At 66.4% G+C, this 54596-nt stretch carries 59 protein-coding genes and 1 tRNA gene (2 of these 60 cut by a window edge); 44 read left to right on the top strand and 16 right to left on the bottom strand.

What is annotated here, in order from left to right:
- Together ABNQ39_RS08270 and ABNQ39_RS08265 are read left to right on the top strand one after the other, a co-directional pair.
- Nucleotides 1-354 carry the 3' portion of a DUF3574 domain-containing protein gene (locus ABNQ39_RS08270; RefSeq protein WP_376956749.1) on the top strand. 135 nt of this gene lie to the left of the window's left edge, so the window shows 354 of its 489 coding nt (coding positions 136-489); the start codon falls outside the window, past its left edge; the stop codon is at nt 352-354.
- Between the two features lie 186 nt (nt 355-540).
- On the top strand, nt 541-2478 hold the full coding sequence (locus ABNQ39_RS08265; RefSeq protein WP_376956747.1) for a propionyl-CoA synthetase: 1938 nt from the start codon (nt 541-543) through the stop codon (nt 2476-2478).
- A 58-nt stretch (nt 2479-2536) separates the two neighbouring features.
- Here the strand turns inward: ABNQ39_RS08265 and ABNQ39_RS08260 are convergent, their stop codons facing one another.
- Nucleotides 2537-3190, bottom strand: a complete 654-nt coding sequence (locus ABNQ39_RS08260) for a DsbA family oxidoreductase (RefSeq protein WP_376956745.1) — start codon at nt 3188-3190, stop codon at nt 2537-2539.
- Between the two features lie 173 nt (nt 3191-3363).
- On the opposite strand from ABNQ39_RS08260, the gene ABNQ39_RS08255 reads away from it, so the two are divergent.
- Nucleotides 3364-3831 carry a hypothetical protein gene (locus ABNQ39_RS08255; RefSeq protein ID WP_376956743.1) on the top strand — a complete coding sequence of 156 codons (468 nt, stop codon included), beginning with the start codon at nt 3364-3366 and terminating at the stop codon, nt 3829-3831.
- 9 nt (nt 3832-3840) lie between these two features.
- Here ABNQ39_RS08255 and ABNQ39_RS08250 read toward each other — a convergent pair whose 3' ends face one another.
- Both ABNQ39_RS08250 and ABNQ39_RS08245 read right to left on the bottom strand, forming a co-directional pair.
- A complete protein-coding gene (locus ABNQ39_RS08250) occupies nt 3841-4290 on the bottom strand; it encodes a hypothetical protein (protein ID WP_376956741.1) in 450 nt (149 codons plus the stop codon).
- Nucleotides 4291-4386: 96 nt separating this feature from the next.
- A complete protein-coding gene (locus ABNQ39_RS08245) occupies nt 4387-4671 on the bottom strand; it encodes a hypothetical protein (RefSeq protein WP_376956739.1) in 285 nt (94 codons plus the stop codon).
- Nucleotides 4672-4833: 162 nt separating this feature from the next.
- On the opposite strand from ABNQ39_RS08245, the gene ABNQ39_RS08240 reads away from it, so the two are divergent.
- From ABNQ39_RS08240 to ABNQ39_RS08105, 28 genes are all read left to right on the top strand, one after another.
- Nucleotides 4834-5061 (top strand): hypothetical protein, encoded by a 228-nt coding sequence (locus ABNQ39_RS08240; protein ID WP_376956737.1) that lies wholly within the window; start codon nt 4834-4836, stop codon nt 5059-5061.
- Between the two features lie 199 nt (nt 5062-5260).
- Nucleotides 5261-5337: transfer RNA gene (locus ABNQ39_RS08235), tRNA-Asp, on the top strand.
- A 314-nt stretch (nt 5338-5651) separates the two neighbouring features.
- Entirely contained in the window at nt 5652-6020 is a 369-nt protein-coding gene (locus ABNQ39_RS08230; protein WP_045580751.1) for an NADH-quinone oxidoreductase subunit A, read from the top strand.
- Complete coding sequence (locus ABNQ39_RS08225) at nt 6011-6556, top strand: NuoB/complex I 20 kDa subunit family protein (protein WP_174470176.1); 546 nt, start codon at nt 6011-6013, stop codon at nt 6554-6556. Before ABNQ39_RS08230 ends, ABNQ39_RS08225 begins: the two co-directional genes overlap by 10 nt.
- Before the next feature lie 87 nt (nt 6557-6643).
- On the top strand, nt 6644-7273 hold the full coding sequence (locus ABNQ39_RS08220) for an NADH-quinone oxidoreductase subunit C (RefSeq protein WP_200192576.1): 630 nt from the start codon (nt 6644-6646) through the stop codon (nt 7271-7273).
- Nucleotides 7274-7380: 107 nt separating this feature from the next.
- Nucleotides 7381-8529: an NADH-quinone oxidoreductase subunit D gene (locus ABNQ39_RS08215; RefSeq protein ID WP_244560922.1), complete on the top strand. Its 1149-nt coding sequence runs from the start codon at nt 7381-7383 to the stop codon at nt 8527-8529.
- A complete protein-coding gene (nuoE, locus tag ABNQ39_RS08210; RefSeq protein WP_376956734.1) occupies nt 8526-9152 on the top strand; it encodes an NADH-quinone oxidoreductase subunit NuoE in 627 nt (208 codons plus the stop codon). The genes ABNQ39_RS08215 and nuoE overlap by 4 nt, the downstream gene beginning before the upstream one ends.
- 16 nt (nt 9153-9168) lie before the next feature.
- Nucleotides 9169-10458, top strand: a complete 1290-nt coding sequence (gene nuoF, locus ABNQ39_RS08205) for an NADH-quinone oxidoreductase subunit NuoF (RefSeq protein ID WP_109052068.1) — start codon at nt 9169-9171, stop codon at nt 10456-10458.
- Between the two features lie 15 nt (nt 10459-10473).
- Nucleotides 10474-12537, top strand: coding sequence for an NADH-quinone oxidoreductase subunit NuoG (nuoG, locus tag ABNQ39_RS08200; protein ID WP_376956731.1), 2064 nt, complete (start codon nt 10474-10476; stop codon nt 12535-12537).
- Complete coding sequence (gene nuoH / locus ABNQ39_RS08195) at nt 12530-13540, top strand: NADH-quinone oxidoreductase subunit NuoH (protein ID WP_098739368.1); 1011 nt, start codon at nt 12530-12532, stop codon at nt 13538-13540. The genes nuoG and nuoH overlap by 8 nt, the downstream gene beginning before the upstream one ends.
- Before the next feature lie 118 nt (nt 13541-13658).
- Complete coding sequence (gene nuoI, locus ABNQ39_RS08190; protein WP_042693501.1) at nt 13659-14147, top strand: NADH-quinone oxidoreductase subunit NuoI; 489 nt, start codon at nt 13659-13661, stop codon at nt 14145-14147.
- An 18-nt stretch (nt 14148-14165) separates the two neighbouring features.
- Nucleotides 14166-14780 (top strand): NADH-quinone oxidoreductase subunit J, encoded by a 615-nt coding sequence (locus ABNQ39_RS08185; protein WP_376956728.1) that lies wholly within the window; start codon nt 14166-14168, stop codon nt 14778-14780.
- Nucleotides 14781-14782: 2 nt separating this feature from the next.
- Nucleotides 14783-15091: an NADH-quinone oxidoreductase subunit NuoK gene (gene nuoK, locus ABNQ39_RS08180; RefSeq protein WP_014248409.1), complete on the top strand. Its 309-nt coding sequence runs from the start codon at nt 14783-14785 to the stop codon at nt 15089-15091.
- 9 nt (nt 15092-15100) lie between these two features.
- Nucleotides 15101-17215 carry an NADH-quinone oxidoreductase subunit L gene (nuoL, locus tag ABNQ39_RS08175; protein ID WP_376956725.1) on the top strand — a complete coding sequence of 705 codons (2115 nt, stop codon included), beginning with the start codon at nt 15101-15103 and terminating at the stop codon, nt 17213-17215.
- A 25-nt stretch (nt 17216-17240) separates the two neighbouring features.
- Nucleotides 17241-18767: an NADH-quinone oxidoreductase subunit M gene (locus tag ABNQ39_RS08170; protein ID WP_109052072.1), complete on the top strand. Its 1527-nt coding sequence runs from the start codon at nt 17241-17243 to the stop codon at nt 18765-18767.
- Between the two features lie 13 nt (nt 18768-18780).
- Entirely contained in the window at nt 18781-20229 is a 1449-nt protein-coding gene (gene nuoN, locus ABNQ39_RS08165) for an NADH-quinone oxidoreductase subunit NuoN (RefSeq protein WP_376956722.1), read from the top strand.
- Nucleotides 20230-20239: 10 nt separating this feature from the next.
- A complete protein-coding gene (locus ABNQ39_RS08160) occupies nt 20240-21037 on the top strand; it encodes a biotin--[acetyl-CoA-carboxylase] ligase (RefSeq protein WP_376956720.1) in 798 nt (265 codons plus the stop codon).
- A 61-nt stretch (nt 21038-21098) separates the two neighbouring features.
- Entirely contained in the window at nt 21099-21872 is a 774-nt protein-coding gene (locus ABNQ39_RS08155) for a type III pantothenate kinase (RefSeq protein WP_098739374.1), read from the top strand.
- The gene (locus tag ABNQ39_RS08150; RefSeq protein ID WP_376956717.1) at nt 21869-23584 is read left to right on the top strand and encodes a ribonuclease J; all 1716 of its coding nucleotides are present in this window, start codon (nt 21869-21871) and stop codon (nt 23582-23584) included. Before ABNQ39_RS08155 ends, ABNQ39_RS08150 begins: the two co-directional genes overlap by 4 nt.
- A 69-nt stretch (nt 23585-23653) precedes the next feature.
- Nucleotides 23654-24058, top strand: a complete 405-nt coding sequence (gene mce, locus ABNQ39_RS08145; RefSeq protein WP_376956715.1) for a methylmalonyl-CoA epimerase — start codon at nt 23654-23656, stop codon at nt 24056-24058.
- Nucleotides 24059-24114: 56 nt separating this feature from the next.
- Nucleotides 24115-24369: a DUF1467 family protein gene (locus tag ABNQ39_RS08140; protein ID WP_098739377.1), complete on the top strand. Its 255-nt coding sequence runs from the start codon at nt 24115-24117 to the stop codon at nt 24367-24369.
- 21 nt (nt 24370-24390) lie between these two features.
- Nucleotides 24391-24966, top strand: coding sequence for a DNA-3-methyladenine glycosylase I (locus tag ABNQ39_RS08135; RefSeq protein WP_376956712.1), 576 nt, complete (start codon nt 24391-24393; stop codon nt 24964-24966).
- A 490-nt stretch (nt 24967-25456) separates the two neighbouring features.
- Nucleotides 25457-26359: a hypothetical protein gene (locus tag ABNQ39_RS08130; protein WP_376956710.1), complete on the top strand. Its 903-nt coding sequence runs from the start codon at nt 25457-25459 to the stop codon at nt 26357-26359.
- A 17-nt stretch (nt 26360-26376) separates the two neighbouring features.
- Nucleotides 26377-26853 carry a hypothetical protein gene (locus ABNQ39_RS08125; RefSeq protein WP_376956708.1) on the top strand — a complete coding sequence of 159 codons (477 nt, stop codon included), beginning with the start codon at nt 26377-26379 and terminating at the stop codon, nt 26851-26853.
- Nucleotides 26854-27008: 155 nt separating this feature from the next.
- The gene (gene proS, locus ABNQ39_RS08120; protein ID WP_376956706.1) at nt 27009-28322 is read left to right on the top strand and encodes a proline--tRNA ligase; all 1314 of its coding nucleotides are present in this window, start codon (nt 27009-27011) and stop codon (nt 28320-28322) included.
- Nucleotides 28323-28459: 137 nt separating this feature from the next.
- Nucleotides 28460-29707 (top strand): lipoprotein-releasing ABC transporter permease subunit, encoded by a 1248-nt coding sequence (locus tag ABNQ39_RS08115; RefSeq protein WP_376956704.1) that lies wholly within the window; start codon nt 28460-28462, stop codon nt 29705-29707.
- Complete coding sequence (locus ABNQ39_RS08110; RefSeq protein ID WP_376956702.1) at nt 29700-30437, top strand: ABC transporter ATP-binding protein; 738 nt, start codon at nt 29700-29702, stop codon at nt 30435-30437. Before ABNQ39_RS08115 ends, ABNQ39_RS08110 begins: the two co-directional genes overlap by 8 nt.
- A 123-nt stretch (nt 30438-30560) precedes the next feature.
- Nucleotides 30561-31418: a dienelactone hydrolase family protein gene (locus ABNQ39_RS08105; RefSeq protein WP_376956700.1), complete on the top strand. Its 858-nt coding sequence runs from the start codon at nt 30561-30563 to the stop codon at nt 31416-31418.
- A 6-nt stretch (nt 31419-31424) separates the two neighbouring features.
- Here ABNQ39_RS08105 and ABNQ39_RS08100 read toward each other — a convergent pair whose 3' ends face one another.
- Nucleotides 31425-31988 carry a cysteine hydrolase family protein gene (locus ABNQ39_RS08100; RefSeq protein WP_376956698.1) on the bottom strand — a complete coding sequence of 188 codons (564 nt, stop codon included), beginning with the start codon at nt 31986-31988 and terminating at the stop codon, nt 31425-31427.
- Nucleotides 31989-32097: 109 nt separating this feature from the next.
- On the opposite strand from ABNQ39_RS08100, the gene crcB reads away from it, so the two are divergent.
- From crcB to ABNQ39_RS08080, 4 genes are read left to right on the top strand one after another with little or no spacing between them, the layout of a single operon-like run.
- Nucleotides 32098-32499, top strand: a complete 402-nt coding sequence (crcB, locus tag ABNQ39_RS08095; protein WP_376956696.1) for a fluoride efflux transporter CrcB — start codon at nt 32098-32100, stop codon at nt 32497-32499.
- Nucleotides 32499-33566: an RluA family pseudouridine synthase gene (locus tag ABNQ39_RS08090; protein ID WP_376956694.1), complete on the top strand. Its 1068-nt coding sequence runs from the start codon at nt 32499-32501 to the stop codon at nt 33564-33566. Before crcB ends, ABNQ39_RS08090 begins: the two co-directional genes overlap by 1 nt.
- Entirely contained in the window at nt 33566-34252 is a 687-nt protein-coding gene (locus ABNQ39_RS08085) for an HAD-IA family hydrolase (protein ID WP_376959769.1), read from the top strand. Before ABNQ39_RS08090 ends, ABNQ39_RS08085 begins: the two co-directional genes overlap by 1 nt.
- A gap of 3 nt (nt 34253-34255) precedes the next feature.
- Nucleotides 34256-34951 (top strand): ATP12 family chaperone protein, encoded by a 696-nt coding sequence (locus ABNQ39_RS08080; RefSeq protein WP_376956692.1) that lies wholly within the window; start codon nt 34256-34258, stop codon nt 34949-34951.
- Between the two features lie 42 nt (nt 34952-34993).
- Here ABNQ39_RS08080 and ABNQ39_RS08075 read toward each other — a convergent pair whose 3' ends face one another.
- Together ABNQ39_RS08075 and ABNQ39_RS08070 are read right to left on the bottom strand one after the other, a co-directional pair.
- Nucleotides 34994-35545: a PRC-barrel domain-containing protein gene (locus ABNQ39_RS08075; protein WP_376956690.1), complete on the bottom strand. Its 552-nt coding sequence runs from the start codon at nt 35543-35545 to the stop codon at nt 34994-34996.
- A gap of 94 nt (nt 35546-35639) precedes the next feature.
- A complete protein-coding gene (locus ABNQ39_RS08070) occupies nt 35640-36554 on the bottom strand; it encodes a CAF17-like 4Fe-4S cluster assembly/insertion protein YgfZ (protein ID WP_376956688.1) in 915 nt (304 codons plus the stop codon).
- Nucleotides 36555-36829: 275 nt separating this feature from the next.
- Here ABNQ39_RS08070 and ABNQ39_RS08065 point away from each other — a divergent pair, with 275 nt between their 5' ends.
- The 5 genes from ABNQ39_RS08065 (at nt 36830) to ABNQ39_RS08045 (ending at nt 42121) form a co-directional block, all read left to right on the top strand.
- On the top strand, nt 36830-38407 hold the full coding sequence (locus tag ABNQ39_RS08065; RefSeq protein WP_376956686.1) for an ABC transporter ATP-binding protein: 1578 nt from the start codon (nt 36830-36832) through the stop codon (nt 38405-38407).
- Nucleotides 38408-38434: 27 nt separating this feature from the next.
- Complete coding sequence (locus tag ABNQ39_RS08060) at nt 38435-39511, top strand: ABC transporter permease (RefSeq protein ID WP_376956684.1); 1077 nt, start codon at nt 38435-38437, stop codon at nt 39509-39511.
- Nucleotides 39508-40437 carry an ABC transporter permease gene (locus ABNQ39_RS08055; protein WP_376956682.1) on the top strand — a complete coding sequence of 310 codons (930 nt, stop codon included), beginning with the start codon at nt 39508-39510 and terminating at the stop codon, nt 40435-40437. The genes ABNQ39_RS08060 and ABNQ39_RS08055 overlap by 4 nt, the downstream gene beginning before the upstream one ends.
- Nucleotides 40438-40515: 78 nt before the next feature.
- Nucleotides 40516-41604, top strand: coding sequence for a BMP family ABC transporter substrate-binding protein (locus ABNQ39_RS08050; protein WP_376959768.1), 1089 nt, complete (start codon nt 40516-40518; stop codon nt 41602-41604).
- A gap of 76 nt (nt 41605-41680) precedes the next feature.
- On the top strand, nt 41681-42121 hold the full coding sequence (locus tag ABNQ39_RS08045) for a DUF29 domain-containing protein (RefSeq protein ID WP_376956680.1): 441 nt from the start codon (nt 41681-41683) through the stop codon (nt 42119-42121).
- 19 nt (nt 42122-42140) lie between these two features.
- Here ABNQ39_RS08045 and ABNQ39_RS08040 read toward each other — a convergent pair whose 3' ends face one another.
- On the bottom strand, nt 42141-42611 hold the full coding sequence (locus tag ABNQ39_RS08040) for a hypothetical protein (RefSeq protein ID WP_376956678.1): 471 nt from the start codon (nt 42609-42611) through the stop codon (nt 42141-42143).
- 131 nt (nt 42612-42742) lie between these two features.
- On the opposite strand from ABNQ39_RS08040, the gene ABNQ39_RS08035 reads away from it, so the two are divergent.
- On the top strand, nt 42743-43441 hold the full coding sequence (locus ABNQ39_RS08035) for a phosphatidylserine decarboxylase (protein ID WP_376956676.1): 699 nt from the start codon (nt 42743-42745) through the stop codon (nt 43439-43441).
- On the top strand, nt 43438-44364 hold the full coding sequence (locus ABNQ39_RS08030) for a CDP-alcohol phosphatidyltransferase family protein (RefSeq protein WP_376956674.1): 927 nt from the start codon (nt 43438-43440) through the stop codon (nt 44362-44364). Before ABNQ39_RS08035 ends, ABNQ39_RS08030 begins: the two co-directional genes overlap by 4 nt.
- Before the next feature lie 20 nt (nt 44365-44384).
- Here the strand turns inward: ABNQ39_RS08030 and ABNQ39_RS08025 are convergent, their stop codons facing one another.
- A complete protein-coding gene (locus ABNQ39_RS08025) occupies nt 44385-44762 on the bottom strand; it encodes a hypothetical protein (RefSeq protein ID WP_376956672.1) in 378 nt (125 codons plus the stop codon).
- A gap of 325 nt (nt 44763-45087) precedes the next feature.
- On the opposite strand from ABNQ39_RS08025, the gene ABNQ39_RS08020 reads away from it, so the two are divergent.
- Complete coding sequence (locus ABNQ39_RS08020; protein WP_042694949.1) at nt 45088-45243, top strand: DUF3309 family protein; 156 nt, start codon at nt 45088-45090, stop codon at nt 45241-45243.
- Between the two features lie 22 nt (nt 45244-45265).
- On the opposite strand, the gene ABNQ39_RS08015 is transcribed toward ABNQ39_RS08020, so the two are convergent.
- Nucleotides 45266-45490 (bottom strand): hypothetical protein, encoded by a 225-nt coding sequence (locus ABNQ39_RS08015; RefSeq protein ID WP_247872832.1) that lies wholly within the window; start codon nt 45488-45490, stop codon nt 45266-45268.
- Nucleotides 45491-45671: 181 nt separating this feature from the next.
- Here ABNQ39_RS08015 and ABNQ39_RS08010 point away from each other — a divergent pair, with 181 nt between their 5' ends.
- Nucleotides 45672-46148 (top strand): CYTH domain-containing protein, encoded by a 477-nt coding sequence (locus ABNQ39_RS08010; protein ID WP_376956671.1) that lies wholly within the window; start codon nt 45672-45674, stop codon nt 46146-46148.
- A gap of 49 nt (nt 46149-46197) precedes the next feature.
- On the opposite strand, the gene ABNQ39_RS08005 is transcribed toward ABNQ39_RS08010, so the two are convergent.
- The 7 genes from ABNQ39_RS08005 to ABNQ39_RS07975 form a co-directional block, all read right to left on the bottom strand.
- Entirely contained in the window at nt 46198-48603 is a 2406-nt protein-coding gene (locus tag ABNQ39_RS08005) for a methyl-accepting chemotaxis protein (protein ID WP_376956669.1), read from the bottom strand.
- 117 nt (nt 48604-48720) lie between these two features.
- A complete protein-coding gene (locus ABNQ39_RS08000; RefSeq protein ID WP_376959767.1) occupies nt 48721-49896 on the bottom strand; it encodes a GNAT family N-acetyltransferase in 1176 nt (391 codons plus the stop codon).
- Between the two features lie 147 nt (nt 49897-50043).
- A complete protein-coding gene (gene queG, locus ABNQ39_RS07995) occupies nt 50044-51132 on the bottom strand; it encodes a tRNA epoxyqueuosine(34) reductase QueG (protein WP_376956667.1) in 1089 nt (362 codons plus the stop codon).
- The gene (gene queF, locus ABNQ39_RS07990; protein WP_098739403.1) at nt 51119-51583 is read right to left on the bottom strand and encodes a preQ(1) synthase; all 465 of its coding nucleotides are present in this window, start codon (nt 51581-51583) and stop codon (nt 51119-51121) included. The genes queG and queF overlap by 14 nt, the downstream gene beginning before the upstream one ends.
- Nucleotides 51576-52844 (bottom strand): tRNA guanosine(34) transglycosylase Tgt, encoded by a 1269-nt coding sequence (tgt, locus tag ABNQ39_RS07985; RefSeq protein ID WP_376956664.1) that lies wholly within the window; start codon nt 52842-52844, stop codon nt 51576-51578. The genes queF and tgt overlap by 8 nt, the downstream gene beginning before the upstream one ends.
- Nucleotides 52841-53869 (bottom strand): tRNA preQ1(34) S-adenosylmethionine ribosyltransferase-isomerase QueA, encoded by a 1029-nt coding sequence (queA, locus tag ABNQ39_RS07980; protein ID WP_376956662.1) that lies wholly within the window; start codon nt 53867-53869, stop codon nt 52841-52843. Before queA ends, tgt begins: the two co-directional genes overlap by 4 nt.
- Before the next feature lie 97 nt (nt 53870-53966).
- Nucleotides 53967-54596: the 3' portion of a methyl-accepting chemotaxis protein gene (locus ABNQ39_RS07975; protein WP_376956660.1), read on the bottom strand. The gene runs 1092 nt beyond the window's last position; 630 of the gene's 1722 nt are visible here — the last part of the coding sequence; its start codon lies off the right edge, out of view; the stop codon is at nt 53967-53969.

The following is a 54596-nucleotide window of genomic DNA, read 5'->3' as shown; positions in this document are numbered from 1 at the left end:
CCGGCGCTCGTTTGTGACGCCTATGCGGCCGGCGCGATGATCGAGGCGCAATTGTTCTTTGGTCGGAACATCGGCAGCGAGATCGGCGTCAGCGAGCGCGACTGGACCGATTTCCTGAACGGAGAGGTAACGCCACGCTTTCCCAACGGCCTGACCGTCACCGACGGGTCGGGTCACTGGCGCGACATCGAGACCGGGCGCTTGGTGCGCGAACCCAGCAAAATCCTCACGCTGCTGGCCGATGGCGACCCGGCGACGCTGGTCCTGATCCGCGAAATCGTCGATCTGTACAAGGGGCGTTTCCACCAGCAATCGGTCGCGCTTGTCGTTCGGCCGGTCTGCGTTTCCTTTTGAATTCCAGGTTTCGGAACAGTGTTTCACCGTTTCGGAATGCGACAGCCCGTCGCACCCCCGACCTTCTGACATTTGCCTGCACTTATGCTTTTGTCGCAGATTGTGGAGGTCGCGTAACGGATCGTTTCGCGGCCGAGAGGAAATGCGCACTGAATAGTACCAAAATAGAACGAGGGACGCCCTGCCATGAGCCCGACCGCCAGCACCACAACTGCCGAGCTTTTCGACCAGATGCATGCCCGCTCCCTGTCGGACCCCGCCGGGTTCTGGGGCGAGGCGGCGAAGGACATTTCCTGGTTCAAGCCGTGGGACAAGGTGCTGGACGACAGCAATGCGCCCTTCTACCGCTGGTTCACCGGCGGGGAGCTGAACACCTGCTACAACGCGGTGGACCGCCATGTCGAAGGCGGGCGTGGGGATCAGGCGGCGATCATCTATGACAGCCCGGTCACCCAGACCGTCCAGACCATCACCTATGCCGAACTGCTGGATCAGGTCGCCCGCTTCGCCGGCGTTCTGCGCGCCCAGGGCGTGGAGAAGGGCGACCGCGTTCTCCTCTACATGCCGATGATCCCGCAGTCGCTGGTCGCCATGCTGGCCTGTGCTCGTCTGGGTGCGGTCCATTCCGTTGTGTTCGGCGGATTCGCCCCGCACGAACTGGCGACCCGCATCGACGACGCCAAGCCGACGGCCATCGTTTCGGCCTCCTGCGGCATCGAGCCGAACCGCATCGTCAAGTACAAGCCGATGCTGGACGCCGCCATCGAGCAGTCGGCCCACAAGCCGTCCAGCGTCATCGTCTGGCAGCGCCCGCAGGAGACGGCGGCGCTGATCGCCGGCCGCGACGTCGATTGGGCCGAGGCGGTGGCGACGGCCGAGCCGGCGGAGTGCGTGGCCGTGAAGGCGACCGACCCGCTCTATATCCTCTACACCTCCGGCACGACCGGCCAGCCCAAGGGCGTGGTGCGCGACAATGGCGGCCATGCGGTGGCGCTGCGCTGGACCATGACCAACATCTACAACGTCAAGCCGGGCGAGGTGTATTGGGCTGCGTCGGACGTGGGCTGGGTCGTCGGCCACTCCTACATCGTCTACGCGCCGCTGCTGACCGGCTGCACCACCGTGGTCTTCGAAGGCAAGCCGGTCGGCACCCCCGATCCGGGCACCTTCTGGCGCGTGATCGAGCAGCACAAGGTCGGCACGCTGTTCACCGCCCCCACCGCCTTCCGCGCCATCAAGCGCGAGGATCCGGACGCCAATTACCTGAAGAAGTACGACCTGTCGCACTTCCGCGCCCTGTTCCTGGCCGGCGAGCGGTCGGACCCCGACACGCTGCACTGGGCCGAGGACAATCTGAATGTCCCGGTGATCGACCATTGGTGGCAGACCGAGACCGGCTGGGCGATTTCCGGCAACCCGCTGGGCGTCCACCTGTTCCCGATCAAGTACGGTTCCGCCACCCGCCCGATGCCGGGCTGGGACGTGCGGGTGCTGAATGCCGAGCTGAAGGAGGTTCCGCGCGGCGACATCGGCGCCATCTGCGTCAAGCTGCCGCTGCCTCCGGGCACGTTGCCGACGCTGTGGAACGCCGACGAGCGCTTCAAGAAGTCCTACCTCGCCGACTACCCGGGCTATTACCAGACCGGCGATGCCGGCTTCGTCGACGATGACGGCTATGTCTATGTGATGGCCCGCACCGACGACATCATCAACGTCGCCGGCCACCGTCTCTCCACCGGCGCCATGGAAGAGGTGCTGTCGAGCCACAAGGACGTCGCCGAATGTGCGGTGATCGGCGTGGCCGACGACCTGAAGGGGCAGGTGCCGCTGGGCTTCGTCTGCCTGAAGGCCGGCGTCACCCGACCGCATGAGGAGATCGTCAAGGAGGTTGTCCAACTGGTGCGCGAGCAGATCGGCCCGGTCGCCGATTTCAAGCGTGCCCTGGTGGTCGACCGCCTGCCGAAGACGCGGTCGGGCAAGATCCTGCGCGGCACCATGCAGAAGATCGCCGACAGCCAGGACTACAAGATGCCGGCGACCATCGACGATCCGGGCATCCTGCCGGAGATCGCCGACGCTCTGAAAACGCTGGGCTACGCCAAGACCAGCAGCACGCCGGCTTGACACGCCGGACAGGGACGGGGCGGCCTCCCGGCCGCCTTTTTCCGTCCCGCTTGCCGGATCAGCCGGCGACGACCGACAGGTTTTCCGGTTCCTCGCTGCCGAGGTCGAGCAGCGGCAGGAAGCTCGCCGGTTCCTGCGCGCCGGACAGGGCGTAGCGGCGGTTGAAGATATAGCAGGGGACCGCCTGCAATCCCATCTGGCGGGCCAGGGCGTCGGCGGCGAGCACGGCGGCCGATTCGGCGTCGCTCGACAGCTGGCGCCGCGTCTCGACGAAATCCAGTCCCAGACCGGCGGCGACGCTGGCCAGCGCGTCCGGGTCGCCGATGTCGACGCCCTCGACGAAATAGGCGGCGAACAGCGCGTCGGCCATGGCATTGCCCAGCCCCTGGCGCCCGGCGATGCGGACCAGCCTGTGGGCGTCGAAGCTGTTGGGTGTGCGCTGGATGCGGTCGAGCGCAAGCGGCAGCCCGTCGCGTGCCGCAGTGTCCTCGACGACCCGATGGATCTGCCGCGCCCGTTCCGATCCGCCGAACTTGGCGGCGAGATAGTCCTCGCGCGACATCCCGCCGCGCGGCATGTCCGGGTTCAGCTGGAAGGGCTGCCAGCGGAGTTCCGGGCGCAGGTTGGGCCGCTGCATCAACGCCCGGTCGAGCCGGCGCTTGCCGATGTAGCACCAGGGGCAGATCAGGTCGGCGAAGGTTTCGATCAGCATCCCACCACTATCGGCGCGTGCCCCGGATCGGGCAACCGCTTCTTCCATGCCGTCACGCCATCGTCGGCCCCTCCCGGCTTGCAACCGTTTGTTAACCGAGTTGGTCCGACAGTCCGGGGTGGCTCCGCCCGTCATTCTGCGGCCGGCGGACATATCCCGATGGGCGATTCCCGATGAGCAATTCCTACGTCGACGGCAAGGTGCGCGAAGCGATCCTGGCGGCCAAGGGCAGCCGGATGAATGCGCAGAAGCTCCTGATGGCCTGGGCCGTCGAGGATCCCGACCTGTTGCGCGGCATTGCCCAACCCTTCCTGAAGGCCATCGCGGCGGCTGCCATCGAACGCGCCGGCCGTCCGGCCAGCAGCAGGCCGGCCGCGCGCCCGGCCGCCGCGGGCGGTGCGGGGGGAGGGCGTCCGTCAGCCTCCGGTCTCAGCCGTGACGCGCTTGAGAATTTGCTGAACCAGCTGGGCCGCGAACCGGACGAACATCTGGCCCCGCAACGGACCGCCCCTGCCGGCAAGTCCGCCGGGCCGGGCTCTGCGAAGGGTGCCACGATCCACGATGCCCCGGCGGGCGGGCCGAATCATGAAAAGGCGATGATGGCGATTGCCAAGGCCTTTGTCGCGAAGAAGGTGCGCTGAGGCGAGCCCCTACGAACCGCTGTTGGGGGCGTAGGGCGTCGTGTCGTCGAACCAGCCCTTTTTGCGCGGCAGGGTGCGGATGTCGGGCGGCGGGCTGGCGAGCGCGGTGTTGCCGTTGCGGTAGGGGTCGGGGATGTGGTGGCACTCGACGTCGGCCAGCGTGCGGTAGCAATAGACACGGGACCGGTCGATCTCGACCTTGTCAGGGCAATAGTCGCCGGTCTTCTCGAAACTCAGGATCGAACAATCGCGTCCCGTGGCGGCCGACACGATATGGTCGCCAATGGTCTTCTTGGTGGCGTTCAGCGTCACGACATCCGCACCGGCCGCCGCCAGCCCGAGCGGTGAGGTGCAGCCGGCAAGAGCAAGTGCCGTAATCGCGAGCGAAACGGCGATCCAACCCCGCATCCGGCCAATTCGCGTCGCTTCCAACCCTGCGACCATGCCCGTGCCCACCATCCAGCAGTTCCCATCGCTATGCATGTGCAGTGACCGATCCCGCACAGTGCACGCGAACGCGGTTAACAAGCGGTGAATTCACCGCTGGGGCGGACCTCAGCGCAACAGGGTGCAGATGCGCGAGCGGCATTGCACGACGACGAACGCATCCTTGTCCTCCGTGCAGCCGACCTTGAAGGTGGTCGCTCCCTCCCGTCCCACGGTATAGCGCAGCACCTCCACCTTCGCCGGTGTGCAGTTGCCCATCGATTTGGCGATCTCCTTGGCCTCCGACTGGGCAGCGGAGACATTCGCGGCGGCCATCGCCGGTCCCGAGGCGAACAGCACAAGGGACGGCAGCAGGGCGGTCAGTCGAAGACGGAGCGAGCTGTGGATCGGCATGGCGCGACTATCGCACGGGGTAGGGCGCTCCGGAAGGGCTGCCTCCGAAATGTCGCAGCGATGCGAATCACTCCGCGCCGCCGGGGCCAAGCTGGTATGATCGGGGCAACGTGACCGGGGTGGCGCCTTGCCGCGCGGTACAGGACCAGGGTGGGGAAACGCATGACTTCGAACGATCGGCGGCTGGGCGACCGCATTCTCGCCGCGCTGGAACTGGCGCTGGAGCAGGAGCATCTCGACGTCGCCGAACATCTGGCCCGCGCGTTGGAGGAAACGCTGACCCGTTTCGGTGGACCCGATGCCGTCGACCACCGCGAACTCTCTGCCGGCATGCTGCTGGCCTTCGATCGGCTCGATGAACTGCGCCGCGCCGCCCATCGCCTGCCCTGAGGGCACCGGTGAAACGCCCGCGAACGGCAGGCCTTGCCGGAGAGGATTTTTTTGCAATTTGGTGATTGACAGGCAGCGGCCCGGGCGACTACAAACCGCCCACCGAACGACGGGGGCCTTAACGGCTCCGGTGAAAAACACTAAGCGAAACAAGCCTTTGGCTCAGTGACGATCAGGTGTTTCGAACAAGTCGCTCTGCGCGGGTGTAGCTCAGTTGGTTAGAGCGCCGGCCTGTCACGCCGGAGGCCGCGGGTTCAAGTCCCGTCACTCGCGCCACTTTCTCTTTCAAATTCGGCGTCAAGCGCCAGTATGATCCAAGGACTCGCAAATTGCGGGTCCTTTTTCGCATGCATATTGTCTTCCCTTTCCCCTATTTTAAAAACGTGGTATTACCAGGGTCTAGCGCGGGGGCTGGCTTGTCCTTCCGCGTGGTGAAAAGCGATTCAAAGCGCTTTCCTTGCCCACGGTCTCGGCATATATTCCGGCCCGTCTGATGGGCTAATCCAAGGCATGGCTGCCACGGCTTTGCGCTTCCGCCGATTTCCCGGCCGGAACGGCGCCCGTGGTCGTGGGCTTATGGGAGGAACGCGGTGTCGACTCCGCTGATCATTGAGTATCTTCCGATCCTGGTGTTTCTGCTGATCGGCATCGCGCTGGCCGCGGTGATGGTGGGGGCATCCTACGTCATCAGCCCGAAGAACCCGGACGCCGAGAAGGTCTCCCCCTACGAATGCGGCTTCGAGCCGTTCGAGGACGCGCGCACCAAGTTCGACGTGCGGTTCTACCTGGTCTCGATCCTGTTCATCATCTTCGACTTGGAAGTCGCCTTCCTGTTCCCGTGGGCGGTCGCCCTCGGTGACATCGGGCTGTTCGGCTTCTGGTCGATGATGCTGTTCCTGGGCATCCTGACCATCGGCTTCATTTATGAGTGGAAGAAAGGAGCTCTGGAATGGGAGTAGAGGTCGCCAAGCCGCTGGCGCCGATTCCGCCCGGACCGGAACAGGATGCCTACATCCGCGCGGTCTCCGACGAGATCCAGGACAAGGGCTTCGTGCTGGCGAAGTACGAGGATCTGCTGGCCTGGGCCCGGACCGGTTCGCTGTGGCCGATGACCTTCGGTCTGGCCTGCTGCGCGGTGGAGATGATCCACGCCTATATGAGCCGGTACGACCTGGACCGCTTCGGCGTCATTCCGCGTCCCAGCCCGCGCCAGTCCGACTGCATGATCGTCGCCGGTACCTTGACCAACAAGATGGCTCCGGCGCTCCGCAAGGTCTACGACCAGATGCCGGAGCCGCGCTGGGTCATCTCGATGGGGTCCTGCGCCAACGGCGGCGGCTACTACCACTATTCCTACGCGGTGGTGCGTGGCTGCGACCGGATCGTGCCGGTGGACATCTATGTGCCCGGCTGCCCGCCGACGGCGGAGGCGCTGATCTACGGCATCCTCCAGCTCCAGAAGAAGATCAAGCGCGGCAATCGCATCGCCCGCTGACCACGGCGTACCGTCCCGCTTCCGGCCGCCGGAGGCGGGACGAACGACAAGCGCGCTGAAGACAAGTAGGAAGGCAGGGTCCCACCCATGTCCGAACAGGCGTTGAAGGAACTCGGGGACGTCATCGCCGCCAAGATCGGCGGCGACGTCCTCAAGGTCGAGGTGAAGCTCGGCGAACTGATGGTGACGGTCAAACGGCCGGCCATCCTGGCGGTGCTGACCGCGCTGCGCGACGACCCGGCCACCCGGTTCGAGCAGCTGACCGACATCACCGCGGTTGATTACCCCGACCGCGCGGAGCGGTTCGAGGTCGTCTACCAGCTGCTCAGCTACACCCACAACCGGCGCATGCGTGTGAAGCTGGCCACCGACGAGGACACGCCCGTCCCGTCGGCCGTTGCCGTCTTCAGCGCCGCGAACTGGTTCGAGCGCGAGGCGTGGGATCTGTTCGGCGTCTTCTTCGAGAACCATCCGGACCTGCGCCGCATCCTCACCGACTACGGGTTCGAGGGGCACCCCTTCCGCAAGGACTTCCCGCTGACCGGCTACGTCGAAGCCCGCTACGACGAGGACCAGAAGCGCGTGATCTACGAGCCGGTCCGTCTGACCCAGGATTTCCGCGCCTTCGACTTCCTCAGCCCGTGGGAAGGCATGACCAATGTCATGCTGCCCGGCGACGAGAAGGCGGCCCTCCAGGACGGGAGCAAGAAGCCGTGAGCATGACCGTTTCGACCGACTCGGCGACCGGCGTCGTCACGACTGGTCCCGGCGCGCCGATCAGCGTCTCCGGTCCGGAGACCAAGACGCAGATCAAGCCCTACACGATGAATTTCGGGCCGCAGCATCCGGCCGCCCACGGCGTGCTCCGTCTGGTGATGGAGCTGAACGGCGAGGTGGTGGAGCGTTGCGATCCGCACATCGGCCTGCTGCACCGCGGCACCGAGAAGCTCATCGAGTACAAGACCTACATCCAGGCCGTGCCGTATTTCGACCGGCTGGACTATGTCAGCCCGATGTGCATGGAGCACGCCTATGTGCTCGGCATCGAGAACCTGCTGCAGATCAAGGCACCGCTGCGTGCCCAGTACATCCGCGTGCTGTTCTCGGAAATCACGCGCATCCTGAACCACATCCTGTCGATTACGACGGGCGCGCTGGACGTCGGCGCGATCACGCCGGCGCTGTGGGGCTTCGAGGAACGCGAAATCCTCATGGAGTTCTACGAGCGTGTGTCGGGCGCCCGCCTGCACGCCAACTATTTCCGGCCGGGCGGCGTCGCCTGGGACATCCCGGACGGTCTACTCGACGACATCTGGGCCTTCACCGAGCGTTTTCCGAAGTTCATGGACGACCTCGAGAGCCTGCTGACCGAAAACCGCATCTTCAAGCAGCGCACGGTCGACATCGGCATCGTGACCAAGGAGCAGGCGCTCGACTGGGCCTTCACCGGTCCGATGCTGCGCGGCTCCGGCGTCGCCTGGGATCTGCGCAAGTCGCAGCCCTACGAGGTCTACGACCGCATGGAGTTCGACGTCCCGGTCGGCCTGACCGGCGACTGCTGGGCGCGCTATCTGGTCCGCATGGAGGAGATGAAGCAGTCGCTGCGCATCATCCGCCAGTGCTGCAAGGAGATGCCGGCCGGTCCGTACAAGATCGAGGACCGCAAGGTCTCCCCGCCGCCGCGCGGCGAGATGAAGCGCTCGATGGAAGCGCTGATCCACCATTTCAAGCTCTTCACCGAGGGCTTCCACGTTCCCGCCGGCGAGACCTACACCGCCATCGAGGCGCCCAAGGGCGAGTTCGGCGTGTATCTGGTGTCTGACGGCACCAACAAGCCCTACCGCTGCAAGATCCGCGCGCCGGGCTTCGCCCACCTTCAGGGCCTGGACTTCATGTCGAAGGGTCACATGCTGGCCGACGCCGTCGCCAACATCGCCTCGATGGACATCGTTTTCGGAGAAATCGATCGATGAGCGCGCCCGCTTCCGATCACGGCCACGCCGAGCCGACCAGCTTCACCTTCACCCAGGAAAACCTGGAGCTGGCGAAGCGCATCATCGCCAAGTACCCGCAGGGTAAGCAGGCCAGCGCCTGCATGCCGCTGCTGGACGTGGCCCAGCGCCAGAACGGCGGCTGGCTGCCGCGCGTCGCCATGGACGCCGTGGCCGACCTGCTCGGCATGCCGCGGATCCGCGTGTACGAGGTCGCGACCTTCTACACGATGTACAACAAGAACCCGGTCGGTAAGCACCACATCCAGGTCTGCACCACCACCCCTTGCTGGCTGCGCGGGTCGGACGACATCGTCCACACCTGCAAGAAGAAGCTCGGCATCGAGGTGGGCGAGACCACGGCCGACGGCCAATTCACGCTGGGCGAGGTCGAGTGCTCGGGCGCCTGCGTCAACGCGCCGGTTGTGCAGATCGGTGACGATTACTACGAAGACGTGGCCCCGGAGCATATGGAGCGCATCCTCGACGCGCTGGCGCGCGGCGAGACGCCGAAGCCCGGTTCGCAGAGCGGCCGTCAGTCCTCGGAGCCGGTCGGCGGCCCGACGACGCTGAAGGCCTTTACCACCGCGCAAGCGGAAGATTGAGGGGGAGGGGACAGCGATGCTTCGCGATGAGGACCGCATCTTCACCAACCTCTACGGCTACCAGGACTTCGGTCTTGACGGAGCCCGCAAGCGCGGTGACTGGGACAACACGGCATCCTTCCTGGCCAACGGCCGGGACTGGATCATCGAGCAGGTGAAGGAATCGGGGCTGCGCGGCCGTGGCGGCGCCGGCTTCTCGACCGGCATGAAGTGGTCCTTCATGCCGAAGAACGTGACCGACAAGCCCGTCTACCTCGTCATCAACGCCGACGAGGGCGAGCCCGGCACCTGCAAGGACCGCGACATCCTGCGCCACGATCCGCACAAGCTGATCGAAGGCTGCCTGATCGCCGGTTTCGCCATCGGTGCCAGTGCCTGCTACATCTACATCCGCGGCGAGTTCTACAACGAGGGCTCCAACGTCCAGCGCGCCATCGACGAGGCGTATGCGGCGGGGTTGATCGGCAAGAACGCCTGCGGCACCGGCTACGATTACGACGTCTACATCCACCGTGGTGCGGGCGCGTACATCTGTGGCGAGGAAACCGCGCTCATCGAGTCGATCGAGGGCAAGAAGGGCCAGCCGCGCAACAAGCCGCCGTTCCCTGCTCAGGCCGGGCTCTATTCCTGCCCGACCACGGTGAACAACGTCGAATCCATCGCCGTCGTTCCGACCATCCTGCGCCGCGGCGCCTCCTGGTTCGCCGGCCTCGGCCGTCCGAAGAACTCGGGCACCAAGCTCTTCTGCATCTCCGGGCACGTCAACAAGCCGTGCAACGTGGAAGAGGAGATGGGCATCCCGCTGAAGGAGTTGATCGAGAAGCATGCCGGCGGCGTGCGCGGCGGCTGGGACAATCTGCTGGGCATCATCCCCGGCGGCTCGTCGGTCCCGGTTCTGCCCAAGTCGATCTGCGACACCGTCCTGATGGACTTCGACAGCCTGCGCGAAGTGCAGTCGGGCCTCGGCACCGCCGCGGTGATCGTGATGGACAAGTCCACCGACATCGTGAAGGCCATCGCCCGCCTGTCGTCCTTCTATGCCCATGAGTCCTGCGGCCAGTGCACGCCGTGCCGCGAAGGCACCGGCTGGATGAGCCGCGTCATGCAGCGCATGGTCACAGGCAACGCGCGCATGGAAGAGATCGACATGCTGCTGCAGGTCACCAAGCAGGTCGAAGGCCACACCATCTGCGCGCTCGGCGACGCTGCCGCCTGGCCGATCCAGGGCCTGTTCCGCCACTTCCGCCCGGAAGTGGAACGGCGCATCCAGGCCTACCGCAACAGCGCCCCGCTGGCGGCCGAGTAAGGAGTTCCCGTTCCCATGCCGAAACTCACCATCGACGGGATCGAGATCGAGGTCGAGCCGGGCACCTCGATCCTCCAGGCTTGCGAGCAGCTGGGGATCGAGATTCCGCGCTTCTGCTACCATGAGCGCCTCAGCGTGCCGGCCAACTGCCGCATGTGCCTCGTGGAGATGGAGCGCGCGCCCAAGCCGGTCGCGTCCTGCGCCATGCCCTGCGGCGACGGAATGGTCGTCCGCACCAACAGCGAGACCGTCCTGAAGGCCCGCAAGGGCGTCATGGAGTTCCTGCTGATCAACCACCCGCTGGATTGCCCGATCTGCGATCAGGGCGGCGAGTGCGATCTGCAGGACCAGGCCATGGCCTATGGCTTCGACCGCGGCCGCTACGGCGAGAACAAGCGGGCGGTCAAGGACAAGTATATGGGTCCGGTCATCAAGACCATCATGACCCGTTGCATCCATTGCACCCGCTGCATCCGCTTCATCAACGAAGTGGCCGGTGTTCCCGATGTCGGCGCCGTCTATCGCGGCGAGCACATGGAGATCACCACCTTCGTCGAGAAGGCCATCGGTTCCGAGCTGTCGGGCAACCTCGCCGACGTCTGCCCGGTCGGCGCGCTGACCCACAAGCCCTACGCCTTCACGGCGCGTCCGTGGGAGCTGCGCAAGACCGAGACCATCGACGTCCTCGACGCCGTCGGCTCGAACATCCGCGTCGATGCCCGTGGGCCCGAGGTGATGCGCGTCCTGCCGCGCGTCAACGACGACATCAACGAGGAGTGGCTGAACGACAAGAGCCGCTACTCCTATGACGGGCTGAAGCGCCAGCGTCTGGACCGCCCCTATATCCGCCAGAACGGCAAGCTGGTCCCGGCCAGCTGGGCCGAGGCCTTCACCGCCGTCGCGGCGCGTCTGAAGGGCTTGTCCGGCAACCGCGTCGCCGCCATCGCCGGCGATCTGGTCGATGTCGAGGCGCAGTTCGCGCTGAAGGAGCTGCTGTCGCGGCTCGGCTCTGCCAATCTGGATTGCCGCCAGGACGGTGCGCGGTTCGACACCTCGGTGCGGGCCGGCTATCTGTTCAACTCGGGCATCGCCGGCATCGAGAAGGCCGACGTCATCCTGCTGGTCGGCACCAACCCGCGCTGGGAAGGCACGCTGGTCAACGCCCGCATCCGCAAGCGCTATATGGCGGGCGGCGTTACCATCGCCTCCATCGGCGAGCAGCGCGACCTGACCTACCCCTACAGCGTGATCGGCTCCGGTCCGGAGACGCTGCAGCAGCTGATCGACGGCAGCCACCCGTTCTCCGAGACGCTGCGCGCCGCCAAGAACCCGATGATCATCGTCGGCATGGGCGCCTTCCAGCGCGCCGACGGTCTCGCGGTGCAGGCCGCCGCCCGTCTGGTCGGCGAGGCCTACGGCATGTTCCGCGACGACTGGAGCGGCTTCAACGTGCTGCACACCGCCGCGGCGCGGGTCGGCGGCATCGAAGCCGGCTTCCTGCCGGGCGAGGGTGGCCGAGACGTTCACGGCATTCTCGACGGCGCGTCGAAGGGCGAGATCGACTTCGTCTACCTGCTGGGTGCCGACGAGATCGATACCGCGAAGCTGGGCAATGCCTTTGTCGTCTATCAGGGCCACCATGGCGATGCCGGCGCCCACCGCGCCGACGTCATCCTGCCGGGTGCCGCCTACACCGAGAAGAACGCGGTCTACGTCAACACCGAAGGCCGTCCGCAGCTCGCCCGCCTTGCGGTCTTCCCGCCGGGTGAAGCGCGCGAGGACTGGAAGATCGTCCGCGCCCTGTCGGAAGTCCTGGGCACCACGCTGCCCTTCGACACCCACGGCCAGCTGCGTCAGCGGCTGATGGCGGCGAACCCGATCTTCGGTGCGGTCGGCGAGATGACACCGGCCAGCTGGGCGCCGTTCGGCGCGCAGGGTCCGGTGGACGCGGCGCCCTTCGTGACGCCGATCACCAACTTCTACATGACCGACCCGATCAGCCGGGCGTCGGTGACGATGGCCAACTGCACGGAAGCGCTGGTGGGCCCTGCTCAGGAGAGGACTGGCACCCATGGCTGAGTTCTGGAGCGGCTTTCTCCTGCCGCTGATCATTATGGTCCTGCAGATCCTGGCGATCACCGTGCCGCTGCTGGTCGCCGTCGCCTTCATGACCTATGCCGAGCGCAAGATCATGGGCGCGATGCAGATGCGCCAGGGTCCGAGCATCGTCGGTCCCTTCGGCCTGATGCAGCCCTTCGCGGACGGCCTGAAGCTGTTCGCCAAGGAACAGATCCTGCCGGAAGGCGCCAACCGCGTCGTGTTCTACGTCGCGCCGATGCTGACCTTCTTCCTGGCGCTGATCGCCTGGGCGGTCATCCCGTTCGACTACGGGGTGGTGCTGTCCAACATCAACGTCGGCGTGCTGTACCTGTTCGCGATCTCCTCGCTGGGCGTCTATGGCATCGTGATGGCCGGCTGGGCCTCGAACTCGCGCTACGCCTTCCTCGGCGCGCTGCGCTCCGCGGCGCAGATGGTGTCCTACGAGGTCTCGATGGGCCTCATCATCATCTCCGTGCTGCTGTGCGTCGGCTCGCTGAACCTGACCGACATCGTTCGGGCCCAGGAGAAGGTCTGGTTCTGCATCCCGCTGCTGCCGATGTTCGTGATGTTCTTCATCTCGGCGCTCGCGGAAACCAACCGCGCCCCCTTCGACCTGCCGGAAGGCGAGTCTGAGCTGGTCGCCGGCTTCATGGTGGAGTACAGCTCCGCTCCCTTCGCGCTCTTCTTCCTTGGCGAATACGCCAACATGATCCTGATGAGCGCGATGACGAGCATCCTGTTCCTCGGCGGCTGGCTGCCCCCGCTGCCCTTCGCGCCCTTCACCTGGGTGCCGGGCATCGTGTGGTTCGCGCTGAAGATCGCGTTCTGCCTGTTCACCTACGTCTGGGTTCGCGCCACCGTGCCGCGCTACCGCTACGACCAGCTGATGCGGCTGGGTTGGAAGGTCTTCCTGCCCCTGTCGCTGTTCTGGGTCGTGCTGACCGCCGGCGTCCTGGTGACCTTCGGCTGGCTGCCGAAGTAAGCGGCATCGCGGCCAAGCCAGCCTGCACCGAACCCACCATTGACGTGTCGATTTGAGTGCCGGCGAGCCAACCCATCGAATGGGAGCGGCCGCCGGCGAGGAAGGAGACGAAGAGGCCATGGCGTTCCTCGACCGCGCGGCGCGCAGCCTGTTCCTGACCGAGCTGCTGGGCGGCATGGCGCTGACCTTGCGCTACATGTTCAAGCCCAAGGTCACGCTGAACTACCCCTATGAGAAGGGCCCCATCAGCTCGCGCTTCCGCGGCGAGCATGTGCTCCGCCGCTATGCGAGCGGCGAGGAGCGCTGCATCGCGTGCAAGCTGTGCGAAGCGGTGTGCCCGGCTCTCGCCATCACCATCGAGGCCGAACCGCGTGACGACGGCAGCCGCCGCACCACGCGCTACGACATCGACATGACCAAGTGCATCTACTGCGGCCTGTGCCAGGAAGCCTGCCCGGTCGACGCGGTGGTCATGGGGCCGAACTTCGAGTTCTCCACCGAATCCCGGGAAGAGCTCTTCTACAACAAGCAGAAGCTGCTGGCGAACGGCGACCGCTGGGAGGCGGAAATCGCCCAGAACCTCGCGGCCGAGGCTCCTTACCGGTAAGCGGAAGCGAGAAAAACGATGATACTCCAAGGCATCGCCTTCTACGTGTTCGCCGCGCTGCTGGTGGCCTCCGGTGTGATGGTCATCTCGGCGCGGAACCCCGTTCACTCCGTCCTTTTCCTGATCCTCGCCTTCTTCCAGGCGGCCGGTCTCTGCCTCCTGATGGGGGCGGAGTTCATCGCGATGATCCTGATCATCGTCTATGTCGGCGCCGTCGCCGTGCTGTTCCTGTTCGTGGTGATGATGCTCGACATCAACTTCCGCGAGCTGCGCAAGGGCGCGATGGAAGCGCTGCCGCTCGGCGCGTTGGTCGGGCTGATCCTGCTGGCCGAACTGGCTGCGGTGCTCGGCGGCTGGATCGTCGCGCCGAACGTCGCCGCCATCGCCGGCGCGCCGACCCCGGCCTTCGATCAGGTGTCGAACACCCAGGCGCTGGGCCGGCTGATGTACACCCAGTACGTCTACCTGTTCCAGGCGTCGGGCATCGTCCTGCTGATCGCCATGATCGGCGCCATCGTGCTGACGCTGCGGCACCGTCCGGGCGTGCGCAAACAGAATGTCGGCGCCCAGATCGCCCGTCGCCGGGAAGAGGTGGTCGTCATTCGCAAGGTCTCGACCGGGGAGGGCGTGTGATCATGGAGATCGGTCTCGGACATTACCTGACGGTCTCGGCCATCATCTTCACGCTGGGTGTGCTGGGCATCTTCCTGAACCGGAAGAACGTCATCATCATCCTGATGTCGATCGAGATGATGCTGCTGGCGGTGAACCTGAACCTCGTCGCCTTCTCGACCTTCCTGCACGATCTGGTCGGCCAGATCTTCGCCATGATCATCCTGACCGTCGCCGCCGCCGAGGCGGCCATCGGCCTCGCCATCCTGGTGGTCTACTTCCGCAACCGCGGCTCGATCCGAGTCGAAGACATCAACATGATGAAGGGCTGAGGCGGCGCCATGGAAGTGCTAGTCGTATTCCTTCCGCTCCTGGCGTTCCTCGTCGCCGGATCGATCGCGCTGTTCGGCGGGCCGAAGGCCGAGCCGGCGGCCGCGGGTCACGGAAGCCACGGTCATGGCCATGACGATCACGGGCACGCCCAGATCGCCCATGGCCATGACGATCATGCCCACCACATCTCGCACGACGAGCTGAACCACGCGCACGACGATGCCCACGACGACCACCATGTCGTCGCCGGCCCGCCGACCGTTGGCGACCGCGTCGCGCAGTTCGTGACCGCGGGCGCCGTCATCGTCTCGGCGATCCTGTCCTGGACTCTGTTCTACGATGTCGCCGTGCACGGCCATCCGCGCACGATCGAACTGATGACCTGGATCCAGAGCGGCACGCTCGACGTGAAGTGGGCGCTGCGCGTCGACCAGCTCACCGCGGTGATGCTGATCGTCGTCAACACCGTCTCGGCCTGCGTGCACGTCTACTCCATCGGCTACATGGCCGAGGACCCGCAGAAGCCGCGCTTCATGGGCTACCTGTCGCTGTTCACCTTCGCCATGCTGATGCTGGTGACGGCGGACAACCTGGTCCAGCTGTTCTTCGGCTGGGAGGGCGTCGGTCTGGCCTCCTACCTGCTGATCAACTTCTGGTACGAGAAGCCCTCGGCCAACGCCGCCGCGATGAAGGCCTTCCTGGTCAACCGCGTCGGCGACTTCGGTTTCGCCCTCGGCATCTTCGCGATCTTCGTGCTGACCGGCTCGGTCCAGTTCGACGCGATCTTCGCCAAGGCTCCGACGCTGACCGGCCAGACACTGCATTTCCTCAGCTGGGACTTCAACGGCCTGACCATCGCCTGCCTGCTGCTGTTCATGGGCGCGATGGGCAAGTCGGCTCAGCTCGGCCTGCACACCTGGCTGCCGGACGCGATGGAGGGCCCGACCCCGGTGTCGGCGCTCATCCACGCCGCCACCATGGTCACCGCCGGCGTCTTCATGGTCTGCCGCCTGTCCCCGGTCTTCGAATACGCCCCAACGGCGCTCGAAGTGGTGACGGTGGTCGGCGGCCTGACCGCCTTCGTCGCGGCGACCATCGGTTTCACGCAGTTCGACATCAAGCGCGTCATCGCCTATTCGACGATGTCGCAGCTCGGTTACATGTTCTTCGCTGCCGGCGTCTCCGCCTACGGCGCCGCCATGTTCCACCTGTTCACGCACGCCTTCTTCAAGGCCCTGCTGTTCCTTGGCGCCGGCTCGGTCATCCATGCCCTGCACCATGAGCAGGACATGCGCAAGATGGGCGGCGTCTGGCGCAAGATTCCCTTCACCTACGCGGTGATGTGGATCGGCAATCTGGCGCTCGCCGGTCTGCCCTTCTTCGCCGGCTACTATTCCAAGGACATGATCCTGGAGGCGGCCTTCGCCTCGGGCAGCGGCGTGGGGCGTTTCGCCTTCGCGCTCGGTATCGCGGCGGCTCTGCTGACCGCCTTCTACTCCTGGCGCCTGCTGTTCATGACCTTCCACGGCACGCCGCGGATGGACAAGGAAGTCTACGACCACGCCCATGAGTCGCCGGTCGTCATGCTGGTTCCGCTGGCGGTCCTGACGCTCGGCGCTCTGTTCGCCGGTGTCGGCTTCCACGAGTATTTCATCGGCCACGACCGTGCGGAGTTCTGGGGCAAGGCGATCATGACCTTGCACGGGCACGATGCCATCGAGGCTGCGCACCACCACACTCCGGGCTGGGTCGCGATCGCTCCGCTGGTTGTCGGCCTGCTTGGTATCGCCATGGCCTACATCGGCTATGTGATGATGCCGCGCCTGCCGGGCCGGATCGCCAGCACCTTCAGCGGCATCCACAAGTTCCTCTACAACAAGTGGTATTTCGACGAGCTGTATGACGCGCTGTTCACCCGTCCGGCCAAGGCCCTGGGCTATGGCCTGTGGAAGTCGGGCGACGGGGCGGTGATCGACGGCGTGGGTCCGGACGGCGTCGCCGCCGCCACCCGCGACATCGCGGCACGCACCAGCCGGCTGCAGTCGGGGTACGTCTATCACTACGCCTTTGCCATGGTGATCGGGGTCGTCCTGTTCGTCGCCTGGCTGTCGGTCTTCGGCTGAGCGGTTTCGAAGGAGAACAACAACAATGGCTAGCTGGCCGATCCTGTCGTTCGCGACCTTCCTGCCGCTCGTGGGCGTCGCGCTGATCCTGCTGTTCTGCCGGGGCAACACCCCGGATGTTCAGCGGAACGTGCGGTACATCGCGCTGTGGACGACCCTCGTCACCTTCGTCCTGACCCTGCTGGTCTGGGCCAACTTCGATCCGCGCAATCCCGGCTACCAGATGGTCGAGAAGGCGGGCTGGATCCCTGAGTTCGGCATCAACTACCACATGGGCGTCGACGGCATCTCGGTGCTGTTCGTCGTCCTGGCCGGCTTCCTGATGCCGCTGTGCATCCTGGCGAGCTGGGAGTCGGTGCAGGTCCGCCTGAAGGAATACATGATCGCCTTCCTCGCGCTGGAAACCCTGATGATCGGGATGTTCTGCGCTCTGGATTTCGTTCTGTTCTACATGTTCTTCGAAGGCGTCCTGATCCCGATGTTCCTGATCATCGGCATCTGGGGTGGCCCGCGTCGCGTCTACGCCGCCTTCAAGTTCTTCCTCTACACGCTGCTCGGCTCGGTGCTGATGCTGCTGGCGATCCTGGCCATGTATTACGTGGCCGGCACCACCGACATCCCGACCATCACCGCCACCCAGTTCCCGCGCAACATGCAGCTGTGGCTGTGGCTGGCCTTCTTCGCCTCCTTCGCGGTGAAGGTGCCGATGTGGCCGGTCCACACCTGGCTGCCGGACGCCCACGTCGAGGCGCCGACCGCCGGTTCGGTCATCCTGGCCGGCGTGCTGCTGAAGATGGGCGGTTACGGCTTCCTGCGCTTCAACATTCCGATCCTGCCGGAAGCCACCGAGTATTTCGCGCCGCTGATCTACACCCTGTCGGTCGTCGCCGTGATCTACACCTCGCTGGTCGCTCTCGCCCAGGAGGACATGAAGAAGCTGATCGCCTACTCGTCGGTCGCCCACATGGGCTTCGTCACCATCGGCATGTTCGCGCTGAACCAGCAGGGCATCGAAGGCTCGGTGTTCCAGATGCTGTCGCACGGCGTGGTGTCGGGTGCGCTGTTCCTGTGCGTCGGCGTCGTCTATGACCGGCTGCACACCCGCGAGATCGCCCGCTACGGCGGCCTCGTGAAGAACATGCCGAAATACGCGGTGGTCTTCCTGTTCATGACCATGGCCTCGGTCGGCCTGCCGGGCACCGCCGGCTTCGTCGGTGAGTTCCTGGTGCTGATGGGCGTCTTCCGCGACAACACCTGGGTTGCCGCCCTCGCCGCCACCGGCATGGTTCTCGGTGCCGCCTATGCGCTGTGGCTGTACCGCCGCGTCGTCTACGGCAAGCTGACCAAGCCGGACGTCAAGGCGATGTTCGACATGACCCCGCGCGAGATCGCGGTGTTCGTGCCGCTGATCGCCGTCGTCCTGTGGATGGGCATCTATCCCAGCAGCTTCCTGAACGTCACCTCGGCATCGGTCGAGCAGCTGATCCAGACCTACCAGACCAAGCTGGCCGCGTCGCACGCCGCGTCCGGTGTCTCGGTCGCCGCTCGGTAAGGGGTTCTTCGACATGACCGCAGTGTTTCCCGACATCTGGCCGGCCCTGCCGGAGATCTTCCTGGCTCTCTCGGGCGTTGCCCTGCTGATGCTGGGCGTGTTCCGCGGCGACGGCTTCACCCGTCCCGTCTCCTACCTGTCGATCGTCTGCATGCTGCTCGCCGCCATCCTGGCGATGGGCTACGGCAGCGGCCGCGTCGTCACCTTCAACGGCATGTTCGTGATGGATGCCTTCGGCGTCTTCATGAAGGTGCTGGTGCTGGTCTCCGCGGCCTTCGCGGTGATCCTCGGGCTGGGCTTCAACGAGCGGGAGCAAATGGCCCGCTTCGAGTTCCCGGTGCTGATGATCTTCGCCACGCTCGGCATGCTGATGATGATCTCGGCCAACGACTTCATCTCGCTGTATGTCGGGCTGGAGACGCAGAGCCTCGCGCTCTACGTCATCGCCGCGTTCCGCCGCGACAGCGCCAAGTCGTCGGAAGCCGGCCTGAAGTACTTCGTCCTCGGCTCGCTCTCCTCGGGCATGCTGCTGTACGGTGCTTCGCTGGTCTACGGCTTCGCCGGCACGACCTCCTTCGACAAGGTGGCCGCCCTGTTCGCCGGTGGCGCCCATGTCTCGCCGGGGCTGGTGATCGGTCTGGTGTTCGTGATGGCCGGTCTGGCCTTCAAGGTCTCGGCCGCTCCGTTCCATATGTGGACGCCGGACGTGTATGAAGGTGCGCCGACCCCGGTGACCGCCTTCTTCGCGGCTGCGCCGAAGGTGGCGGCCATCGCTCTGCTGACCCGCGTGGTGATGGAGCCGTTCGGCCATCTCGCCGCCCAGTGGCATCAGGTCCTGGTGGCGACCGCCATCCTGTCGATGGTGATCGGTTCCTTCGTCGCCATCATGCAGACCAACATCAAGCGCCTGATGGCCTACAGCTCCATCGGCCATGTCGGCTACGCGCTGGTCGGCCTGACCACCGGCACGCAGGAAGGCGTGCGCGGCGTGCTGATCTACATGGCGCTCTACATCGCCATGAACATCGGCGCCTTCGCCGTCATCCTCAGCATGAAGGCCAAGGGCCAGATGCTGGAGGAGATCAAGGACTTCTCCGGCCTGTCCAAGACAAACCCGATGCTGGCCGCGACCATGGCGATCTTCATGTTCTCCATGGCCGGCATCCCGCCGATGGCGGGTTTCTTCGGCAAGCTCTACGTCTTCCTGGCCGCCGTTGCCGCCCAGGAATACACGCTGGCCGTTATCGGTGTGCTGACCAGCGTCGTGGGTGCCTTCTACTACCTGCGCATCATCAAGATCATGTATTTCGATGAGCCCGCGGTGGTGGTCGACAAGGTCGATGACGACGGCATGACCGGCGTCCTGGTGCTGACCAGCCTGTTCACCCTGCTGTTCTTCGTCGCTCCGGCGCCGATCTTGAACGGTGCGGCTGCGGCGGCTGCGGCTCTGTTCGCCGGGTGATGTCCGACCGATGACGTCATCGCTCGAAGCGGAGGCGGCGCGTCTGCGCCTGCCTCCGGGCTTCCAGATCAAGGCCTTCGACTCCGTCGGCAGCACGAACGACGAAGCGAAGGCCTTGTCGCGTTCCGGGGCACCGGAAGGCACCGTCGTCTGGGCGCGCCGGCAGGACAGCGGCCGGGGCCGCCGGGGCCGGGCCTGGACCTCCCCGGACGGCAACCTCTACAGCACGACCATCCTGCGGCCCAGCCTGCCTCCCGCGGAAGCCGCCCAGGTCTCGTTCGTGGCCGCGCTCGCCATTGCCGAAACCGCCGAATCAGTGCTGCCCGATCCCGGCGGCGTGCGCTGCAAATGGCCGAACGACGTGCTGGTGCATGACCGCAAGCTGTCCGGCATCCTCCTCGAGTCGGAACCGGCGCCCGACGGCAAGGTCGCCTGGGTGGTACTGGGTGTCGGGATCAACCTGCGGCATTTTCCCCCGACCGCTGATTACGGTGCCACCTCCCTGATCGCCGAGGGCGCTCCGCCCATGGGCCCCGGGGCGCTGCTGGAGGTCTATGCGGAGCATCTGGCGGCTTGGTATGGACGCTGGCGCGCCCATGGTTTCGGTCCCGTGCGCGATGCGTGGATGGCGCGGGCCAAGGGGTTGGGTGGGCCGATCCTGGTCAGGCTGGCTGATCGGACGATCCCCGGCACCTTCGCCGATCTGGACAGCGACGGCGTTCTGTTGCTTGATCCAACGGACGGCGGACCGCGTCAGCGGATCGCTGCCGGCGATGTGTTCTTCGCGCCGCCACCCGCAGACCCTTGACTGTTGGACCCTCGACTGTCCGCCGCCGATTTCAAACGCTCACCGCCTTCAGGACTTTGCCATGCTGCTCGCGATTGACGCCGGAAACACGAATGTGGTGTTCGCCATCTATGACGGCGACCGCCAGCGCGGCATCTGGCGCACGGCGACCGATCCAAAGCGCACCTCCGACGAATACATGGTGTGGCTGACCCACCTGATGGCGCTGAAGGGGCTGAAGCCGGTCGACATCCATGGCGCGATCATCGCCAGCGTGGTGCCCGGCGCCACCTTCAACCTGAAACGGCTGTGCAAGGACCATTTCGGCTGCGAGCCGGTGATCGTCGGCCAGCCCGGCGTCGATCTGGGGGCCAAGGCCTTGGTCGACCGGCCGGAGGAGGTCGGTGCCGACCGGCTGGTCAACACGGTGGCGGCCGCCGCGACATACAAGACGCCGTTGATCGTCATCGATTTCGGTACGGCGACTACCTTCGACGTGGTGGATGCCGAGGGAAATTACCGCGGCGGCGTGATCGCGCCGGGGCTGAACCTGTCGCTGGAGGCGCTGCAGATGGCGGCCTCCAAGCTGCCGCGCGTGGAAATCCAGCCGCCGGCCGAGGTGATCGGCAGGAACACCATCGCCTGCATGCAGTCCGGCATCTTCTGGGGCTATGTCGGCCTGATCGAAGGGCTGGTCTCCCGCATCCGGGCGGAGTACGGCGAGCCGATGCGGGTGGTCGCCACCGGTGGATTGGCTGTTCTTTTCGCCAAGGCCACCCATGTCATCGAACACACCGACAACGAGCTGACGCTCCGCGGTCTCCTCCTGATCCACAAGCGCAACACGGTCCAATGACACAATCCTCCAAGACCGCCGCCGGACTGTCCGAAGCCCCGGCGGACACCTTCGTTCCGGAGGATGGCGCATTGTATTTCCTCCCGCTCGGCGGTTCCGGCGAGATCGGGATGAACCTCAACCTCTACTGCCATCAGGGCAAATGGCTGATGGTGGATCTCGGCATCTCCTTCGCCGACGACACCATGCCCGGGCTCGACGTCATCATGCCCGATCCGGCCTTCATCGCGGCGCGGCGCAACGATCTGGTCGGGCTCGTGCTCACCCATGCCCATGAGGACCATCTGGGCGCCGTCCAGTATCTGTGGCCGGAGTTGCGCTGCCCCGTCTATTGCACGCCTTTCACCGCGGCCTTCCTGCGCGCCAAGCTGCATGAGAAGGGGCTGAGCAGCACGGTGCCGATCCACGAGATCCCGCTGGGCGGCACCGTGGAGATCGGTCCCTTCTCCGTCGAATACGTCACCATGACGCATTCGATCCCGGAGCCCAACGCGCTCGCCATCCGCACCTCGGCCGGCACCCTCCTGCACACCGGCGACTGGAAGCTCGATCCCGATCCGCTGGTCGGCGAGACGGCGGATGAGGAACGGCTGCGCGCCATCGGCGACGAGGGGGTGCTTGCGCTGGTCGGCGACAGCACCAACGCGCTGGTGCCCGGCGCGTCCGGATCGGAGGCGACCGTCCGTGACGCGCTGATGGAGCTGTTCGGCCGTTACCGCGACCGCCGCATCGCCGTCAGCTGCTTCGCCACCAATGTGGCGCGGCTGGAGAGCATCGCCGCCGCCGCCGCTGCGCATGACCGTCATGTGGCGCTGGTCGGCCGGTCGCTGTGGCGCATCAACGAGGCGGCGCGGGCCACCGGCTATCTGGCCGACGTGCCGAAATTCCTGTCGGAGCATGACGCCAGCTACCTGCCGCGGGAAAAGCTGGTGCTGATCTGCACCGGCAGCCAGGGCGAGCCGCGCTCCGCCCTTGCCCGCATCGCCGCCAACGACCATCCGCAGGTGACACTGTCGCGCGGCGACGTGGTGATCTTCTCCTCCCGCGAGATTCCGGGCAACGAGCGCGACATCGGCCGTATGCAGAATCAGCTCGTCGCCCAGGGCGTCGAGCTGGTGACGGCGGACGAGGCCCCGGTCCATGTCTCCGGGCACCCGGCGCGCGACGAGTTGGTGCGCATGTACCAGTGGGTGCGCCCGCGCATCGCCGTGCCGGTCCATGGCGAACAGCGCCACCAGCAGGCCCATGCCGCCCTGGCGACGGACTGCCAGATCCCCCACAGCATCGTGCCTTCCAATGGCGAGATCCTCCGCCTCGACGGGCCGGAGGGTGCCCGCGTGGTCGCCCATGTCCGGGCCGGGCGCATGGCGGTGGACGGCAAGCGTCTGGTGCCGCTCGACACCGGCATGATGCGGGCGCGCAACCGGATGGTGAACAACGGCGCCGCCGTGGTGACGCTGGTGATGAGCGCGACGGGCGAGTTGATGACCGCGCCGCAGGTGGCGGTGATGGGGCTGATCGATGAGGCGACCGACCGCGACCTGCTGCTGGACGTGGTCGATGCGGTGCGCGAGTCGGTCGCGATGCTGCCCAAATCGGCGCGGGCCGACGACGCCCAGGTGAAGGAGGCGGCACGGATCGCCGTGCGCCGCTGCTTCAACGCGTCCCATGGCAAGAAGCCGGTGACGGAGGTCCATCTGGTCCGCGTCTGAGTGAAACACTGTATAACAGGCTTATCAGAGCCCCATAACGGGCCAGCGACAGCCATCGAGAGGACACGCATGATCGGGAAGCTCAACCACGTCGCCATCGTCGTTCCGGATCTGACGGCGGCGACCGCGCTCTACCGCGACACACTGGGCGCCGCGGTCTCGCAGCCGGTGGACCTGCCGCCGCACGGCGTCACCGTCGTCTTCGTCACGCTGCCCAACACCAAGATCGAGCTGCTGCATCCCTTCGGGGAGAAGTCGCCGATTGCCGGATTCCTGGAAAAGAACCCGTCCGGCGGCATCCACCACATCTGCTACGAGGTGGAGGACATCCTGGCCGCCCGCGACCGGATGAAGCAGCAGGGAGCCCGCGTGCTGGGCGACGGCGAGCCGAAGATCGGCGCCCATGACAAGCCGGTGCTGTTCCTGCATCCGAAGGATTTCTGCGGGACGCTGGTGGAACTGGAACAGGCCTGATCGTGGACTGCCACGGGCCTGCTGCAGGCCTGATCGACTGAAATGCGGAGAGGGCGATGGACAACTGGGTGACTGCGGCCTTCGTCTACATCGTCGTGTGGTGGGTGGTGCTGTTCGCGGTGCTGCCCTGGGGCGTCCGGACCCCGGAGACGCCGGAACCCGGCATGGCCTCCTCCGCACCGGTCGAGCCGCGCATTCTGCGCAAATTCATCATAACGTCGCTGGTCGCCCTGCTGGTGTGGCTGGTGATCTTCGGCATCGAGCGGTCCGGCCTGGTTTCCTTCCGGGATATGGCGCGGGACATGTTCTGACGACACAGAGGAGCAGGGCGGGTGAGCCTGAACTATTGCGCGGCCGCACCCGGCCATCCCCACCATGGTCCCTACCACGACGGCGAATACGGCTTTCCCAGCAGCGATGACCGGGTGCTGTTCGAACGTCTGGTGCTGGAGATCAACCAGGCCGGCCTGTCCTGGCTGACCATCCTGAAGAAGCGGGATGCTTTCCGTGCCGCCTTCGACGGCTTTGACATCGACCGGGTTGCTGCCTATGGCGAGGCGGAACGGGCGCGGCTGCTGGCCGATGCCGGGATCATCCGCAACCGTCTGAAGGTGGATGCGGTGATCGAGAATGCCCGCCGGATCATTGTGCTGCGGGAAACCCACGGGTCCTTCGATGGCTGGCTGCGTGCCCATCATCCGTTGTCCAAGGCGGAATGGGTGAAGCTGTTCGGCCGCACTTTCCGCTTCACCGGTGGCGAGATCGTCGGCGAGTTCCTGATGAGCCTGGGCTATCTGCCGGGTGCCCATCAAGCCGACTGTCCGGTCCAGGCGGTGGTGCTGGAACTGAATCCCCCATGGAAAGCCGCCGTGGACGCCGGCTATCGCGGGTATCGGCCTAAGGAATAAGCAAAAGTTCGCTCAGAACCGCGGCAAACGCTGAAAGTCTGGGCAAAAATGCAAGTATTTTGTGCAAGGGGTGGTTCTGCCTCTGTTTTAGGCTTGCCATGGCCGCGGGCCGGGTCCACTCTTTTCTGGTGATGAGGGGGATATTCCCCCTTTCCGACGCCTGGTGGCGATTCCTCCCTAAACTCGATAGGCCGCGCCGCATTCGCCGCGCGGCCTTTTCTTTTCCATCCGATGTGTGTCGGCACACTGGCGGTGTGGCGGGGACAGAAAATTTCCGCCGATGCTCCAGAAAACGTTAACGGTTTACTTGGTAGCGTTGCTCGGCTTAGTTCCTGTGGTGGGGCTTCCCCAGTGCGGGCGTTCAGCCGGGTTTTTCAGATCGCCACCGGGGGGCCGTGCCGTCCGGTGGCTTTCCGCTTTGCTCGCGTATCCAGCTGGACCTTTGCCCGCTCCGGCGGGCGGCAGGAAAGGGACGACAGTCGAGGCGCCGATGGCCGCGAATGAAAACGAACGGTTCAATCAGTTCGCGGCGGTTGTGGCGGCCGAACTGTTGGAGCGCACCAAGAAAAGCATGGAGCTGCTGGCGCCTGAGCAACAGCCATGCTCGGTCCTGCCCTTCATCCAGACGCCGTCCTTCGTTGAGTTCTATCAGGAACTGGTGCGTGTCGGCATTCTGCCGGTCGTGCTCAGCCGCCGTCCGGTGCGCGCCATCGTCGGTGACGTCGACTGGGCGCGGGAAGGGCGGGAGTATCTGCTGACCGTTCTCGACGACCGCTCCAACGCCATCTTCACGGCCTGGGAATTTGCCTGGGACTCGCTGTGGGACGAGCGCAAGATCGGGCAGGATGGCGGCAACAGCAGCCAGTCCAAGCCGAAGAAGGGCTTCTTCAGTGCCCTGTTCGGCCGAAGGCGGGAGGAAAAGACGGGCAGCGACGGTGGTGGTGGCGGTGCGGAGGGCAGTGTGATGGCCGGCCTTCACACGATGCTGACCGAACTAGCGGAAAAGCGCGGTTTCCTGCCGCTGTTCCATGACGATGTCCGCATCCTGAAGGCGCTGCCGCGCCTGAAGCCGGGCCGGGTGGCGCAGGCGTGGAAGGAGATCTCGCAGTACCACCACCAGGAATTCTATCTGCCCGAGCCCGAACAGGCGAAGCCGGGTGTGACCTCCGACTGCCTGCAGAAATGGCATTACAATCTGCCGGACAAGATCGGCGAGTTCCTGGTGCTGAAGGCGGCGATCGACCTGGAGCATGTAAACAAGCCCTTCATCGGCAAATACATCCGCCAGTCGGCGCGGACCCAGGAGGAGGCGGAAAAAGGGATGCCCTACCTGTCGATCTACTGGAAGGCCATGCGCAACCCGGCCCCGGTGGCCGAACGGCACACGCTGTGACGCCGCGCGGAACCCTTATGCGCCGGGCCGTGCGCGCCGGGATGGCGGCTCTGCTGCTGTCCCTGACGCCGCTTCCAGCCCCGGCGCAGTCGCCGCAGCCGCTTCCCGGTCCGATCCCGCTGACCCCCGATGCGGCCCGCAACAGGCCGGCCGGCGACCGGCCGGTGGTTGACCTCTCGCTTTGCCAGCGCTTGACCCGCCATGTGCCGGCCGCCGACGTCGAGTATCGGCCGGGCGTCGATGTCAATGGCCGGGCGGTGGCGCCGGCCGATCTGCCGGGCACTGCCGGTGCGCAGCCGCCGATTCCCATCGACCTGCCGCTGTCGGTCGATCTTGCCCGGCGGATGGGCGTCGCCCTGCCGTCGGTTCCCCATCTGCCCAACGACATCACCGCGGTCTGGCTCAGCGTTGTCGGCGACCGGCTCTATCTGAACGGCCAGCCGATCGATCCGGGCGCCGAGGAGCGCCTCTACGCCTATTGCCGCACCCGGTAGGCAGAGGGGCAGGCGGGACTGCCGGCGGGGGGCTTACAGTGGACAAGTGAGGGCGACCTTCCTAAAGTCGCTCATCCGCCGTCGTGTCCGCTCTTTCGTTGCGAAGCAGCGGGCGCGTCGGCCTTGTCGAACACCTCGCACACGAGAACAGAGCCATGCGGCTGTCCAGCTTCTTCATGCCGACCCTCAAGGAGACCCCGACCGAGGCGCAGATCGTCTCGCACCGCCTGATGCTGCGGGCCGGGATGATCCGCCAGACCAGCGCCGGCATCTATGCCTGGCTGCCGCTGGGCTATCGGGTTCTGCGCAAGATCGAGCAGATCGTCCGCGAGGAGCAGGACGCCGCCGGCGCGCAGGAATTGCTGATGCCGACCATCCAGTCGGCCGATCTGTGGCGCGAGAGCGGCCGTTACGACGATTACGGCAAGGAGATGTTGCGCATCACCGACCGTCACGACCGCGAGATGCTGTTCGGTCCGACGAACGAGGAGATGATCACCGACATCTTCCGGTCTTTCGTCAAGAGCTACCGTCAGTTGCCGCTGAACCTCTACCACATCCAGTGGAAGTTCCGTGACGAGATCCGCCCGCGCTTCGGCGTGATGCGCGGCCGCGAATTCCTGATGAAGGATGCCTATTCCTTCGACTTCGACGCGGCCGGCGCCCGCCGCTCCTACCAGAAGATGTTCCTGGCTTACCTGCGCACCTTTGCCCGCATCGGGTTGAAGGCGATCCCGATGCGCGCCGACACCGGCCCCATCGGCGGCGACCTCAGCCACGAGTTCATCATCCTGGCCGAGACCGGCGAGAGCGGCGTCTTCTGCCACAAGGATTGGATGAACCTGGACGTGCTGAAGGACGCCCCCGGCATGGAGGACGACCTGCAGCCCTTCTTCGACCGCATCACCTCGATCTATGCGGCGACCGACGAGAAGCACGACCCGGCCAACAGCCCGGTCCCGGAGGCCGATCTGGTGTCGGCCCGCGGCATCGAGGTCGGCCATATCTTCAACTTCGGCACCAAATACTCCAAGCCGATGAACGCGGTGGTCGCCGGTCCGAACGGCGAGTCGATCCCGGTGGAGATGGGCAGCTACGGCATCGGCGTGTCGCGCCTGATGGGTGCGATCATCGAGGCCAGCCACGACGACAACGGCATCATCTGGCCGGACGCCGTCGCCCCCTTCAACGTCGGCCTGATCAACCTGAAGTCCGGCGACGCCGAGACCGACCGCGTCTGCGCCGAGCTGTATGCGAAGCTGGAAGCGGCCGGGCTGGAGGTCGCCTATGACGACCGCGACGAGCGTCCCGGCGCCAAGTTCGCCGACATGGACCTGATCGGCGTTCCGTGGCAGCTGGTGGTCGGGCCGCGCGGTCTGAAGAACGGCGTCGTCGAGTTGAAGCGCCGCGCCACCGGCGAAAAGGAAGAACTGCCGGTCGAGGCGGCGCTGGCGAAGCTGCTGGGCTGATCGGCTTAACTCGAAGAGGAAGCCCGGACCGCCAAAGTCGGCGGTCCGGGCTTTGCCCTTTTCCCGCCACGCTCACGTTCTTATGTAGGGCATCGTTTCCGCCTGCCCACAGGCCCCCGCCACAGGACCCTCGCCTCATGATCTTCAACGCCTTCGAACGCATGGTCGCGATGCGTTACCTTCGGGCGCGCCGCCAGGAAGGGTTCATCTCGGTCATCGCGGGGTTCTCGCTGCTGGGCATCGCGCTCGGCGTGGCGACGCTCATCATCGTGATGGCGGTGATGAACGGCTTCCGGGCGGAGCTGCTGGGCCGTGTGCTCGGTCTGAACGGCCATTTGAATGTCTACAGCTCGCGCGGCGGGCCGCTGCCGGACTTCGACATCCTGGCCGGCAAGCTGCGCAACACGCCGGGCGTGGTCAACGTTACCCCGACGGTGGAGGGGCAGGCGCTGGTGTCGGTGCGCGGCGTCGCATCCGGCGCCGTCATCCGCGGCGTGCGGGCGGAAGACTTCAAGGTGCGGCCGACGCTGGCCAACAACGTCATCCGCGGCTCGGTCGCCGAGTTCGGGGAGGACCGCGTCGCCATCGGCGTGCGCATGGCCCAGCGCCTGGGCCTGTCGGTCGGCGACCAGATCACACTGATCGCACCCCAGGGCAACGTCACCGCCTTCGGCACCGTGCCGCGGATGCGCAGCTATCCCATCGGCGCGATCTTCGACGTCGGCATGTTCGAATACGACAACAGCTTCATCTTCCTGCCGCTGGAGGAGGCTCAGGCCTTCTTCCGCACCGGCGACGCGGTGACCTCGCTGGAGGTCTTCGTCAGCGATCCGATGCAGATCGCCGCAGCCCGGTCCGCCGTTCAGTCGGCGGTGGCGGGGGAGGGCAGGGTGGTCGACTGGCAGCAGTCGAACGCCAGCTTCTTCACCGCGCTCCAGGTCGAACGCAACGTGATGTTCCTGATCCTGTCGCTGATCATCATGGTGGCGGCCTTCAACATCATCTCCAGCCTGATCATGCTGGTGAAGGACAAGGGGCGCGACATCGCGATCCTGCGCACGATGGGGGCGACGCGCGGGATGATCATGCGCATCTTTTTCCTCTCCGGCGCCAGCATCGGCGTCACCGGGACGCTGCTGGGTCTGGCGCTCGGCGTGTCCTTCGCGCTGAACATCGAGAGCATCCGGCAGGTCATCCAGGGGCTGACCGGCACCAACCTGTTCAATGCCGAGATCTATTTCCTGTCCCACCTGCCGGCCAAGATCGACTGGAGCGAAGTGACCCAGGTGACGCTGATGGCGCTCGGCCTGTCCTTCGCCGCCACCATCTACCCGTCCTGGCGCGCCGCCCGGCTCGACCCGGTGGAGGCCCTGCGCTATGAGTGATGCCGTCATGCAGCCGATGCTGGAGTTGAAGGGGATCGTCCGCCGCTTCGAACAGGCGGGCGAGACGCTGGAGGTGCTGCGCGGCGTCGACCTGACGGTCGGCGGGGGCGAACTGGTGGCGCTGGTCGGCCCGTCGGGGGCCGGAAAATCGACGCTGCTGCACATCGCCGGCCTGCTGGAACGGCCGACCGGCGGCGAGGTGCGCATCGCCGGGACCGATGTGTCCAATCTGGACGACGGCAAGCGGACCGAGGTGCGGCGCCGCTCCATCGGCTTCGTCTACCAGTTCCACCATCTGCTGCCGGAATTCTCGGCGCGGGAGAACATCGTCCTGCCGCAGATGATCGCCGGCGTGTCGAAGTCGGTCGCCAGGCAGCGCGCCGACGAGCTTCTGCGCATGGTTGGGCTGGAACAGCGCGGCACCCACCGCCCGGCCCGCCTGTCGGGCGGTGAGCAGCAGCGCGTCGCCATCGCCCGCGCGCTGGCGAACGCCCCGTCGCTGCTGATCGCCGACGAGCCGACCGGTAACCTCGACCCGCACACGGCGGAGCATGTCTTCACCATGCTTTCGGCCATCGTCCGTCAGGCCAAGGTCGGCGCCCTGGTCGCCACCCACAATCTGGACCTTGCCCGCCGCATGGACCGGGTGCTGGAGATGCGCGACGGCCTTCTGGTGGAATACCAGCCGTCGGAACTGGTGCCGCTGAGCGAAGTGGCGTCGGAACCCTGATAAGCGGCGTCATAGGCCGAAAGCGGATCCGTCTCCCGGTTGCCAAGCCGGTGCATCGCCACCACTCTCATGCGCGACCGCACCGGCTGAGCTGCGGCACGAGGCAAAACAGGGGCATCGGGGATGGACCAGCGGATCATCGACCTTTACGACGAATACACCCACGCGCCGCTGCCGCGCCGGGTCTTCCTGGAGCGGCTGGCGGCGCTGACCGGCAGTGCGGCGGCCATTCCAGCGATCCTGTCGGCAATCGAGCCGAACTACGCCCGCGCCGCCGTTGTCGGCGAGGACGACACCCGTCTGGCGGCAGAGAAGGTGTCCTTCCAGGGGGCGACCGGCGACGTGTCCGGCTATATCGCCCGGCCGAAGCTGGCGGACAAGGCTCCGGCGGTGGTCGTCATCCACGAGAACCGCGGCCTGAACGCCTATGTCGAGGACGTCACCCGGCGCCTCGCCACCGAAGGCTTCGTGGCGTTTGCCCCGGACCTGCTGTCGCCGCTGGGCGGCACGCCGCAGGATGCCGACAAGGCGCGCGACATGATCGGCCAGCTCGACACCGACAAGACGGTCAACAATTTGATCGCGGCGATGAGCTATTTGATGGCCTATCGCTATTCCTCGGCGAAGGTCGGGGCGGTCGGCTTCTGCTGGGGCGGCGGCATGGTCAACCGGCTGGCGATCAAGGCGCCCGACCTGAAGGCCGGCGTCGCCTTCTACGGCCCGACCCCCGACCCGGCGCTGGTCACCACGGTCAAGTCGCCGCTGCTGCTGCACTATGCCGGCCTGGACGAACGCATCAACGCCGGCATCCCGGCGTACGACGAGGCGCTGAAGAAGGCGCATGTTGAACACCAGATCTACGTCTATGACGGCGTCAACCACGCCTTCCACAACGACACCTCGGCGGAACGCTACAACAAGGACGCCGCCGATCTGGCCTGGAAGCGGACGGTGGAGTTCCTGAAGGCGAAGCTGGCGTAAGGGCGTTCAGCCCAGCACGGCCGCCGTATCCACGACCGTCGCATATTCGCCGTCCATGTTGGCGAGCGACAGGTCGTGGACCTCGTCGGCCGTCCGCAGCCTTCCCGACCGGTCTTTCCTGGCGAAGGTGAAGCAGGCGTCGGCCACCAGACGCACGTCGTAGCCGAGGTTGCCGGCCATCCGCACCGTCGCCTCGACGCTGTTGTTGGTGATGACGCCGGCCACCACCAGCGTGGCGATGCCGTGACCGCGCAGCCACTCGTCGAGCCCGGTGCCGATGAAGGCGCTGTTTACCCGCTTGCCGATCACGGTCTCGCCGGGTAGTGGCCTCGCCTCGTCTTTGAAGGGATGGCCGGGACCGCCGGGGCGGTAGCTGGAGTCCGGCTCCACCGAATCGTGGCGGATATGGACGATGGGCCGTCCGTCCCGCCGCCACGCGGCCAGCAGCGCCGCGACGTTGGTCTCCGCCTGCGGGTTGTTGCGCGGGCCGATCAGGGCCCAGCGCGGGTCGTCGATGGCCTTTTGCAGGTCGATGACCAGCAAAGCGGCGTTGAAGGGAAGCTTTTCCATGACTGCGATCCTGCCGCGATTGTCCATCGCGTGACAAGTCCGCCGGTTTCTGGCTCTAATCCGGCGCTCTACCCCCGTTCCCCTGTCCCAGCGCTCGTCCGGAGGCGCCGTGCTCGCATCCCCCCTGTCCTTGCTCGCCGTCGCCGTCGGCGGTGCCGCCGGTTCGGTGGCGCGCTACCTGATGCTGCTCGTGATCGCACAATGGATCGGCAGCCGCTTTCCGGTGGGAACGATCATCGTAAACGTGATTGGTTGCACGGTGATGGGGGTGCTGTCGGAACTGGCGGCGCTGACATGGTCGCCGTCGCCCGAACTGCGCGCCTTCCTTCTGGTGGGCATCCTGGGCGGCTTCACCACCTTCTCCTCCTTCACGCTGGACATCGGTGTCCTCGTCGCCCGTGACGAGATCGCCGCGGCGGCGGGATACTTCCTCGCCTCGACGCTGTTCAGCGTGGTGGGCTTCTTTGCCGGCCTGTGGGCCGTGCGTTCTCTTGTTTCGGTGTCCCTCTGATGACTGACTCTCCCAAGCCCGCTGCCGATCACGCCGATACCACGTCGACCGAAGCCAAAGGCGACAGCAAGGTCGAAACCCGCATCGTCACGGCCGACGAGGCCGACATGCGGCTCGACCGCTGGTTCAAGCGCCATTTCCCCGACGTGAACCACAGCTACCTGCAAAAGCTGCTGCGCACCGGTCAGGTCCGTGTCGACGGCAAGCGGGCGGAGACCTCGACGCGGCTGGCGGCCAAGCAGGGTGTGCGCATCCCGCCGCTGGCCGCCTGGGCCGCACCGGTCAGGGGACCGGGTCAGGGGAGCAGCAAGCCCAAGGCCATGTCGGACAAGCAGATCGCCGAGTTGCAGGCGCTGGTGCTCTACCGCGACGCCGACGTGATCGCCATCAACAAGCCGCCCGGTCTGGCGGTGCAAGGCGGCACCGGCACCTCCAAGCATCTCGACGCCATGCTCGACGCCCTGCGTTTCGACGGCAACGAACGGCCGAAGCTGGTCCACCGGTTGGACAAGGACACCTCCGGCGTCCTGCTGCTGGCCCGCACCACCTTCGCCGCCAGCAAGCTGACGGAGCTGTTCCGCGGCAGTGCGGTGCGCAAGATCTACTGGGCCGTCACCGTCGGCGTGCCGACGCCCTACCAGGGCAAGATCGATCTGGCGCTGGCCAAGGAAGGCGGCCCGCATGGCGAGCGGGTGGCGGAGAACAAGGAAGAGGGCAAGCGCGCCCTTACCGTCTATTCGGTGCAGGAGAATGTCGGCAAGCAGGCGGCCTTCGTCGCCATGTGGCCGTTGACCGGGCGCACCCACCAGCTGCGGGTCCATATGGCCGCCGTCGGCACGCCGATCCTGGGCGATGGCAAATATGCGGGGCAGGGCGCCTTCCTGGCCGGCGGAGCCGAGGTGGCGAAGAAGCTGCACCTGCATGCCCGCCGGCTGATCCTGCCGCATCCGCGCGGCGGCAAGACCATCGACGTGATGGCGCCGCTGCCCGACCACATGCTGGCGACCTGGAAGTATTTCGGCTTCAGCCCCAACCTGCGCGACGACCCGTTCGAGAATTTCGAATGATGGCACCGCTGGGGAAATCGCCGCTGCGCCTCGCCCTCTTCGATTGCGACGGCACGCTGGTCGACAGCCAGTTCGCCATCATAGACGCCATGACGCGGGCTTGGGCCGAGCATGGGCTGGGTGAGCCCGAGCCGGCCGATGTCCGCCGCATGGTCGGGCTGTCGCTGGTCGAGGCGGTGGCGCTGCTGCTGCCGGAGCGGGATGCCGACCTGCATGTCGCGGTGGCGGAAAGCTACAAGCGCGCCTTCTCCAGCGCCCGCAGCCGCGGCGAGGTGGACGAACCGCTGTTCCCCGGCATCCTCGACACGCTGGCGGCGCTGGAGGAGGCCGGGGTTCTGCTGGGGGTCGCCACCGGCAAGTCGCGCCGTGGGCTGGACGCGGTGTTGAAGGGACACGGGCTGACCGAACGCTTCGTCACCTTGCAGACCGCCGATGTCGGTCCGGGCAAGCCCAACCCGCACATGGTGCAGCGTGCGCTGGCGGAGACCGGTGCGGAGGAGGCGGCGACGGTTGTGATCGGCGACACGACCTACGACATTCAGATGGCCCGCAACGCGCGGGTGCGGTCGGTCGGCGTCTCCTGGGGCTATCACGCGGTGCCGGAGTTGGAGCGGGCCGGGGCCGACCGGATCGTCCACCGTGGGCGCGACGTCGCCACCGCGGTGCTGGAGCTTTTGGAAGGGTAAGCGATGAAGCGTTTCTACAAGGCTGCGGGCGTCGGTGAGACCGAAGGCGGTTTCCGGGTCGAGCTGGACGGCCGCCCGGTGCGCAGCCCGGCCAAGGCGCCGCTGGTCTTCCCTAGCCGGGCGCTGGCCCAGGGCGTGGCCGACGAATGGGCGGCCCAGGGCGACCAGATCGACGCCCATTCCATGCCGCTGATGCAGCTGTCGAGCACCGCCGTCGACCTGATCCCGGTCAAGCGGCCGGAGATCGTCCCCGCCATCAGCGCCTACGCCGAAACCGACCTGCTGTGCTACCGCGCCGAACATCCCCAGCCGCTGGTGGAGCGGCAGGCCCTGCTCTGGCAGCCTCTGCTGGATTGGGCGGCGCTGACCTATGACACGCCGCTGCATGTTTGCGCCGGGCTGATGCCCAGGCCGCAGCCGGAGGAGGCTCTGGCCGCCCTGCGCCGGGTGGTGGAGCGGACGGACGACTGGTATCTGTCGGCGCTTCAGACCGCGACCGGCGTGTGCGGGTCGATCATCGTCGCGCTGGCCTTGCTGGAAGGCCGTCTCAGCGCCGAAGAGGCATTCGATGTCTCGCAGCTGGACGAAACCTACCAGATCGAGCAGTGGGGCGAAGACGCGGAGGCCACGAAACGCCGTGCGAACGTTCGCGCGGAGATCGTGGCCTGTCGGCGCTTCGTGGATTTGCTGCGGGGATGACGGGTGGGGGCGGATGCCCCCACCTCAAACCGCAGGCAACTCTTACTTCGTCGTGGTGGTGCCGGTCGTGGGGGCGGCGCCCGGGGCGACCGTTTCCTTCTCGGCCGGCTTACGATTCTTGTTCAGCGACGTCATGGTGTCGTCGTACTTGAAGTCCGGCATCGCCTTGACGTCGTCGCGGCTCATGCCGGCGAGGTTCAGGCGGTTGTTCTGCGAATCCCAGTTGGCGGCGCTGTAGTCGACCGCGACCTGCTTCTCGCCGATGCCGAGGAAGCCGCCGGAGCTGATCACCAGCTGCTTGGCCTGGCCGGTGCCGTCGAGGATGACATCGTCGACCTCACCGATCTTGTTGTTGTCGCGGCCATAGACGTTCTTGCCGATCAGTTCATCGGCGCTGGCGAGCTGGCCGCCCGTCGGACCGGACTTGGTCATGCCGCTGTTGGTCGTGCTGGTGGCGCTGTCCGGCGTTGCGCTGTTCGACATGCTGGACGTGGACGAGGACGGGTTGCCCACGGTCGGCGACGAGGTCTGCGCGACGGCGACGCCCGTCATGAGAGCCAGCGAGGCGGCGGTGACGATCAGGGTGCGACGCATGGGGTGGCTCCTTTGTCGTTGTGTCTGAGGACACCACAACAACAGGAGCGAAGCCCGTTTGATCACTCCTTCCGGGAACTCTTTCGGCGTGGGGCTAACCCTTCGTGGTATGGTCCCACCCGGGTTCGCGCGGCGTCAGAACCGCCGTCCCTGCCTGGAAGGTCAGCCCGTTCTCGGTCGCGCGCTGCACATCCTCCAGCCGCAGCAAAGCAAGCGCGGCGCCGTCGCGGCCGCTGCGCATCTCGCCGACGTCCTTGCCATCCAGCGTCACCGGAGTGCCGGCATCCGGCGCCGGTCCATCGACGGTGACCGGGAACAGCTTCTTCTTGATGAGGGCGCGGTACTTGGTGCGGGCGGTCAGCTCCTGCCCCATGTAGCAGCCCTTGTCCCAGGAAATCGCGTTCAGCGCGTCCATCCGGCTTTCCAGCGGGATCGATTTCTCCGGGATCAGGTCAAGTGTGCCGTCGGGGATGCCCAGCGACAGCCGAAGCCGGTCGTAGTCCACGACCTCGCGCGGCGCCAGACCGGCCGCCACCAATGCCGCAAGCCCGTCCGCCGGCAGGAACAGCCGGGCTCCCAGCGCCGGCAGCCGCGGGTCGGTGAAGGCGACCCCGCCGGCGAAAGCCCGCGCGGCACCCGGTTCGGCCGGTAGGCCCAGCGCCTCCAGCGCGCCGTCCCCGAAGGCGACGACCACGCGAAGCCGCTCCGTCCGGTCCTCCAGCGCGATTTTCGAGCGCAGCTTGTACATCTTCAGCCGGCGCAGCAGGTCGGCGCGACGATCCGTCTCAGGGTCCAGCAGCAGTGCGGCATCCGATTCCGCTCCCGACTCGACCAAGTTGAAATCATGAAGGAATTTGCCCTGCGGCGTCAGGAACAGGGCATAGGCGGCATGGTCCGGCGTAACCCGCAGCACGTCGTTGGACACCAGCCCTTGCAGGAACGCCTTGCGGTCCTCGCCGGTAACCGCCACCACGCTCCGCTGGTCCAGAACTGCGTAACCCGCCGACATCCTCGCCTCCACATCATCCAATCGACTGAAGTGTTGGGCGGAACGGCCCGGCTGGCAAGGGCTCGCCGCACTGCAATGCGCCCGGCAATGAGCTGGGCGAAGGGCTGGGTTGCAGGAGCCGACTGTGGCATGATGACCAAAGCGGCAGATGCATCACCGTTGGGCAGAGGATCGGCTGTTGACGGCCGGTGGTGCCGCCGGATTACTCTGTTGGTAGCGGTGGCACGGCTTTGGCAATGCCATACAGGTTTGACCTTTTTCCGGATTGCTCCTCCTTGCCTTCGCACGCCGAGACCTACCCCCCGGACGCTCCGCCGCCCCGTTTGGAGCTGCGCGGCATCACCAAGCGATTCCCAGGCTGTCTGGCCAACGACCATGTCGATCTCGTCCTGCAACCGGGTGAGATCCATGCGCTGCTGGGTGAGAACGGGGCCGGCAAGTCCACCCTGGTCAAGATGATCTACGGGGTGCTGCACCCCGATTCCGGGACCATGCTGTGGCAGGGGGCGGAAACGGTCGTTCCCGACCCGGCCGGCGCGCGCCGTCTCGGCATCGGCATGGTGTTCCAGCATTTCTCGCTGTTCGACACGCTGACGGTGACCGAGAACATCGCGCTCGGCCTCGACAATGCCGGGCCGATGGACCAGCTCGCCGGCCGCATCCGCGAGGTGTCGGAACGCTACGGTCTGGCGCTGGACCCCGGCCGCCACGTCTTCCACCTGTCGGTGGGCGAGCGCCAGCGGGTCGAGATCGTGCGCTGCCTGTTGCAGGATCCGAAGCTGCTGATCATGGACGAGCCGACCTCTGTCCTGACGCCGCAGGAGGCGGCCAAGCTGTTCGAGACACTGCGCGTCCTGGCGGCGGAAGGCTGCACGATCCTCTACATCTCGCACAAGCTGGAGGAAATCCGCGCCCTGTGCAGCCGCGCTACCGTGCTGCGCGCCGGCAAGGTGGTGGGCGCCGCCGATCCGCGGCGGGAAACCGCGCGCAGCCTCGCCGAGATGATGATGGGGGCGGAGCTGTCCACCCCCGAACGGCCGCCGCAGGGTGTGGCCGGCGTTGCCCGCCTGACGGTGCGCCACCTGTCCACAACCTCCGACAATCCTTTCGCCACCAACCTGAAGGACGTCAATTTCGAGGTCCGGGCGGGCGAGATCCTCGGCATCGCCGGTGTCGCCGGCAATGGGCAGGCGGAGCTGATGGCGGCCCTAAGTGGCGAGGCTCTGCTCGCCGACGCCGACGCCGTGGTGATCGAGGGCACGTCGGCCGGGCATCTCGGGCCGCGGGCGCGCCGGACGCTCGGCCTCGCCTTCGTGCCGGAGGAGCGGCTGGGCCGCGGTGCCGTGCCGGAACTGAGCCTGTCGGAGAACGCGCTGCTGTCTGGTTATGCCCGCGAGCCGCTGGTGCGCGGTGGCATGGTCCATTTCGCCCGCGCCCGTGCTTATGCCGAGACGATCATCCGCGGCTTCAACGTCGTGGCGCATGGTCATCGGGCGGAGGCGCGGTCGCTTTCGGGCGGCAATCTGCAGAAATTCATCATCGGCCGGGAAATCCTCCAGAAGCCCAAGCTACTGGTGGTCGGCCAGCCGACCTGGGGCGTCGATGCCGGCGCCGCCGCTGCGATCCACAAGGCGCTGATCGATCTGGCGCGCTCGGGGGCTGCCGTGCTGGTCATCAGCCAGGATCTGGACGAGCTGTTCGTGCTGAGCGACCGGATTTCCGTGCTGTTCCATGGCCGACTGTCCGACAGCCGGCCGACGCACGAGACGAGTGTGGAGCGCATCGGCCTGCTGATGGGCGGCCTGTTCGGCACGCCGCCGGACGAAGACGGGGAGATCACGCGTGCGGTCTGATGGTTTTTTGAGCACCGGAGACGCCGCATGAGCTTCATCCGTCTTGAACCGCGCGGGCAGGCGTCGAAGACCATGGTCTACGTCACCCCGCTGCTGGCGGTGGCGCTGACACTGCTCAGCGGTTTCATCCTGTTCCTGGCGATGGGCTTCGACCCGTTGAAGGCGCTCTATTCCTTCTTCGTCGCGCCGGTGATCTCGGTCCGCGGTGTCGGCGAACTGGTGGTGAAGGCGACGCCGCTCGTGCTGTGCGCCGTCGGGCTCGCCATCGGTTTCCGCGCCAATGTCTGGAACATCGGTGCCGAAGGGCAGCTGACGCTGGGCGCCATCACCGGCGGCGGGCTGGCGCTGGCCTTCTATGGCGAGGGCGGCTGGTGGCTGCTGCCGATGATGGTGATCGGCGGGGCCATCGGCGGGGCGGTCTGGGCGGCGGTGCCGGCCTTTCTGCGGCTGCGCTTCAACGCCAGCGAGATCCTGACCAGCTTGATGCTGAATTACGTGGCGCTGCTGCTGCTGAACTATCTGGTCCATGGTCCCTTCCGCGATCCCGACGGCTTCGCCTTCCCCGAATCGCGGCTGTTCGAAGCCGATGCGACGCTGCCGATCCTGTGGGCCGGAACCCGCGTCCATCTGGGGGCGCTGTTGGCCCTGCTGGCGGTGGCGGGCGGCTGGCTGCTGATCGCGCGGACCTTCATCGGCTTCCAGATCAAGGTGATCGGCCTGACCCCGGCCGCCGCCGGCTATGCCGGCTTCGACCAGAAGCGCATCGTCTGGCTGACCCTGCTGCTGTCGGGTGCGCTGGCCGGCATCGCCGGCATGGGCGAGGTCGCCGGTCCCATCGGCCAGATCACCGCCAGCATTTCGCCCGGCTACGGCTATACTGCCATCATCGTCGCCTTCCTCGGCCGGCTGCACCCGGTCGGCATCCTGCTGGCGGCGCTGCTGATGGCGCTGTCCTTCATCGGCGGCGAGGCGGCACAGATCGCCATGGGCCTGCCCAAGGCCATCACCGGAGTGTTCCAGGGCATGCTTCTGTTCTTCCTGCTGGCGAGCGATGTGCTGATCCGCTACCGGGTCCGCTTCGGTGCGCGGAGGGCTGCGGCATGAACGACCTTGCCCTGATCGGCCCGATCCTGGCCGCCATGTTCGCGGCGGCGACGCCGCTGCTGCTCGCCGCCTTGGGCGAGCTGGTGGTCGAGAAGTCGGGCGTCCTCAACCTGGGTGTCGAGGGCATGATGCTGGTCGGCGCCGTCTGCGGCTTCGCCGTGACGGTGCAGACCGGCAGCCCCGTCACCGGTTTCCTCGTCGCGGCCTTCGCCGGCGCTGCCACCGCCTCGCTGTTCGCCGTGCTGACCCTGTTCCTGCTCGCCAACCAAGTCGCCACCGGCCTTGCGCTGACCTTGTTCGGCGTCGGCCTGTCGGCGCTGATCGGCCAGGGCTTCGTCGGCATTCCGCTGGAGGGTCTGCCAAAGCTCCACATCCCCGGCCTGACCGACCTGCCGGTGGTGGGGCAGGCGCTGTTCGGCCAGGACATCATGGTCTATCTGGCTGTTGCCGCCGTCCCGCTGGTCCACCTGTTCCTCTACCGCAGCCGTGCCGGCCTCGTTCTGCGCGCGGTGGGAGAGAACCACACGGCCGCCCATGCGCTGGGCTACAAGGTCCTGCGCATCCGTTTCCTCGCCGTACTGTTCGGCGGCGCCATGGCCGGGTTGGGCGGCGCCTTCCTGTCGATGGACTACACGCCGATGTGGGCGGAGAACATGACCTCGGGCCGCGGCTGGATCGCGCTGGCGCTGGTGGTGTTCGCCACCTGGAAGCCGATGCGCGCCATGCTTGGCGCCTGGCTGTTCGGCGGCGTCACCATCCTGCAGCTTCATGTCCAGGGGCTGGGCATCGACGTGCCGTCGCAGCTCTTGTCGATGCTGCCGTATCTGGCTACCGTTCTGGTCCTGGTGCTGATTTCGCGGGACGTCGCCCGCATCCGCCTGAACGCGCCGGCCTGTCTGGGAAAACTGTTTCATCCCGATGCTTGACGCGTCGTTTCGAAAACGAAACAAAGCCCATATCTCACGACATCAAGAATAAGGAGCGTCGACGTGAACAGAAGGACGATGGGCAAGACGGTGCTGGGTCTGGCCGGTGCCGCGATCGCGCTGAGCGTGGGGCTGGGCGCGGGCATGGGCTCCGCCTTCGCGCAGGAGAAGCTGAAGGTCGGCTTCGTCTATGTCGGCCCGGTCAGCGACCATGGCTACAGCTATCAGCACGACCAGGGCCGTCTCGCCGTCGAGAAGGCGCTGGGCGACAAGGTCACCACCACCTTCGTCGAGAACGTGCCGGAAGGCGCCGACGCCGAGCGCGTGATCGAGCAGCTGGCGGCCAGCGGCCACAAGCTGATCTTCACCACCTCCTTCGGCTTCATGAACCCGACGCTGAAGGTGGCCAAGCGCCATCCCGACGTGAAGTTCGAGCATGCCACCGGCTACAAGCGCGCCGAGAACGTCGCGACCTACTCCGGCCGCTTCTATGAGGGCCGCACGGTAGTGGGCGCCATCGCCGGCAAGATGACCAAGTCGAACATCATCGGCTACATCGGCTCCTACCCGATTCCCGAGGTGGTCGGCGGCATCAACGCCTTCACCATCGCGCTGCGCGAGCAGAACCCGAAGGCCGAGGTCCGCGTGGTCTGGGTCAACAGCTGGTACGACCCCGGCAAGGAAGCCGAGGCGGCCAAGGCGCTGATCGACCAGGGTGCCGACATCATCGTCCAGCACACCGACAGCCCGGCCCCGATCCAGACCGCGCAGGAGCGTGGGCTGTGGTCGGTCGGCCAGTCGTCGGACATGACCCGCTTCGGTCCGAAGTCGCACCTGACCGCGATCGTCGAGGACTGGAACGGTTACTATGTTGACCGTGTGAAGGCGGTTCTCGACGGCAGTTGGAAGCCGGTCGACACCTGGGGCGGCATCAGCACCGGCATGGTCGAGCTGGCCCCCTATAACCCGGCCATTCCGGCCGACATCGTGAAGATGGCCGACCAAATCAAGGCCGACATCGTGTCCGGCAAGCGCCACTCCTTCCAGGGCCCGGTCAAGGACCAGTCCGGCAAGGTCGTGATCCCGGAAGGCAAGACCGCCACCGACGAGCAGATCCTGAAGATGGACTGGTACGTCGAAGGCGTGCAGGGCAAGGTTCCGAAGTAAGCACCGCATGGCGCTGCGGACCGGGGGCGGAAACCTCCGGTCCGCAGCGCCCATCGGTGATGTGGGGAGGTGGGCGATGGACGGAAGCAGCCTCTACGACCGCGATTTCTACGCCTGGGCAAACGAACAGGCCGCCCTTCTGCGGGCCGGCAAACTCGACTCGGCCGATATCGAGCACATCGCCGAGGAGATCGAGAGCATGGGCAAGACCGAGAAGCGGGAATTGGTCAGTCGGCTGCGTGTGCTCCTGCACCATTTGCTGAAATGGGAGCATCAACCGGCCCGCCGCGGTAACTCCTGGCGTCTTTCGATTGCCAACAGCCGCGACGAAATCGAAACGCACCTGCGGGACAATCCAAGCCTGAAGTCGAAGCTTGGCGAATCGATTGCCGATGCCTATCGGCTGGCGCGGCGCGACGCTGCGGCCGAAACGGGGATCGACGAAGCGGTGTTCGCCGTTCAGTGCCCGTGGAGCTTCGCCGAGATGATGGACGAGGGGTTCTGGCCGGAAGGCTGAGGTTCCGGCCGTCCCGCCCTTAAAGATACTCGCCCAGCAGGCGCAGGAACGGACGCGCTTCCTGCAGGACCAGGATGGTCTGGTGGAACAGGTCCTCGGGCGAGGCATGGTGTTCCAGACGGATTTCCGAGAACACGATGATCTTCTGTCCGCCCTGCACGATGAAGCGGACATGCGGCAGCCCTTCGATCCCGCGCAGGACCGCCAGCAGGGCGCGGCGGCGCTCCGGGGCCTGGGCGGTGTAGGGCACGTGGCCGACATCGGCCCAGATCTGGCAGATCGAGCCGCCGCCGTCCTCCGGCCCTTCATGCCGCACGGCGACGTTGAAGGGCAGGCCGTCGGCCATGAAGGTCAGCTTGCAGGGGCGGGGCGGTCTGGCGATGCCGAGAACGCCCTCGGGCGTCATCTCGATGGAGCCGGGATTGATGGGCAGGGCGCCGTCCGGCACTTCGGCCAGCGATTGAATGGTCTTCAGATCGGGAACGGACAAGGCGGCACGCTCGGCTTCAGGGTCGATGGAGACGACAGCATGGGCTCCGGCCGCTAAAATTCTGTAAAGGCTTGCAACGCACAGCTAGAATGGCTGTTCGCTTTGGTCTGAAAATACGAAGAAAGCAGGCGATGTCCGCCATCGATACCGTCGTCGTCCCCATCCACCGTGCCGGCTGGCCCTTCATCGCCGGTTTCGCGGTGGTCTCCCTGATCCTGGGCCTCGCCGTCTGGGCGCCGCTCGGCTGGATCGGCTTGGTGCTCACCCTGTGGTGCGCCTACTTCTTCCGCGATCCTGACCGGGTGACGCCGACGCGGCCCGGCCTGCTGGTCAGCCCGGCCGACGGGCGTGTCACCATGATCGTCCAGGCGGTTCCGCCGAAGGAACTCGGCATGGGGGACAAGGCGCTGACACGGATCAGCGTGTTCCTCAACGTCTTCAACGTCCACGTCAACCGTGTGCCGGCCGAAGGCATCATCGTGGCCGCCGAATACCACAAGGGCACCTTCGTCAACGCCGCGCTGGACAAGGCGAGCGACGAGAACGAGCGGATGGCCTTCCGCCACCGCCTGCCGGACGGGCGCGAGATCGCCTATGTCCAGATCGCCGGCCTGGTGGCGCGCCGCATCCTGTGGTGGGTCAAGGCCGGGCAGGAGGTGAAGGCGGGCGAACGGTTCGGCCTGATCCGATTCGGCAGCCGCACCGACATCTATCTGCCCGACGGCGTCGCCCCGCTGGTCTGCGTCGGCCAGACCGCCATCGGCGGCGAGACGATCCTGGCCGACCTGGACGGGACCGAAGCGCAGCGGCAGGGGGATGTGCGGCGATGAAACGACCGCCCGTCTTCCGCCAGCAGATCTTCCGCCCGCACCGGGCGCGCCGTCCCGGCCGGCCGCACCCGCGGCTGAAAGGACTGTCGATCAACCACCTGTTGCCGAACGTGCTGACGGTGCTGGCGCTCTGCTCCGGCCTGACCGCGATCCGATTCGCCATGCAGGAGCGGTGGGAGCCGGCGGTCATCGCCATCGTCATCGCCGCCATCCTGGATGCGCTGGACGGTCGGATCGCCCGCCTTCTGAACGGGCAGAGCAAGTTCGGGGCGGAACTGGACAGCCTGTCCGACGCCATCAGCTTCGGCGTCGCCCCAGCCTTCATGATGTATCTGTGGGGGCTGAACGGCGCGGGCAGCCTGGGCTGGATCGCCGCCATGGCCTATGCCGTGTGCTGCGCCTTGCGGCTGGCGCGCTTCAACTCACGGCTTGGCGTGGTCGATCTGCCGCCCTGGGCCTACAACTATTTCACCGGCGTGCCGGCGCCGGCCGGGGCCGGCCTCGTCCTGCTGCCGATGATCCTGGGGTTCGAGGTCGGTCCGGAGTTCCCCGGCCATCCGGCCGTCATCGTGCCGTGGACCCTGCTGATCGGCGGGCTGATGGTCAGCATCCTGCCGACCTTCTCCTTCAAGGGTGCGCGGGTCCCGGCCCATTGGGTGGTGCCGGCCCTGGCCGGCGTCGGGCTGCTGGCGGCGATGATGGTCAGCCAGCCCTGGTGGACGCTCTCCATCGTCGGCATCGCCTATATGGTCAGCCTGCCATTCTCCATCGCCCAGTTCCGCAAGCTGCAACGGGCTGCCGAACTGATGCGCACGGAGATCGATGAGCCGCTGCCGGAGACGCAGGAGGCCGATGTGCAGGAAGCCGGATCGCAGGCTCCGGAAGCAGCGACGCCCGAGGGCGAGGCACGGAAGCCGGTCTGACCGGCTTCCTCTCCCCTTTTCTATTCTGCCGCGGCCAATTCCGCGAACCGCTCGGCTGCCGCAACTTCGGCAGCCAGTTCGGTCACGGTGACGCGCGCCACCATCGGGATTTGCCCCAGGCAACGGCCGACATGGTCGGTTTCTGCCTTGGGCAAATCGCCGATTTCCATGGCGATGTCGAGCATGTCGTCGGTCAACCGGCTGTGCAGGGCCAGCGGGACCAATCCGCGCTTGGCGACATATTCCAGAACGCGGGGCAGGGTGCCGGGATCGGCGTCGGCGACCAGGGAGTAGACGACCCGGCGGCCGGGTGCTGTCGCGCGCGCGTCCGAAGCGGGCAAGGGGGCGGCATTCGAAGAATTGGCGTTCAGGGAATTGGTGTTCACGGTGCTGGACATGGCGTGATCGGGCCTTCAGACGGTTCTGCGGACTGGACGAGCGAAATCCCCGGCTCTCAAAGGAGAACCGGGCCGCTAATTCGCAGAATGCCGTCGATGCGATGCACGTTCATGGACAGGAGCCTAAGCGGCCACGCGCCGTCCGTCAACAGGGGCGAACTCGCCGAAAGATCGGCGGTGTCGCGTTCGGGGAGCGCCGGTGGGGCGACATCCCTCCTTGGTGGTGGCGAACCGTCACGTTCGAGCCGGACAGGAACAAAGTCCAGAGGATCCCGTTGAGGTTCCGCTTGTCCGTCACAAATGCTCCATCATAAGGGAGAGGGCCATGCTCGGCACGATTCTGCTCATCATCCTCATTCTGATGCTTCTCGGCGCCGTTCCGGCTTGGCCGCACAGCCGCGGCTGGGGCTATGGTCCCAGCGGCATCCTCGGCGTGCTGCTGATCGTCCTGATCGTTCTGCTGCTGATGGGCCGGATCTGATCCGCAACCTGTCGGCCTGATGCTATCTGCCCGATGGGCGGCGGGGCCGGCGGAGCGCAAACATCAGCCATCCGACCGGCCCCAGCATCAGCACCATCACCAGCCACCCGGCGCGCGGTCCGAACGGGCAGCGCGACCCGGCCGGCGGCCGCCACCCGCCACCCCGGCGCGACAAGGCCACATGCAGCAGTGGCAGCCCGTACAGGGCGAACAGGATCAGCCAGGGGATCGCGGCCCAGGGAATCATGGCGGAAAGATCGGCATTCATCCTCCGACGATAGCATCAATCTCCAGGCTGTTGCGGCCGATCGTCACGGCATAATGCGGATGCATGCAGCCTCGGTTGCGCTGCACACAGGGCAACGAGGTTGAAGCCGGTGGGGACTTTCGGCTAGGGTCGTCGACAAGATCGTCCGAAGGGCCTAGCCATGGCACTGGAAATCGAGCGGCGTTTTCTCGTCCGCAAGGATGTCCGGCATCTCTGCCGGAATGGCGTCCGAATGGTCCAGGGATACCTGCCGTCCGACGGCGTCAGCACGGTCCGCGTCCGCATCGCGGAAGACCGCGCGACTCTCACCATCAAATCGCTGAAGCGCGGAGCTTGCCGGGACGAGGTGGAACACCCCCTGGATCTGGATTTCGCCCGCCAGCTTCTTCTCCACAGCTGCGAAGGCCGGGTGATCGAAAAGACCCGCTACCGCCATTGCCAGGACGGCCTGTGCTGGGAGATCGATGTCTTCGACGGCGAGAACTCCGGCCTCGTCATTGCAGAGGTCGAATTGGAGACCCCCGACCAGACGGTGCCGCTGCCGGACTGGATCGGCGCGGAGGTCACCACGCTGCGTGCCTACGGCAACTCCGCCCTTTCCCGTGCGCCGATCCGGCGCTGGTCCGCCGCCGCTTGAAGGGTCGCGTGTGGGCGCGACCCGAGCGGCGATAAGCCAGCAGAGGGGGTCAGGCCGTCCGCACCTTGTTCAGGAAACCCTGAACCTCGCCGCGCAGGCGGTCGGCCTGGGTCGCGAGGGTGCGGCTGGCGTCTAGAACCGCATCGGCGGCGCCGCCGGTCTTGGTGGCAGCGGTGGTCACCTCGGCGATGTTGCGCATCACCTGCTGGGTGCCTTCTGCCGCCTGCTGGACATTCTGGGCGATCTCGCGCGTGGCGCTGCCCTGCTGCTCCATTTCGAGCGCGATGTCCGTCACCGTGCCGCTGATCGCGGTTACCGCGTCGGAAATGGTGCGGATGGCCTCCACCGCGCTGGTGGTGGCGGTCTGCATCTCCGCGACCTGGGCGGAAATCTCCTCGGTCGCCTTGGCGGTCTGGCCGGCGAGGTTCTTGACCTCGGTCGCCACCACGGCGAAGCCCTTGCCGGCCTCGCCGGCGCGGGCGGCTTCGATGGTGGCGTTGAGCGCCAGGAGGTTGGTCTGCTCGGCGATCTCGCCGATCAGGCCGACGACCTGACCGATGCGCTCGGCGGCCATCGACAGACCCTCGACGATGCTGTTGGTCTGCACCGCCTTGTCGGCTGCCCCCGACGCGGTGGCGGAGCTGGCATTCAGCTGGCGCGAGATTTCGGCGATGGAGGCCGACAGCTGTTCCGCCGCCGCGGCGACGGTCTGCACATTCGCGGTCGCCTGCTGCGAGGCGGTGGCGACGGCGGTGGATTTCGCCGTGGTCAGCGCCGCGTCCGACGACATCTCCTGCGCATCGCGGCCCAGCGAGCCGGCCGATTCGGTCAGCGAGGTCACCACGCCCGACACCGCCTGTTCGAAGCCGTTGGCGAACTCGTTCATCGTCCGGCGGCGGTCGGCGTCGATCTGGATGCGCATCTCCTCCCTCTCGCGCTCCATCCGCCGCATCTCCAGGGCGTTGTCCTTGAAGATGGTCATGGCGGCGGCCATGTTGCGCAGCTCGTCCTTGCGGTCGCCACCGGGAATGTCGACGCTCAGGTCGCCTTCGGCGAGCCGTCCCATGGCGCCGGTCATGGCGTGCAGCGGGTGGGTGATGGCGCGGTCGATGATCCAGGCCATCAATGCGCCCAGCAGCAGCGCCACCGCCGCACCGATGGCGATCACCATGCCGGCGCTGGCGCGGCCGGCCTCGCGATCCTCGCGCTGCAGGGTGACCAGCCGTCCGACCTGACCGCTGACCGCGGCCGATGCCTTGGCCATCGCCACCGACGCATCGTGCTGCTTGGCGACGGCAGAGGACAGTGCGGTGAATTCCGAGTCGAAAGCGCGGGCGGCCTCGGTGATGGCGGCGATCAGCGCCCGCCCTTCCCGATCGACCAGGGCGGCGCCGGCCTGTCCGGCAATCGCCAGGATCTCCTTCACCGCGGCGGCGGCCGCGACTTTGGCGTCCGCCGAGCCGGTCAGCAGGAAATCGCGCTGGGCCAGCATCGCCGATTGGGCGTCCTGCACCAGCCGCATCGCCAGACCGCGCAGCATGACGGCCTCGTTCACCTCGCTCTGGGCGTATTTCGAGGCTTCGGTCAGCGCTTCGGTCACCATGGCCTGGTTCTTCTGAAGCTCCATGGCGCGCTCCTGCACGCCGCGGGCCGCCTCGTCCAGTCCGGTGGCCACGCCGACCTCGGTCAGCGCGGCGATGCCCTTGCCATGCAGGGCGCGCACGGTGTCGTGGTAGGCGCGGGCGTCGCCGGCGATCCGGGCAGCGGATTCCTCGTCATTGGTGCCGACGAGGTCCTTGGCGACGGTGTCGGTGATCTGCACCAGCTCGTCCAGCGCCGCGACGATACGGTCGGCCAGGGCCTGATCGGCGTTGCGGCGCAGATCGCTCTGCTGGCGCCGGACCTCCAGCACCCGTTCGATGACGCGGTTCGCGCGCTCTGCCGTGTCCATGCTGTGGCGCAGCTCGGTGTCGGCGTCGCGCTTGCTGGCCATATTCAGGTCATAGCGCTCCGATTGCTGCTTGCCGATCTTCTCGGCGATCTCGCGCAGGGCACGGGCGCGCATTTCCATGCTGGCGGTGCGCGCATGCGCCTCACCGTCCTGGGCGACGAAATTGTTGAAGGCGGCGCGGTAGCCGTCGATGCCGGACAGCACCTCGTCCAGCAGCCGGCGTCCTTCGCCGTCGGTCAGGGCGGCGCGAGTCTGCTGCGCTTCGGCCTGCAGGGCGTCCAGCATGCCCGGGACATTGGTCGCGGCCTTGGCGTCGCGTTCGGTGACGAATCGCGCCTCCTCCAGCCGCACCGACTTCAGCCTCGTGTCGAGGTCGGCGGTATGGGCTTCCAGACCGACCCTTTCGGCGTAGGTGCTCAGGCTGTTCCAGCCGACGAACGCCACGCCAACCGTCAGGAGCAGCACGGCAGCAAAGCCAAGTGCGATCCGCGTTCCGATCGTCATGGATTATGGACTCCCCGATGGCATCGCAAGTGGCGATGCTTCTCCCCGTTCATTGGGACGATTGAACCACAGGACGCTTTATGTCCGGTTTGATTCAAGTCAGGAATCCCACTTATTTCAGAAGCGGTCGGGCATCCAGCACGGTGCGCCGCGAAATACGCGGTGCAAACGGTCGATCATCTTTTCTTCACCATGAAGCAAACCAGCTCTCCAAAGTGCGCGAGCGCTTGCATGCCCCGTGAACAGACTGGCGAAAGCGGCGGTGCCGATCCGAGCCGGAAGGTCAAGGACTTGCGCTGTTTTCGAGATATTTCCAGCAGAACTGACAACCTCAAGGTGGTGGCGTTCGCAATTGCCGAAAATTGAATCGTCATTTATCTCAAAAATAGCATACTCTCGTATGTCGGCTGGATAGCCCCGCGCCTCAAGGGCCTTGCCGACATCGAGGGGGCGGACCAGCCACTCCTCGCGGCATTCCAGCGCCACGCCATCGCCGGCAAGCAGAGCCAGCGGGTCATCCGGACCGCCACGCCATGTCACCCGGTCCGCTTGAGCCCTGAAACCGGCCAGCATGGTCATGGCCGGTTTCAGCGACCGTGCGGAGGGCAGGCAGAGATCGGCGACGTCGAGGCGCCGATCCTGGGGCGGCGTCACCGCGATATAGCCATCCTGGTTGCGGTAAAGCCCCGACGGCTCGCCGTCCGGGCAGAGGGCGAGCGTCCACAGCGCCTCGGTCCTTTCCGGCAGGCCGTTCTGCTCTTTCAGCAGGGGGTGGCGAAGCATTGCCAACGGCGCGGCGTCGAGCGGATCCGCCGGCCACAAGTCGCTTGCGGCAGCCCCGGACTGTGCAAAGGCCGACGGCGGTGCGCTCCAGCGGCATGTGACGCCGCCGCGGCCAAAGCCGAGCCGACGGTAGAAGGGAAGGGTTGCCGGGCAGAGCACCGCCAACGCAGCCCCGGCCTGCCGCCCCTCGATCAGCAGGGCCCGCATCAGCGCACTGCCATGGCCGGCGCCGCGCAGGGCCGGGTCGACCGCCACCATGGCGATGGCCTGCACCGGAACCGGCCGCCCGCCGAACCACTGGTTCATCGTCCAAAAGGCGGCACAGGCGGCCAATGAGGTGCCGGTGGATTGTGGAACACGCAGGACGCGGATGCTGTCCATGCCGAACAGGCCGGCGTAGCGGTCGAACAGGTCGCGCGACAGCCCGAAGCCGAGCCGCGCCAACCGGGCGACGGCGCTCAGCTCCTCCGGCTGGGCCGGCCCGTATTCATGATGGTGAGCAGGAAGGATGACGACAGGCCTCCACTCGTTCAGCGGCCGGCGGGACCGCGGCGCGGGCTTCGTGCAGCAAAGATGCGAGTCTGTTCATATGACAATGAAACAGCGGTGGCGGCAACAGGGTGAGCGGAGAACGTGAACGCGTAGAGGAAATGCCGTTCAGGCGTCCGTGCTCGTCGCGCCGCTCAATCTCGCTGCTGCCCACCCGGCGGTCTCGCGCACCACCTCGCTGACGTCCTGTGCCAGGGCCTCGGCCACCGGTTTCAGCGATGGATCGCCGCTGTTGCCGATGGCGATGAGGACATTGCGGACGAAGCGGTCGCGGCCGATGCGCTTGATGGGGGAGCCGCTGAACACCTGCCGGAATCCGGCATCGTCCAACTGCGCCAGATCGGCCAGCCGCGGCGCGGTCAGTTCGGCACGCGGCAGGAAGGCGGGCTCGCGGGTCGCGCGGGCGAACTTATTCCAGGGACAGGCGGCAAGGCAATCGTCGCAGCCATAAATGCGGTTGCCCATCAGCGGCTTGAGGTCGTCGGGAATCGGCCCCTTGTGCTCTATGGTCAGATAGCTGATGCAGCGCCGGGCGTCGATCTGGTAGGGCGCCGGGAAGGCGTCGGTCGGGCAGACAACCTGACAGCGGTCGCAGGAGCCGCAGCGGTCGAGCGCCGGCAGGTCGGGGGGCAACTCCAGCGTCGTGTAGATCTCGCCCAGGAACAGCCAGGAGCCATGGTCGCGCGACACCAGATTGGTGTGCTTGCCCTGCCAGCCCAGCCCGGCCTGCGCCGCCAGCGGCTTTTCCATCACCGGGGCGGTGTCGACGAACACCTTCACGCCGGCCTTGGTCTGGTGCGCCAGCCATTGCGCCAGCGTCTTCAGCCGGCCTTTCACGAGGTCGTGGTAATCGCGGTTGCGGGCATAGACCGAGATGATGCCGCGGTCGGGATGCTCCGCCAGACGGCGCGGGTCGTCGTGCGGGGCGTAGCTGGTGCCGAGCGCGATGACGGTGCGCGCCTCGTCCCACAGCGACTGCGGATGGCTGCGCTGGTCGCTGCGCTCGGCCATCCACCCCATGTCGCCGTGCCGCCCCTCGGCGACGAACTGCGCGAGACGCTCGCGCGCCTCCGGCCCCAGCGCGGCGGGGGCGAAGCCCACCGCGTCGAAGCCCACCGCCAGCGCGCGGTCGCGGATGGCGTCCCGCAGCCGAGCCGGATCGGCGGAAGACAGCGGAGCGGGCTTAGCCGCGGCCACGGTAGGTCGGCACGTCCTGCGACGGGATCCAGACGCCCTTCGGCGGCTCCCCTGTCTGGAAGAACACGTCGATGGGGATGCCGCCGCGCGGATACCAGTAGCCGCCGATGCGCAGCCACACCGGCGACAGTTCGTCCACCAGCCGCTTGCCGATGCCCACCGTGCAGGCCTCGTGGAAGGCGCCGTGGTTGCGGAAGCTGGTCAGGAACAGCTTCAGCGACTTCGATTCGACCAGCCAGTCGCCGGGCACATAGTCGATGACCAGATGGGCGAAGTCCGGCTGGCCGGTGATCGGGCAGAGCGAGGTGAATTCGGGTGCGGTGAAGCGCACGCAATAGGGAGTGCCGGGGTTCGGGTTCGGCACCCGCTCAAGCACCGCCTCTTCCGGCGTCCTGGGCTGGATTGTGGAGCCGCCGAGCTGGGTCAGGCCGGCGTAGATGTTCTCACTCATCGGTCTTTTCCTCCGCCACCCGCTCGGCTTCCGGCGGGGCGCTGTCATTGTCCGCCTTCGGCGGAGCACTGTCTTTGCTGGCCTTCGGCGGGCGGCCTTGCTTCGGCGGCTTGCCGGGCTTGGCGATGGGGTCCACGGTCGCCTCGATGTCGCCCTCGTTCATGCGGGCCTCCATCGCGCCGGCCACCTCCTCGAAATTGCCGTCGGCGATGGCCTGCCGCATCGTCCGCATCACGTCCTGGTAGTAATGCAGGTTGTGCCAAGTCAGCAGCATCGGCCCCAGCATCTCGTCCGCCTTGAACAGATGATGCAGATAGCCCCGGCTGTAGCTTCGGCAAGTCGGGCAGCCGCACTCGGCATCGAGCGGCCGCTCGTCATGGGCATGGCGGGCGTTGCGGATGTTGATGGTGCCGCGGCGGACGAAGGCCTGACCGGTGCGGCCCGACCGCGTCGGCATCACGCAGTCGAACATGTCGACACCGCGCCGCACCGCGCCGATCAGGTCGCTCGGCCGGCCGACACCCATCAGGTAGCGCGGGCGGTCCTTGACCATCAGCGGCTCGGTGAAGTCGAGCACGCGGAACATCGTCTCCTGGCCTTCGCCGACCGCCAGCCCGCCGATGGCGTAGCCGTCGAAGCCGATGTCGGTCAGGGCGGCGACGCTCTCCGCCCGCTGCTCCGGATAGATCCCGCCTTGGACGATGCCGAACAGGCCGTAGCCGGGGCGTTCGACAAAGGCATCCTTGCTGCGCCGCGCCCAGCGCATCGACAGGCGCATGGAGGATTCCGCCTGCGCCTCGGTGGCGGGGAAGGGCGTGCACTCGTCCAGGCACATGGTGATGTTGCTGTCCAGCATGTGCTGGATCTGGATGGAGCGTTCCGGCGTCAGGTGGTGCCGGCTGCCGTCCAGGTGCGATTTGAAGGTGACGCCTTCCTCCGACATGGTGCGCAGGTCGGACAGGCTCATCACCTGGAAGCCGCCGCTGTCGGTCAAGATCGGCTTGTCCCAGTTCATGAAGCGGTGCAGGCCGCCCAACTGGGCCACCCGCTCCGCCGTCGGGCGCAGCATCAGGTGATAGGTGTTGCCCAGCAGGATTTCCGCACCCGTGGAAGCCACCGCATCGGTGGTCATCGCCTTCACCGTCGCGGCGGTGCCGACCGGCATGAAGGCCGGCGTCTCGATGGTGCCGTGGGCGGTGGTGACGCGGCCGCGCCGCGCCCGCCCGTCGGTCGCCAGAAGGTCAAAGCCGATGCCGGTCATGTTGGGTCCGTCCTGTGCAGCAGCGAGGCGTCGCCGTAGCTGAAGAAGCGATAGTCGGTGTCGATGGCGTGCCGATAGGCCGCGCGCATGCGGTCATAGCCGGCGAAGGCGCAGACCAGCATGAACAGGGTCGATTTCGGCAGGTGGAAGTTGGTCCACAAGAGATCGACGATGCGGAAGCGGTAGCCAGGGGTGATGAAGATGTCGGTGTCGCCGCTGAAGGGGACCAGCGTCCCGTCCGGTTGGCCCGCCGTCTCCAGGATGCGCAACGCCGTGGTGCCGACCGAGACGATCCGGCCGCCGGCCTTGCGCGTCTCGTTTACCGCGGCGGCGGTCTCAGGAGAGATCTCGCCCCATTCGCTGTGCATCTTGTGGTCGGCGATGTCGTCGACCTTCACCGGCAGAAAGGTGCCTGCCCCGACATGCAGCGTCACCGGCACCCGCCGCACGCCACGCTCATCCAGTGCCGCCAGCAGCTCCGGCGTGAAGTGCAGCCCGGCCGTTGGAGCGGCGACGGCGCCCTCGCGGGCGGCGAAGACGGTCTGGTAATCGGCGTTGTCGCCCTCGTCCGCCTTGCGGCGGATGTAGGGCGGCAGCGGCATCCGGCCATGGCGGTGCAGCGCCTCCATGAGATTAGCCCCGCCGGCGGAGAAGCGCAGTCGCACCTCCATGCCGTCCTTGGCGATCACCTCGGCGCTGAAGTCATCCGCTATGACGATGGTGTCGCCGGGTTTCAGCCGCTTGCCGGGCTTGGAGAAGGTTGCCCATTCCCGTTCGCCCAGCCGCTTGTGCAGCGTGATCTCCACCGCGACCTCGCCGCGCCGGCCGTCGAGCCGGGCCGGGATGACACGGGTGTCGTTGACGACCATCAGGTCGCCCGGCTGCAACAGCGTCGGCAAATCCCGCACGATGAAGTCGCGCAGGGAGGAACCCACCTCCAGCAGGCGGGCGGCGTCACGCGGCCGGACGGGATGCTCGGCGATCCGGTCTGGCGGCAGGTCGAAGTCGAAATCGGCTGTCTTCATGGGAGGCGCAAGCTATAGACCGAACCGGCCCCCGTTGTGAAGGGACAGGAACGGGACACAGTCCTGCCGGACCGGTCCCATCCCGATCCCTGTCTAATCACGCCGCGCGCAACTGCGACAGGAACTCGGCAAGCTGACGCTCCATCGCCACCGCCTCCTGCGACAGGGTGGTGGAGGCGTTCAGCACATTCTTGGCGGCGGTGCCGGTTTCCCCTGCGGCAGCCGACACGCCGGTGATGTTGTGGTTCACGTCGCGGGTGCCGGTGGAGGCCTGCTGTGCGTTGCGGGCGATCTCCCCGGTGGCGGCGGCCTGCTGCGACACCGCTCCGGCAATGCCGGTTGCAATATCGTTCATCGATTCGATGACGCGCGTGATGCCCTGGATGTCGGAGACGGCCTCGCCGGTGGCGGCCTGGATGGCGGTGATCTGGGCGGAGATCTCCTCCGTCGCCTTGGCGGTCTGGTTGGCGAGATTCTTCACCTCGCCCGCCACCACGGCGAATCCCTTGCCGGCCTCTCCCGCCCTTGCGGCTTCGATGGTCGCGTTCAGCGCCAGCAGGTTGGTCTGCGAGGCGATGGAGTTGATCAGCTGGACCACGTCGCCGACCTGCCGGGCCGCGGCGGCCAACCCATCGACCTTGGCGTTGGCATGCCGTGCACGCTCGACCGCCTCCTCGGCGATGCCCGTCGATTGCGAGACCTGTCGACCGATCTCCCCGACCGATGC

The organism is Azospirillum sp. A26 (genome assembly GCF_042604635.1).
In the GTDB taxonomy this organism is placed as follows: domain Bacteria; phylum Pseudomonadota; class Alphaproteobacteria; order Azospirillales; family Azospirillaceae; genus Azospirillum; species Azospirillum palustre.
This window is presented reverse-complemented; position numbering and strand designations above follow the sequence as displayed.

Coding starts and splice junctions, on each gene's coding strand:
- ABNQ39_RS08110 (WP_376956702.1), top strand. CDS start 29,700: ATGAGTGATGCCGTCATGCAGCCGATGCTGGAGTTGAAGGGGATCGTC.
- ABNQ39_RS08170 (WP_109052072.1), top strand. CDS start 17,241: ATGGCTAGCTGGCCGATCCTGTCGTTCGCGACCTTCCTGCCGCTCGTG.
- ABNQ39_RS08150 (WP_376956717.1), top strand. CDS start 21,869: ATGACACAATCCTCCAAGACCGCCGCCGGACTGTCCGAAGCCCCGGCG.
- ABNQ39_RS08260 (WP_376956745.1), bottom strand. CDS start 3,190: ATGCTGATCGAAACCTTCGCCGACCTGATCTGCCCCTGGTGCTACATC.
- ABNQ39_RS08035 (WP_376956676.1), top strand. CDS start 42,743: ATGTCCGCCATCGATACCGTCGTCGTCCCCATCCACCGTGCCGGCTGG.
- nuoH (WP_098739368.1), top strand. CDS start 12,530: ATGGCTGAGTTCTGGAGCGGCTTTCTCCTGCCGCTGATCATTATGGTC.
- ABNQ39_RS08025 (WP_376956672.1), bottom strand. CDS start 44,762: ATGTCCAGCACCGTGAACACCAATTCCCTGAACGCCAATTCTTCGAAT.
- ABNQ39_RS08060 (WP_376956684.1), top strand. CDS start 38,435: ATGAGCTTCATCCGTCTTGAACCGCGCGGGCAGGCGTCGAAGACCATG.
- nuoK (WP_014248409.1), top strand. CDS start 14,783: ATGGAGATCGGTCTCGGACATTACCTGACGGTCTCGGCCATCATCTTC.
- ABNQ39_RS08090 (WP_376956694.1), top strand. CDS start 32,499: ATGACTGACTCTCCCAAGCCCGCTGCCGATCACGCCGATACCACGTCG.
- nuoN (WP_376956722.1), top strand. CDS start 18,781: ATGACCGCAGTGTTTCCCGACATCTGGCCGGCCCTGCCGGAGATCTTC.
- ABNQ39_RS08140 (WP_098739377.1), top strand. CDS start 24,115: ATGGACAACTGGGTGACTGCGGCCTTCGTCTACATCGTCGTGTGGTGG.
- ABNQ39_RS08055 (WP_376956682.1), top strand. CDS start 39,508: ATGAACGACCTTGCCCTGATCGGCCCGATCCTGGCCGCCATGTTCGCG.
- queA (WP_376956662.1), bottom strand. CDS start 53,869: ATGAAGACAGCCGATTTCGACTTCGACCTGCCGCCAGACCGGATCGCC.
- ABNQ39_RS08070 (WP_376956688.1), bottom strand. CDS start 36,554: ATGTCGGCGGGTTACGCAGTTCTGGACCAGCGGAGCGTGGTGGCGGTT.
- ABNQ39_RS08100 (WP_376956698.1), bottom strand. CDS start 31,988: ATGGAAAAGCTTCCCTTCAACGCCGCTTTGCTGGTCATCGACCTGCAA.
- ABNQ39_RS08045 (WP_376956680.1), top strand. CDS start 41,681: ATGGACGGAAGCAGCCTCTACGACCGCGATTTCTACGCCTGGGCAAAC.
- ABNQ39_RS08085 (WP_376959769.1), top strand. CDS start 33,566: ATGGCACCGCTGGGGAAATCGCCGCTGCGCCTCGCCCTCTTCGATTGC.
- ABNQ39_RS08255 (WP_376956743.1), top strand. CDS start 3,364: ATGAGCAATTCCTACGTCGACGGCAAGGTGCGCGAAGCGATCCTGGCG.
- ABNQ39_RS08050 (WP_376959768.1), top strand. CDS start 40,516: ATGGGCAAGACGGTGCTGGGTCTGGCCGGTGCCGCGATCGCGCTGAGC.
- ABNQ39_RS08015 (WP_247872832.1), bottom strand. CDS start 45,490: ATGATTCCCTGGGCCGCGATCCCCTGGCTGATCCTGTTCGCCCTGTAC.
- nuoE (WP_376956734.1), top strand. CDS start 8,526: ATGAGCGCGCCCGCTTCCGATCACGGCCACGCCGAGCCGACCAGCTTC.
- ABNQ39_RS08115 (WP_376956704.1), top strand. CDS start 28,460: ATGATCTTCAACGCCTTCGAACGCATGGTCGCGATGCGTTACCTTCGG.
- nuoL (WP_376956725.1), top strand. CDS start 15,101: ATGGAAGTGCTAGTCGTATTCCTTCCGCTCCTGGCGTTCCTCGTCGCC.
- queF (WP_098739403.1), bottom strand. CDS start 51,583: ATGAGTGAGAACATCTACGCCGGCCTGACCCAGCTCGGCGGCTCCACA.
- ABNQ39_RS08225 (WP_174470176.1), top strand. CDS start 6,011: ATGGGAGTAGAGGTCGCCAAGCCGCTGGCGCCGATTCCGCCCGGACCG.
- ABNQ39_RS08250 (WP_376956741.1), bottom strand. CDS start 4,290: ATGGTGGGCACGGGCATGGTCGCAGGGTTGGAAGCGACGCGAATTGGC.
- ABNQ39_RS08125 (WP_376956708.1), top strand. CDS start 26,377: ATGCGCCGGGCCGTGCGCGCCGGGATGGCGGCTCTGCTGCTGTCCCTG.
- ABNQ39_RS08265 (WP_376956747.1), top strand. CDS start 541: ATGAGCCCGACCGCCAGCACCACAACTGCCGAGCTTTTCGACCAGATG.
- ABNQ39_RS08215 (WP_244560922.1), top strand. CDS start 7,381: ATGAATTTCGGGCCGCAGCATCCGGCCGCCCACGGCGTGCTCCGTCTG.
- ABNQ39_RS08240 (WP_376956737.1), top strand. CDS start 4,834: ATGACTTCGAACGATCGGCGGCTGGGCGACCGCATTCTCGCCGCGCTG.
- ABNQ39_RS08220 (WP_200192576.1), top strand. CDS start 6,644: ATGTCCGAACAGGCGTTGAAGGAACTCGGGGACGTCATCGCCGCCAAG.
- ABNQ39_RS08010 (WP_376956671.1), top strand. CDS start 45,672: ATGGCACTGGAAATCGAGCGGCGTTTTCTCGTCCGCAAGGATGTCCGG.
- mce (WP_376956715.1), top strand. CDS start 23,654: ATGATCGGGAAGCTCAACCACGTCGCCATCGTCGTTCCGGATCTGACG.
- ABNQ39_RS08020 (WP_042694949.1), top strand. CDS start 45,088: ATGCTCGGCACGATTCTGCTCATCATCCTCATTCTGATGCTTCTCGGC.
- nuoF (WP_109052068.1), top strand. CDS start 9,169: ATGCTTCGCGATGAGGACCGCATCTTCACCAACCTCTACGGCTACCAG.
- tgt (WP_376956664.1), bottom strand. CDS start 52,844: ATGACCGGCATCGGCTTTGACCTTCTGGCGACCGACGGGCGGGCGCGG.
- ABNQ39_RS08130 (WP_376956710.1), top strand. CDS start 25,457: ATGGCCGCGAATGAAAACGAACGGTTCAATCAGTTCGCGGCGGTTGTG.
- nuoG (WP_376956731.1), top strand. CDS start 10,474: ATGCCGAAACTCACCATCGACGGGATCGAGATCGAGGTCGAGCCGGGC.
- ABNQ39_RS08245 (WP_376956739.1), bottom strand. CDS start 4,671: ATGCCGATCCACAGCTCGCTCCGTCTTCGACTGACCGCCCTGCTGCCG.
- ABNQ39_RS08185 (WP_376956728.1), top strand. CDS start 14,166: ATGATACTCCAAGGCATCGCCTTCTACGTGTTCGCCGCGCTGCTGGTG.
- ABNQ39_RS08005 (WP_376956669.1), bottom strand. CDS start 48,603: ATGACGATCGGAACGCGGATCGCACTTGGCTTTGCTGCCGTGCTGCTC.
- ABNQ39_RS08155 (WP_098739374.1), top strand. CDS start 21,099: ATGCTGCTCGCGATTGACGCCGGAAACACGAATGTGGTGTTCGCCATC.
- ABNQ39_RS08160 (WP_376956720.1), top strand. CDS start 20,240: ATGACGTCATCGCTCGAAGCGGAGGCGGCGCGTCTGCGCCTGCCTCCG.
- proS (WP_376956706.1), top strand. CDS start 27,009: ATGCGGCTGTCCAGCTTCTTCATGCCGACCCTCAAGGAGACCCCGACC.
- ABNQ39_RS08030 (WP_376956674.1), top strand. CDS start 43,438: ATGAAACGACCGCCCGTCTTCCGCCAGCAGATCTTCCGCCCGCACCGG.
- nuoI (WP_042693501.1), top strand. CDS start 13,659: ATGGCGTTCCTCGACCGCGCGGCGCGCAGCCTGTTCCTGACCGAGCTG.
- ABNQ39_RS08080 (WP_376956692.1), top strand. CDS start 34,256: ATGAAGCGTTTCTACAAGGCTGCGGGCGTCGGTGAGACCGAAGGCGGT.
- ABNQ39_RS08105 (WP_376956700.1), top strand. CDS start 30,561: ATGGACCAGCGGATCATCGACCTTTACGACGAATACACCCACGCGCCG.
- ABNQ39_RS08075 (WP_376956690.1), bottom strand. CDS start 35,545: ATGCGTCGCACCCTGATCGTCACCGCCGCCTCGCTGGCTCTCATGACG.